57 protein-coding genes (2 of these 57 only partly in view) are annotated in these 55,730 nt (G+C 62.7%); 25 read left to right on the top strand and 32 right to left on the bottom strand.

Annotated features, from left to right (window positions below; all coding sequences use genetic code 11):
- Positions 1-97: the 5' portion of a glutathione peroxidase gene (locus tag BM382_RS13055; RefSeq protein ID WP_015634175.1), read on the bottom strand. It extends 386 nt beyond the left edge of the window; the window shows 97 of its 483 coding nt (coding positions 1-97); it begins with the start codon at positions 95-97; its stop codon lies off the left edge, out of view.
- A 121-nt stretch (positions 98-218) separates the two neighbouring features.
- Positions 219-704 (bottom strand): FKBP-type peptidyl-prolyl cis-trans isomerase, encoded by a 486-nt coding sequence (locus tag BM382_RS13050; protein ID WP_011059294.1) that lies wholly within the window; start codon positions 702-704, stop codon positions 219-221.
- On the opposite strand from BM382_RS13050, the gene BM382_RS13045 reads away from it, so the two are divergent.
- Genes BM382_RS13045 through BM382_RS13035 form a run of 3 tightly spaced genes read left to right on the top strand, consistent with a single transcriptional unit; the run spans position 673 to position 4,073 of the window.
- Complete coding sequence (locus tag BM382_RS13045; RefSeq protein WP_011059293.1) at positions 673-1,011, top strand: DUF3565 domain-containing protein; 339 nt, start codon at positions 673-675, stop codon at positions 1,009-1,011. The genes BM382_RS13050 and BM382_RS13045 overlap by 32 nt on opposite strands.
- A gap of 56 nt (positions 1,012-1,067) precedes the next feature.
- Entirely contained in the window at positions 1,068-3,167 is a 2,100-nt protein-coding gene (gene pta, locus BM382_RS13040) for a phosphate acetyltransferase (RefSeq protein ID WP_011059292.1), read from the top strand.
- Complete coding sequence (locus BM382_RS13035) at positions 3,168-4,073, top strand: acyltransferase (protein ID WP_015634172.1); 906 nt, start codon at positions 3,168-3,170, stop codon at positions 4,071-4,073.
- Between the two features lie 121 nt (positions 4,074-4,194).
- Here the strand turns inward: BM382_RS13035 and cysN are convergent, their stop codons facing one another.
- From cysN to BM382_RS13020, 3 genes are all read right to left on the bottom strand, one after another.
- On the bottom strand, positions 4,195-6,093 hold the full coding sequence (gene cysN, locus BM382_RS13030; RefSeq protein ID WP_011059290.1) for a sulfate adenylyltransferase subunit CysN: 1,899 nt from the start codon (positions 6,091-6,093) through the stop codon (positions 4,195-4,197).
- A gap of 9 nt (positions 6,094-6,102) precedes the next feature.
- The gene (cysD, locus tag BM382_RS13025) at positions 6,103-7,020 is read right to left on the bottom strand and encodes a sulfate adenylyltransferase subunit CysD (protein WP_011059289.1); all 918 of its coding nucleotides are present in this window, start codon (positions 7,018-7,020) and stop codon (positions 6,103-6,105) included.
- 224 nt (positions 7,021-7,244) lie between these two features.
- Positions 7,245-8,003: a Nif3-like dinuclear metal center hexameric protein gene (locus BM382_RS13020; RefSeq protein ID WP_019093347.1), complete on the bottom strand. Its 759-nt coding sequence runs from the start codon at positions 8,001-8,003 to the stop codon at positions 7,245-7,247.
- Positions 8,004-8,105: 102 nt separating this feature from the next.
- On the opposite strand from BM382_RS13020, the gene algW reads away from it, so the two are divergent.
- The 3 genes from algW to BM382_RS13005 all read left to right on the top strand — a co-directional run bounded on the left by algW (position 8,106) and on the right by BM382_RS13005 (position 12,192).
- Complete coding sequence (algW, locus tag BM382_RS13015) at positions 8,106-9,260, top strand: Do family serine endopeptidase AlgW (RefSeq protein WP_011059287.1); 1,155 nt, start codon at positions 8,106-8,108, stop codon at positions 9,258-9,260.
- Between the two features lie 85 nt (positions 9,261-9,345).
- On the top strand, positions 9,346-11,451 hold the full coding sequence (locus BM382_RS13010) for a TonB-dependent siderophore receptor (protein WP_011059286.1): 2,106 nt from the start codon (positions 9,346-9,348) through the stop codon (positions 11,449-11,451).
- A 12-nt stretch (positions 11,452-11,463) separates the two neighbouring features.
- Complete coding sequence (locus tag BM382_RS13005) at positions 11,464-12,192, top strand: DUF4198 domain-containing protein (RefSeq protein ID WP_011059285.1); 729 nt, start codon at positions 11,464-11,466, stop codon at positions 12,190-12,192.
- A gap of 33 nt (positions 12,193-12,225) precedes the next feature.
- On the opposite strand, the gene hisC is transcribed toward BM382_RS13005, so the two are convergent.
- The 10 genes from hisC to BM382_RS12955 all read right to left on the bottom strand — a co-directional run bounded on the left by hisC (position 12,226) and on the right by BM382_RS12955 (position 20,216).
- The gene (gene hisC, locus BM382_RS13000; protein WP_011059284.1) at positions 12,226-13,278 is read right to left on the bottom strand and encodes a histidinol-phosphate transaminase; all 1,053 of its coding nucleotides are present in this window, start codon (positions 13,276-13,278) and stop codon (positions 12,226-12,228) included.
- A 2-nt stretch (positions 13,279-13,280) separates the two neighbouring features.
- On the bottom strand, positions 13,281-14,609 hold the full coding sequence (hisD, locus tag BM382_RS12995; protein ID WP_011059283.1) for a histidinol dehydrogenase: 1,329 nt from the start codon (positions 14,607-14,609) through the stop codon (positions 13,281-13,283).
- A gap of 154 nt (positions 14,610-14,763) precedes the next feature.
- Positions 14,764-15,399: an ATP phosphoribosyltransferase gene (gene hisG, locus BM382_RS12990; protein WP_011059282.1), complete on the bottom strand. Its 636-nt coding sequence runs from the start codon at positions 15,397-15,399 to the stop codon at positions 14,764-14,766.
- A gap of 129 nt (positions 15,400-15,528) precedes the next feature.
- Entirely contained in the window at positions 15,529-16,794 is a 1,266-nt protein-coding gene (murA, locus tag BM382_RS12985) for a UDP-N-acetylglucosamine 1-carboxyvinyltransferase (RefSeq protein ID WP_011059281.1), read from the bottom strand.
- A 22-nt stretch (positions 16,795-16,816) separates the two neighbouring features.
- Positions 16,817-17,056 (bottom strand): BolA family protein, encoded by a 240-nt coding sequence (locus tag BM382_RS12980; protein WP_011059280.1) that lies wholly within the window; start codon positions 17,054-17,056, stop codon positions 16,817-16,819.
- Between the two features lie 116 nt (positions 17,057-17,172).
- A complete protein-coding gene (locus tag BM382_RS12975; RefSeq protein WP_011059279.1) occupies positions 17,173-17,481 on the bottom strand; it encodes an STAS domain-containing protein in 309 nt (102 codons plus the stop codon).
- The gene (locus BM382_RS12970; protein ID WP_011059278.1) at positions 17,478-18,131 is read right to left on the bottom strand and encodes an MlaC/ttg2D family ABC transporter substrate-binding protein; all 654 of its coding nucleotides are present in this window, start codon (positions 18,129-18,131) and stop codon (positions 17,478-17,480) included. The genes BM382_RS12975 and BM382_RS12970 overlap by 4 nt, the downstream gene beginning before the upstream one ends.
- Before the next feature lie 11 nt (positions 18,132-18,142).
- Complete coding sequence (mlaD, locus tag BM382_RS12965) at positions 18,143-18,610, bottom strand: outer membrane lipid asymmetry maintenance protein MlaD (protein ID WP_011059277.1); 468 nt, start codon at positions 18,608-18,610, stop codon at positions 18,143-18,145.
- The gene (gene mlaE, locus BM382_RS12960) at positions 18,610-19,407 is read right to left on the bottom strand and encodes a lipid asymmetry maintenance ABC transporter permease subunit MlaE (protein WP_011059276.1); all 798 of its coding nucleotides are present in this window, start codon (positions 19,405-19,407) and stop codon (positions 18,610-18,612) included. The genes mlaD and mlaE overlap by 1 nt, the downstream gene beginning before the upstream one ends.
- Complete coding sequence (locus BM382_RS12955; RefSeq protein ID WP_011059275.1) at positions 19,407-20,216, bottom strand: ATP-binding cassette domain-containing protein; 810 nt, start codon at positions 20,214-20,216, stop codon at positions 19,407-19,409. Before BM382_RS12955 ends, mlaE begins: the two co-directional genes overlap by 1 nt.
- 264 nt (positions 20,217-20,480) lie before the next feature.
- Between BM382_RS12955 and BM382_RS12950 the strand changes: the two genes are divergently transcribed.
- From BM382_RS12950 to BM382_RS12905, 10 genes are all read left to right on the top strand, one after another.
- Positions 20,481-21,455 (top strand): KpsF/GutQ family sugar-phosphate isomerase, encoded by a 975-nt coding sequence (locus BM382_RS12950; RefSeq protein WP_011059274.1) that lies wholly within the window; start codon positions 20,481-20,483, stop codon positions 21,453-21,455.
- Positions 21,455-21,979 (top strand): KdsC family phosphatase, encoded by a 525-nt coding sequence (locus BM382_RS12945; protein WP_015634163.1) that lies wholly within the window; start codon positions 21,455-21,457, stop codon positions 21,977-21,979. The genes BM382_RS12950 and BM382_RS12945 overlap by 1 nt, the downstream gene beginning before the upstream one ends.
- A 9-nt stretch (positions 21,980-21,988) precedes the next feature.
- Positions 21,989-22,561, top strand: a complete 573-nt coding sequence (lptC, locus tag BM382_RS12940) for an LPS export ABC transporter periplasmic protein LptC (protein WP_011059272.1) — start codon at positions 21,989-21,991, stop codon at positions 22,559-22,561.
- Entirely contained in the window at positions 22,548-23,093 is a 546-nt protein-coding gene (lptA, locus tag BM382_RS12935) for a lipopolysaccharide transport periplasmic protein LptA (protein WP_011059271.1), read from the top strand. Before lptC ends, lptA begins: the two co-directional genes overlap by 14 nt.
- The gene (gene lptB / locus BM382_RS12930) at positions 23,093-23,818 is read left to right on the top strand and encodes an LPS export ABC transporter ATP-binding protein (protein ID WP_011059270.1); all 726 of its coding nucleotides are present in this window, start codon (positions 23,093-23,095) and stop codon (positions 23,816-23,818) included. Before lptA ends, lptB begins: the two co-directional genes overlap by 1 nt.
- A gap of 182 nt (positions 23,819-24,000) precedes the next feature.
- Positions 24,001-25,494, top strand: coding sequence for an RNA polymerase factor sigma-54 (locus tag BM382_RS12925; RefSeq protein WP_011059269.1), 1,494 nt, complete (start codon positions 24,001-24,003; stop codon positions 25,492-25,494).
- A 125-nt stretch (positions 25,495-25,619) separates the two neighbouring features.
- Positions 25,620-25,925: a ribosome hibernation-promoting factor, HPF/YfiA family gene (raiA, locus tag BM382_RS12920; protein ID WP_011059268.1), complete on the top strand. Its 306-nt coding sequence runs from the start codon at positions 25,620-25,622 to the stop codon at positions 25,923-25,925.
- Between the two features lie 12 nt (positions 25,926-25,937).
- Positions 25,938-26,402, top strand: a complete 465-nt coding sequence (gene ptsN, locus BM382_RS12915; protein WP_011059267.1) for a PTS IIA-like nitrogen regulatory protein PtsN — start codon at positions 25,938-25,940, stop codon at positions 26,400-26,402.
- 2 nt (positions 26,403-26,404) lie between these two features.
- A complete protein-coding gene (gene rapZ, locus BM382_RS12910) occupies positions 26,405-27,262 on the top strand; it encodes an RNase adapter RapZ (RefSeq protein ID WP_011059266.1) in 858 nt (285 codons plus the stop codon).
- Positions 27,263-27,278: 16 nt separating this feature from the next.
- A complete protein-coding gene (locus tag BM382_RS12905; RefSeq protein WP_011059265.1) occupies positions 27,279-27,551 on the top strand; it encodes an HPr family phosphocarrier protein in 273 nt (90 codons plus the stop codon).
- A 29-nt stretch (positions 27,552-27,580) separates the two neighbouring features.
- Here the strand turns inward: BM382_RS12905 and BM382_RS12900 are convergent, their stop codons facing one another.
- The 6 genes from BM382_RS12900 to pmbA form a co-directional block, all read right to left on the bottom strand.
- Complete coding sequence (locus BM382_RS12900; protein ID WP_011059264.1) at positions 27,581-28,474, bottom strand: ZIP family metal transporter; 894 nt, start codon at positions 28,472-28,474, stop codon at positions 27,581-27,583.
- 34 nt (positions 28,475-28,508) lie between these two features.
- On the bottom strand, positions 28,509-29,120 hold the full coding sequence (locus BM382_RS12895) for a superoxide dismutase (RefSeq protein ID WP_011059263.1): 612 nt from the start codon (positions 29,118-29,120) through the stop codon (positions 28,509-28,511).
- Between the two features lies 1 nt (position 29,121).
- A complete protein-coding gene (locus BM382_RS12890; RefSeq protein WP_011059262.1) occupies positions 29,122-29,571 on the bottom strand; it encodes a hypothetical protein in 450 nt (149 codons plus the stop codon).
- A gap of 28 nt (positions 29,572-29,599) precedes the next feature.
- Positions 29,600-30,976 carry a class II fumarate hydratase gene (locus BM382_RS12885; RefSeq protein ID WP_011059261.1) on the bottom strand — a complete coding sequence of 459 codons (1,377 nt, stop codon included), beginning with the start codon at positions 30,974-30,976 and terminating at the stop codon, positions 29,600-29,602.
- Entirely contained in the window at positions 30,969-31,364 is a 396-nt protein-coding gene (locus BM382_RS12880; RefSeq protein WP_011059260.1) for a hypothetical protein, read from the bottom strand. Before BM382_RS12880 ends, BM382_RS12885 begins: the two co-directional genes overlap by 8 nt.
- A 238-nt stretch (positions 31,365-31,602) precedes the next feature.
- Positions 31,603-32,949: a metalloprotease PmbA gene (gene pmbA / locus BM382_RS12875; protein ID WP_011059259.1), complete on the bottom strand. Its 1,347-nt coding sequence runs from the start codon at positions 32,947-32,949 to the stop codon at positions 31,603-31,605.
- 108 nt (positions 32,950-33,057) lie between these two features.
- Here pmbA and yjgA point away from each other — a divergent pair, with 108 nt between their 5' ends.
- A complete protein-coding gene (yjgA, locus tag BM382_RS12870) occupies positions 33,058-33,579 on the top strand; it encodes a ribosome biogenesis factor YjgA (protein ID WP_011059258.1) in 522 nt (173 codons plus the stop codon).
- A gap of 49 nt (positions 33,580-33,628) precedes the next feature.
- Here the strand turns inward: yjgA and tldD are convergent, their stop codons facing one another.
- From tldD to mreB, 8 genes are all read right to left on the bottom strand, one after another.
- Positions 33,629-35,071 carry a metalloprotease TldD gene (gene tldD, locus BM382_RS12865; protein ID WP_072443023.1) on the bottom strand — a complete coding sequence of 481 codons (1,443 nt, stop codon included), beginning with the start codon at positions 35,069-35,071 and terminating at the stop codon, positions 33,629-33,631.
- 26 nt (positions 35,072-35,097) lie between these two features.
- Positions 35,098-35,937 (bottom strand): carbon-nitrogen hydrolase family protein, encoded by an 840-nt coding sequence (locus tag BM382_RS12860; protein ID WP_072443021.1) that lies wholly within the window; start codon positions 35,935-35,937, stop codon positions 35,098-35,100.
- 58 nt (positions 35,938-35,995) lie between these two features.
- Positions 35,996-39,799 carry a YhdP family protein gene (locus BM382_RS12855; RefSeq protein WP_072443019.1) on the bottom strand — a complete coding sequence of 1,268 codons (3,804 nt, stop codon included), beginning with the start codon at positions 39,797-39,799 and terminating at the stop codon, positions 35,996-35,998.
- Positions 39,800-39,874: 75 nt separating this feature from the next.
- Complete coding sequence (gene rng, locus BM382_RS12850; RefSeq protein ID WP_011059254.1) at positions 39,875-41,332, bottom strand: ribonuclease G; 1,458 nt, start codon at positions 41,330-41,332, stop codon at positions 39,875-39,877.
- A 56-nt stretch (positions 41,333-41,388) separates the two neighbouring features.
- Positions 41,389-41,994 (bottom strand): Maf family protein, encoded by a 606-nt coding sequence (locus BM382_RS12845; protein WP_011059253.1) that lies wholly within the window; start codon positions 41,992-41,994, stop codon positions 41,389-41,391.
- A 43-nt stretch (positions 41,995-42,037) separates the two neighbouring features.
- On the bottom strand, positions 42,038-42,529 hold the full coding sequence (mreD, locus tag BM382_RS12840) for a rod shape-determining protein MreD (RefSeq protein ID WP_011059252.1): 492 nt from the start codon (positions 42,527-42,529) through the stop codon (positions 42,038-42,040).
- The gene (gene mreC / locus BM382_RS12835; RefSeq protein ID WP_072443017.1) at positions 42,529-43,626 is read right to left on the bottom strand and encodes a rod shape-determining protein MreC; all 1,098 of its coding nucleotides are present in this window, start codon (positions 43,624-43,626) and stop codon (positions 42,529-42,531) included. The genes mreD and mreC overlap by 1 nt, the downstream gene beginning before the upstream one ends.
- A gap of 142 nt (positions 43,627-43,768) precedes the next feature.
- On the bottom strand, positions 43,769-44,806 hold the full coding sequence (mreB, locus tag BM382_RS12830; RefSeq protein ID WP_002555108.1) for a rod shape-determining protein MreB: 1,038 nt from the start codon (positions 44,804-44,806) through the stop codon (positions 43,769-43,771).
- A 211-nt stretch (positions 44,807-45,017) separates the two neighbouring features.
- On the opposite strand from mreB, the gene gatC reads away from it, so the two are divergent.
- The 6 genes from gatC (at position 45,018) to BM382_RS12800 (ending at position 50,283) form a co-directional block, all read left to right on the top strand.
- Positions 45,018-45,305, top strand: coding sequence for an Asp-tRNA(Asn)/Glu-tRNA(Gln) amidotransferase subunit GatC (gene gatC / locus BM382_RS12825; RefSeq protein ID WP_011059250.1), 288 nt, complete (start codon positions 45,018-45,020; stop codon positions 45,303-45,305).
- A 16-nt stretch (positions 45,306-45,321) separates the two neighbouring features.
- Positions 45,322-46,773: an Asp-tRNA(Asn)/Glu-tRNA(Gln) amidotransferase subunit GatA gene (gene gatA, locus BM382_RS12820; RefSeq protein WP_011059249.1), complete on the top strand. Its 1,452-nt coding sequence runs from the start codon at positions 45,322-45,324 to the stop codon at positions 46,771-46,773.
- 10 nt (positions 46,774-46,783) lie between these two features.
- Positions 46,784-48,229 carry an Asp-tRNA(Asn)/Glu-tRNA(Gln) amidotransferase subunit GatB gene (gene gatB / locus BM382_RS12815; RefSeq protein ID WP_011059248.1) on the top strand — a complete coding sequence of 482 codons (1,446 nt, stop codon included), beginning with the start codon at positions 46,784-46,786 and terminating at the stop codon, positions 48,227-48,229.
- Between the two features lie 187 nt (positions 48,230-48,416).
- Positions 48,417-48,791, top strand: coding sequence for a septal ring lytic transglycosylase RlpA family protein (locus tag BM382_RS12810; protein WP_011059247.1), 375 nt, complete (start codon positions 48,417-48,419; stop codon positions 48,789-48,791).
- A gap of 50 nt (positions 48,792-48,841) precedes the next feature.
- On the top strand, positions 48,842-49,906 hold the full coding sequence (locus BM382_RS12805) for a calcium/sodium antiporter (protein WP_026020272.1): 1,065 nt from the start codon (positions 48,842-48,844) through the stop codon (positions 49,904-49,906).
- On the top strand, positions 49,903-50,283 hold the full coding sequence (locus BM382_RS12800) for a carboxymuconolactone decarboxylase family protein (RefSeq protein WP_011059245.1): 381 nt from the start codon (positions 49,903-49,905) through the stop codon (positions 50,281-50,283). The genes BM382_RS12805 and BM382_RS12800 overlap by 4 nt, the downstream gene beginning before the upstream one ends.
- A 54-nt stretch (positions 50,284-50,337) precedes the next feature.
- On the opposite strand, the gene BM382_RS12795 is transcribed toward BM382_RS12800, so the two are convergent.
- A complete protein-coding gene (locus BM382_RS12795; RefSeq protein WP_011059244.1) occupies positions 50,338-51,279 on the bottom strand; it encodes an AEC family transporter in 942 nt (313 codons plus the stop codon).
- Positions 51,280-51,538: 259 nt separating this feature from the next.
- Here BM382_RS12795 and BM382_RS12790 point away from each other — a divergent pair, with 259 nt between their 5' ends.
- Positions 51,539-53,179 carry a phospholipase gene (locus BM382_RS12790; protein WP_072443014.1) on the top strand — a complete coding sequence of 547 codons (1,641 nt, stop codon included), beginning with the start codon at positions 51,539-51,541 and terminating at the stop codon, positions 53,177-53,179.
- 13 nt (positions 53,180-53,192) lie between these two features.
- Complete coding sequence (locus tag BM382_RS12785; protein WP_011059242.1) at positions 53,193-53,384, top strand: hypothetical protein; 192 nt, start codon at positions 53,193-53,195, stop codon at positions 53,382-53,384.
- 97 nt (positions 53,385-53,481) lie between these two features.
- Here BM382_RS12785 and BM382_RS12780 read toward each other — a convergent pair whose 3' ends face one another.
- Complete coding sequence (locus BM382_RS12780) at positions 53,482-55,209, bottom strand: ABC transporter ATP-binding protein/permease (RefSeq protein WP_011059241.1); 1,728 nt, start codon at positions 55,207-55,209, stop codon at positions 53,482-53,484.
- Positions 55,210-55,307: 98 nt separating this feature from the next.
- Positions 55,308-55,730 carry the 3' portion of a response regulator transcription factor gene (locus tag BM382_RS12775; protein WP_011059240.1) on the bottom strand. Its footprint extends 138 nt past the window's final position, so 423 of the gene's 561 nt are visible here — the last part of the coding sequence; its start codon lies beyond the right edge, outside the window; the stop codon is at positions 55,308-55,310.

Raw genomic sequence — 55,730 nt, 5'->3', positions numbered from 1 at the left:
CGACGTTGACCACCAGCACGACGTGCCCCTTGAAGGGCGCGAGCGGCAGCTCCTGACCATCCAGGGCTTTCAATTTAAGGTCGTGAAAAGCACTCATGACGAACTCCAAATTCCTGTGTTCTTACAGAAAATAGCCTCTCGACAGTACAGCCAAAAGCCGCGGACTAAAAAGGCGCCCTCGGGCGCCTCTCCAGTAAGCTTGAGCTTAGCGCAGAAAATCAGTGGTGATGGCCACCTTCGCCATGGACGTGACCATGAGCGATTTCTTCCTGGCTGGCGTCACGGATGGCAACGATCTTGACCTGGAAATTCAGGCGCTGACCGGCCAGCGGGTGGTTGCCGTCGACGGTAACGTCGTCGCCGTCCAGGTCACGGATAGTCACGATCTGCATCTGGCCGTCCGGAGCGGAAGCGTGGAACTGCATGCCCACTTCCAGTTCGTCGACGCCTTCGAACATGCTGCGGCTCAGGGTGCTGACCAGTTCGGCAGCGTATTCGCCGTAGGCATCTTCAGGTTCTACGGAGACTTTCAGTTCGTCACCAACTTGCTTGCCTTCCAGGGCCTTTTCCAGACCAGGAATGATGTTACCTGCGCCTTGCAGGTAAACCAGCGGGGCGCCGCCGGCAGAGCTGTCGATGACCTCACCAGCGTCGTTGGTGAGGGTATAGTCGATGGAGACAGCCTTATTGGCGGCGATCAGCATGGGGCGGGACCTTTTGCATAAGAATGAAGAACGTCCAAGTTTAGCGAAGCAATCGCTCGAAAGCGAACGGAACCCGGACCAACGGAACGTGAAAAATCACTCGACAATCTGCGGTTTTCACCAGGATGAAGAAGGCCATTGGGTGGCTGAACTGTCCTGCGGGCATACCCAGCACCTGCGCCACCAACCGCCCTGGCAGTCCCGGGCCTGGGTCCTGGAGCCGCAGTTGCGAGCCAAAAAAATAGGCCAGCGCTTTGCCTGCGGCTGGTGTGCTCAAGCCCCGGATAACGATAACCTTAGCGCCTGACTTCAGGCAGACGGCCAAAGACCGTCGCCTTTGCCATGCACCTTCTGAGAATTCGCATGCAAACTTTTTTCATCGCGCCCACCGATTTTGGAGTGGGTCTGACCTCCATCAGCCTCGGGCTGGTGCGTACCCTGGAACGGGCTGGCCTCAAGGTCGGCTTCTTCAAACCCATAGCCCAACCTCACCCCGGTGACACCGGCCCCGAGCGTTCCACCGAACTGGTGGCGCGCACCCATGGCCTGAAACCGCCACAACCCCTGGGCCTGGCCCATGTGGAGCGGATGCTCGGCGACGGCCAGCTGGATGAGTTGCTGGAAGAAATCATCACCCTCTACCAGCAGGCGGCCATCGGCAAGGATGTATTGATCGTCGAAGGCATGGTGCCGACCCGCAGCGCCAGCTACGCCGCCCGGGTCAATCTGCACCTGGCAAAAAGCCTGGATGCCGAGGTGATCCTGGTATCCGCCCCGGAAAACGAAGTGCTCACCGAGCTGTCCGGACGGGTCGAGTTGCAGGCCCAGCTGTTCGGCGGCCCGCGGGACCCGAAAGTGCTGGGGGTGATCCTCAACAAGGTGCGCACCGACGAAAGCATGGAGGCGTTTTCCGCGCGCTTGAAGGAACATTCGCCCTTGCTGCGCAGCGGCGACTTCCGCCTGCTGGGGTGCATCCCCTTCCAGCCGGAGCTCAATGCCCCGCGTACCCGGGACGTGGCCGACCTGATGGGCGCCCAGGTGCTCAACGCCGGCGACTACGAAAGCCGGCGCATGACCAAGATCATCATTTGCGCCCGCACCATGCGCAACACCGTGGAACTGCTCAAGCCCGGCGTGCTGGTGGTGACCCCGGGCGACCGTGACGACATCATCCTCGCCGTGAGCCTGGCGGCCATCAACGGTGTGCCCCTGGCCGGCCTGCTGCTGACCAGCGACACCCTGCCCGACCCGCGGATCATGGAGCTCTGCCGGGGCGCCCTGAACGCCGGCCTGCCAGTGCTTTCGGTGAGCACCGGGTCCTACGACACCGCCAACCAGCTCAATGGCCTGAACAAGGAAATTCCCATCGATGACCGCGAGCGAGCGGAAATCATCACCGACTTCGTCGCCAGTCATCTGGACGCCAACTGGCTGCACCAGCGCTGCGGCACCCCACGGGAAATGCGCCTGTCGCCGGCAGTGTTCCGCTATCAGTTGATCCAGCGGGCACAGGAAGCCAACAAGCGTATCGTCCTGCCCGAAGGCAGCGAGCCGCTGACCGTGCAGGCCGCCGCCATCTGCCAGGCCCGAGGCATCGCCCGCTGCGTGCTGCTGGCCAAGCCCGAGGACGTGCACGCGGTGGCCCGGGCCCAGGGCATCGAACTGCCCGAAGGCCTGGAGATTCTCGACCCGGACCTGATTCGCCAACGCTACGTGGAGCCCATGGTGGCCCTGCGCAAGAGCAAGAGCCTCAACGCTCCCATGGCCGAGCAGCAGCTGGAAGATCCGGTGGTGATCGGCACGGTGATGCTGGCCCTGGATGAAGTCGATGGCCTGGTTTCCGGGGTCATCCACTCCACTGCCAACACCATCCGCCCGGCCCTGCAGTTGATCAAGACCGCGCCGGGCTGCAGCCTGGTGTCCTCGGTGTTCTTCATGCTGTTCCCCGAGGAAGTGCTGGTGTATGGCGACTGCGTGATGAACCCGCACCCCAGCGCCAGCGAGCTGGCGGAAATCGCCCTGCAGAGCGCCGACTCGGCAGCCGCCTTCGGTATCACCCCGCGCGTGGCGATGATCAGCTACTCCAGCGGCGACTCGGCCAGCGGCGAGGAAGTGGAGAAAGTTCGCGAAGCCACCCTGCTGGCCCACGAAGCCCAGCGTTCGCTGCTGATCGACGGGCCCCTGCAATACGACGCCGCGGCCAACGAAAACGTCGCCCGGCAACTGGCCCCCAACAGCCAGGTCGCGGGCAAGGCCACGGTCTTCGTGTTCCCTGACCTCAACACCGGCAACACCACCCACAAGGCGGTGCAACGCAGCGCCGATTGCGTGAGCCTGGGGCCGATGCTGCAAGGCCTGCGCAAACCGGTGAACGACCTGCCCCGGGGCGCCCAGGTGGACGACATCGTCTACACCATCGCCCTGACCGCGATTCAAGCCGCCAACCGACCTATGGATGTCTAAATGCTGGAATTCCTACCTGCCGTGGTGCGCGGAATCATCGCCTCGCTCCTGTTGGCGCTGAACACCATCCTGCTGTGCTCGTTCCTGTTCTGCGTGGCGTTGGTCAAGGCCCTGCCGTTCGCCCTCACCCAGCGCTTGAGCCTGTGGCTGATGAACCACACCCACGAAGCCTGGATCAGCAACAACAAGGCCTGGATGCAGTTGGTATGCCGTACCCGTTGGCACGTGCAGGGCCTGGAAGGCCTGGATTACCAGCACTCCTACCTGGTCACCAGCAACCACCAGAGCTGGGTCGACATCATGGTCCTGCAGTACGTGCTCAACCGGCGTATCCGCCCCCTGAAGTTCTTCCTCAAGCAGGAGCTGATCTGGGTGCCGGTGATTGGTCTGGCCTGGTGGGCCCTGGGCTTTCCGTTCATGAAGCGCTACTCCAAGGCGTACCTGGAGAAGCACCCGGAAAAGAAAGGCAAGGACCTGGAAACCACGCGCAAGACCTGTGCGAAGTTTCGCAACAACCCGGTGGGCATCTTCAACTTCGTCGAGGGCACGCGCTTTACCGACGCCAAGCACGCCCAGCAGCAATCGCCGTTCCGCTACCTGCTCAAGCCCAAGGCCGGCGGCATCGCCTTTGTCCTGGATGCCATGGGCGAGCAACTGCAGTCGATCATCGATGTGACCATCCACTACCCGGCGGGCCGCCCCGGTTTCTGGGACCTGCTGTGCGGCAGGGTCAAGGATGTGGTGGTGCGTTTCGAAGAGGTGCAGATCCCAGCGCAGTTCCTTGGCAAGAACTACGAGCAGGACACGGCCTATCGCCAGGAATTCCAGGGCTGGATCAACCAGCAGTGGCTGGACAAGGATGCGCTGCTCGAAACGCTGCATCGGGAGTATCCGGCAAGACCCTGAGGGCCTTTTCGCTGGCAAGCCAGCTCCTGCGGGTCTGCACCCTACTTACCGGCGAACGCTATCTGAAGCGCACAAAAAAGCCCGCAGCCGATCACTCGGCTGCGGGCTTTTTTGCTATGGCTTAGATCGCGCCGCGGCTGCGCAACAGGTCCAGCACCTGCTTGACGCTTTCTTCCAGCGACAGCGACTGGGTGTCGATCACCAGATCGGCATTGAGCGGCACGTCATAGGGGAAGGACTCGCCCGGGATGTTATCCCCGCCGGCCGCGTACAGGCCCTGCGGATCACGCTCGGCGCACACCGCAGGCGATGCCTGGACGTAGACCGTCAGCAGACGCTCCTTGCCGATCAGGTCCTTGGCCTGCTCGCGCCCTTCGGCACTCGGTGCCACGAACGCCGCCAGGGTCAGCAGCCCGGCTTCGTTGAACTGACGGGCCACATGGGCCGCGCGCCGCCAGTTCTCGGTACGCCCGGCACGGTCCTGGGGCAGGCCCTTGTTCAGGTCATGCCGCAGGTTCTGGCCATCGAGCACATACACCGCGCGCCCCATGTCGAACAGCTTGCGCTCGACCGCGTAGGCCAGGGTGCTCTTGCCCGCACCCGACAGGCCGCTGAACAGCACGGTAGCCGGTTGCTGGCCGAAACGCTGGGCACGCTCTTCGGTGGCTACATGAGCCAGCTTGCCGTGTTGGGTGACGCTGCCATGGGCCACCGGCTGGGCGATGATCATGCCGGCGCCGACGGTGCCGTTGGTCAAGCGGTCGATGACGATGAAAGCACCGGTGGTGCGATTGCTTTCGTAACCATCCAGGGCAATCGGCGCGTCGAGGCTGATCTTGACCTTGCCGATCTCGTTCAGTTGCAGCGCGCTGGCCGCGCCCTCTTCCAGGGTGTTCACATCGACCTTGTGATGGATGCTGGCAATCGAGCCCGGCACATAGCTGGTGGCGCGCTTGATGTCGTACTTCTTGCCCGGCAGCATCGGCTCTTCGGCCATCCATACCAGCATGGCTTCGAAGCTGTCGGTGACCGGCGGCACGTTGTCGGCATGCACCAGCAGGTCGCCGCGGGAGATATCGATTTCATCTTCCATGGTCAGGGTCACGGCCTGGCCCGGGCCGGCCTGCTCCAGTTCACCTTCGAAGGTGACAATGGACTTGACCCGGCTGCTCTTGCCCGACGGCAACACGACGATCTCGTCGCCCTTGTGCACGATGCCGCTGGCCAGGGTGCCGGCAAAACCACGGAAGTTCAGGTTCGGACGGTTGACGTACTGCACCGGGAAACGCAGGTCGGTGAAGTTGCGGTCGCCGGCCACTTCCACGGTCTCGAGGATTTCCATCAGCGACTGGCCGGTGTACCAGGGCGAGCGCTCGCTCTTGTTCACCACGTTGTCGCCCTTGAGCGCCGACATTGGCACGAAGTGCAGGCTGGTGGGCTGCAGCTTCAGGCCCTTGGCGAACTTCAGGTAGTCGGCCTTGATCGATTCGAACACGCCTTCATCGAAGTCCTTGAGGTCCATCTTGTTGATGGCCACGACGATGTGCTTGATGCCCAGCAGGGAGGCGATGAAGCTGTGGCGACGGGTCTGGGTCTGCACGCCGTAGCGGGCGTCCACCAGGATGATCGCCAGGTCACAGGTGGATGCACCGGTGGCCATGTTGCGGGTGTACTGCTCATGGCCGGGGGTGTCGGCGATGATGAACTTGCGCTTGGCGGTGGAGAAATAGCGGTAGGCGACATCGATGGTGATGCCCTGCTCACGCTCGGCCTGCAGGCCGTCGACCAGCAACGCCAGGTCGATGTCGTCACCAGTGGTGCCGACCTTCTTCGAGTCCCGGGTGATGGCTTCCAGATGGTCTTCGTAGATCATCTTCGAGTCGTGCAGCAGGCGCCCGATCAGGGTGCTCTTGCCGTCGTCGACGTTACCGCAGGTCAAAAAGCGCAGCAGCTCCTTGCGTTCGTGCTGGCCCAGGTACGCGAGGATGTCCTCGCTGATCAAATCAGATTGATGCGACATGACAGCCCCTTAGAAATAACCTTGACGTTTCTTGTCTTCCATTGAGCCGGCGCCATCGTGGTCGATGACCCGGCCCTGGCGCTCGGAAGTTCGCGTCAGGAGCATTTCCTGGATGATGTCCGTCAGGCTCTCGGCCTCGGACTCCACCGCGCCCGTCAACGGGTAGCAGCCAAGGGTACGGAAACGTACTTTCTTTTTGACGATGCGGGCTTTCTCTTCATCGGACAGATGCTCGAGGATGCGCTCGTCATCGATCATGATCAGGGTGCCGTTCTTCTCGATCACTTCACGCTCGGCGGCGAAGTACAGCGGCACGATCGGGATGCCTTCGAGGTAGATGTACTGCCAGATGTCCAGCTCGGTCCAGTTGGACAGGGGGAACACACGGATCGACTCGCCCTTGTTGACCTTGCCGTTGTAGACGTTCCACAGCTCGGGGCGCTGGTTCTTCGGGTCCCAGCGGTGCTTGCTGTCGCGGAACGAGTAGACGCGCTCCTTGGCGCGGGACTTCTCTTCATCGCGGCGGGCACCGCCGAACGCGGCGTCGAAACCATGTTTGTCCAGAGCCTGCTTGAGGCCCTCGGTCTTCATGATGTCGGTGTGCTTGGCACTGCCGTGGGTGAAAGGGTTGATGCCCTGGGCCACGCCATCCGGGTTGACGTGGGTGATCAGGTCCAGGCCCAGCTCTTCGACCATGCGGTCGCGGAACTTGTACATTTCCTGGAATTTCCACTGGGTATCGACGTGCATCACCGGGAACGGCAGCTTGCCGGGGAAGAACGCCTTGCGAGCCAGATGCAACATCACGGCGGAGTCTTTACCGATGGAGTACAGCATCACCGGGTTGTCGAACTCGGCGGCCACCTCGCGGATGATGTGGATGCTTTCCGCCTCCAGCTGTTTCAGATGCGTCAGTTTGTCGACCATGGCTACTCACGAAAGCTTTCTTATGGACGGCCATCGGGCCGTGTTCGAGCGGGGCATGCTAGCACAGCGACCTGCTTCTAATCAGGGAGCCAACTAGAACGAAACGGTATATGAATATACCGCTCCGTTAGGCCCCAGGCGCCGCTCTGCAGGAGCTGGCTTGCCAGCGAAGGCGCTTTCAAGCGCACCTTCGGGCTGACCGGCAAGCCGGCTCCTGCCGGGGGTCAGATGGGGTTGGGGCAATCGATGAACAGGTGCTCCAGGGCAAAGCGCCGGGCCAGGTAGTCACCCAGGGCCTGGACGCCATAACGCTCGGTGGCGTGATGGCCGGCGGCAATGAAGCTGATGTCGTTTTCCCGGGCACTGTGGAAGGTCTGCTCCGAGGCTTCGCCACTGAGGTACAGGTCGACGCCGGCCTGCACCGCCTGGTCGATGTAGCCCTGGCCGCCACCGGTGCACCAGCCGACCCGACGGATCATCTCGCTGCCTTCGATCAGCAGCGGCTCTCGCCCCATTGCCTCTTGCACCCGGCGGGCAAAGTCCCGCGCGGTCATCGGCTCGCCGAGGGAACCAACCAGGCCGACGACCTTGGGGTTTTCCGGGTCCAGCGGGCCTTCCACGGTGATGTCCAGCTGACGGGCCAGTTGCACGTTGTTGCCCACTTCCGGGTGCAGGTCCAGGGGCAAGTGATAGGCCAGCAGGCTGATGTCGTGCTTGAGCAGGGTTTTCAGCCTACGCTGCTTCATGCCGGTGATGCAGGGGTTCTCGCCCTTCCAGAAGTAGCCGTGATGCACCAGCACCAGGTCGGCCTTGGCCTCCACCGCAGCGTCCAGCAACGCCTGGCTGGCGGTCACGCCACTGACGATGCGCATCACCTGCGGGCGCCCTTCGACCTGCAGGCCATTGGGGCAGTAATCGGCAATACGTGAACTGCCCAGGTAACGGTCCGCTTCTTCCACCAGTGTGCTCAGGGCAACGGCCATAAAAGACTCCTAAATATCCCGTTCAGAGGCACGCGCGGCCTCGTATAATGCGCGACATTATGGGCCGTGCGCAGCCCTTCGTAACCACCCAGGACTTGCTCAATGCTCAAGGCTCTGCGTTTTTTTGGCTGGCCGCTACTGGCCGGCGTGCTTATCGCGTTGTTGATTATCCAGCGCTACCCGCAATGGGTGGGCCTGCCCAGCCTCGACGTCAATCTGCAGCAAGCCCCGCAAACCACCAGCACGCAACAGGGGCCGGTGTCCTACGCCGACGCCGTGGTGATCGCCGCGCCCGCGGTGGTCAACCTGTACACCACCAAGGTCATCAACAAGCCGGCTCACCCGCTCTTTGAAGACCCGCAGTTCCGGCGCTTCTTCGGCGACAACCTGCCCAAGCAGCAGCGCATGGAATCGAGCCTGGGTTCGGGGGTGATCATGAGCCCCGAGGGCTACCTGCTGACCAACAACCATGTGACCTCCGGTGCCGAGCAAATAGTGGTGGCACTCAAGGACGGCCGCGAGACCCTGGCCCGGGTGATCGGCAGCGATCCGGAAACCGACCTGGCGGTGCTCAAGATCGACTTGAAGAACCTGCCTTCGATCACCGTCGGCCGTTCGGAAAACGTCCGCGTCGGCGACGTCGCGCTGGCCATCGGCAACCCGTTCGGGGTCGGCCAGACCGTGACCATGGGCATCATCAGTGCCACCGGGCGCAACCAGCTGGGCCTGAACAACTACGAAGACTTCATCCAGACCGACGCCGCGATCAACCCGGGCAACTCCGGTGGCGCCCTGGTGGACGCCAACGGCAACCTGACCGGGATCAACACCGCGATCTTCTCCAAGTCCGGCGGCTCCCAGGGCATCGGTTTTGCGATCCCGATCAAGCTGGCCATGGAAGTGATGAAGTCGATCATCGAGCACGGCCAGGTCATCCGCGGCTGGCTGGGGATCGAAGTGCAACCCTTGACCCAGGAGCTGGCAGAGTCCTTCGGCCTGGCCGGGCGCCCAGGAATCGTGGTGGCGGGGATCTTCCGCGACGGCCCGGCGCAGAAAGCCGGGATGCAACTGGGTGACGTGATCCTCAGTATCGATGGCGAACCTGCCGGCGACGGCCGGCGTTCGATGAACCAGGTGGCGCGGATCAAACCGACGGACAAAGTCTCGATCCTGGTCATGCGCAACGGCAAGGAACTCAAGCTGACGGCAGAAATCGGCCTGCGACCACCGCCCGCGCCCGTCAAAGAAGAAGAGTGAAGCTGGGCCCGGCCACGCCGGGCTAACAGCATACATTCTCATTAGTCATGTTATATTGTTTCAATATCGCTATTGGAACAGCCCCATGACGTCCCGAAGAATCCTCCCCTTGGCAGGCCTGACCCTGGGCCTGCTGGCAGATCCGCTGCTGGCCAAAGAACCTGAGCCGCTGGAACTTGAAACCACCCGTATCAGCACCGAATACGAATCCGCCACGGGCCCGGTCAAGGGCTATCGGGCCACACGCTCGGCCAGCGCGACGAAGACCGATACGGCGATCCGCGACATTCCCCAATCCATCAGCGTGATCCCCGCCAGCGTGCTCAAGGACCTGGGCAGCAACAACGTCGAACGCGCCCTGGAGTTTGCCGGCGGGGTTTCCAAGCAGAACAACTTCGGCGGGCTGACCCTGTATGAATACAGCGTGCGCGGCTTCACCACCTCGGAGTTCTACAAGGACGGCTTCAGCGCCAACCGCGGCTATCCCAGTACCCCGGACGCCGCCACTGTCGAGCGCATCGAAGTGCTCAAGGGGCCGGCCGCCAGCCTCTACGGCCGTGGCGACCCCGGCGGCACGGTGAATATCGTCACCAAGAAACCCCAGCCCGAAGCCTTCGCGACCTTGCAGACCAGTGCTGGCAGCTGGGACCGCTACCGCACCGCCCTGGACCTCAACACCCCGCTGGATGCCCAGGGCAACCTGCTGTCCCGAGTCAACCTGGCCGTGGAGGACAACCACAGCTTTCGCGACCACGTGGACAGCCGCCGGGTGTTCGTCGCGCCTTCCTTCAGCTGGCAGTTGAACCCGGACACCAGCCTGCTGCTGGAAAGCGAATGGGTGCGCCACAGCTCGACCTTCGACCGCGGCATCGTGGCCCCGAACAATCGCTGGAGCGGCGTCTCCCGCTCGACCTTCCTCGGCGAACCCGATGACGGCAACATCGACAACCACAACAACATGCTCCAGGCCACCCTGGAACACCACCTCAATGACAGCTGGAAACTGCGTCTGGCCAGCCACTACAAGGAAGGCAAGCTCTGGGGCTTCGCCTCCGAAACCCGACCGCTGAACGCCGACCGGCACACGGTCAACCGGCGCTACCGCGAGCGGGACAACAACTGGCATGACAGCATCACCCAGCTGGAACTGCGCGGCCTGTTCGACCTCGGCAGTTGGCAGCATGAACTGCTGATCGGCAGCGAATACGAGAACTACCGCAAGAACGAGCGGGTCACCAGCATTGCCGGCGGCGCCTATGCCATCGATATCTACGACCCGATCTACGGTCAGGCCAAGCCCAACGGCAAACGCTCTGGCACGGACTTTTTCGAGCATGTCGAAAGCCAGGCCCTCAACCTGCAGGACCAGATCATCTTCACTGACCGCCTGCGAGGCATGGTCGGCGCCCGCTTTGAACACTTCGAGCAAAAGATCGACGACCACACCACCGGCAAGCGCAGCCGCCAGAACCACGATGCCCTGACCCAGCGCGCCGGCCTGCTCTACCAACTGACCCCGCAGGTGGGGCTGTTCGCCAACGCCTCCACCTCGTTCAAGCCCAACAATGGGCTGGATGCGGGCGGCAAGACCTTCAAGCCCGAGGAAGGCGTCGGCTATGAAGTGGGGATCAAGAGCGAGCTGTTCGACGAACGCTTGAGCGCCACCCTCGCCGCCTTCCATATCGACAAGGAAAACGTCCTGGCCCTGGACCCCGGCACCGACGCCAGCCGCGCCGTGGGCAAGGCCCGCAGCCAGGGCTTCGACCTGCAGTTCAGCGGCCAGTTGACCGACGCGGTGCGCGTGATAGGCGCCTATGCGCTGATTGATGCGCAAGTCACCAAGGGCGACCCGGCAATCCCCGCCGGCAGCCGCATTCTCGGCGTGGCCAAGCACAGCGCCAGCCTGCTGGGGGTCTATGAATTCCAGGACGGCCGGCTCAAGGGCTCGGACATCGGCGCAGCCCTGACCTATGTCGGCGACCGCTCGGGCGAGGCCGGAGGCAGCTTCGAGCTGCCCGCCTACCGCACCCTGGACCTGCTGGCCCACTACAAGGCCAGCGACAACCTGACCCTGGGCCTGAACCTGAACAACCTGTTCGACGAGAAGTACTACGAACGCTCCTACAGCAACTACTGGGTCAATCCCGGCGAACCGCGCAATTTCACCCTCAGCCTCACACTCAACCTGTAGAAGAGAGCCGCCATGCACAGCCTCAAATCCATTGCCCTGCTGGGCCTGCTCGCCACACTGGGCGCCACCCAGGCCTCGGCCCACGGCCTGTGGACCGAACAACGACGCGGCAATATCGAAGTGATCTACGGCCACGGCGCCGAAGACGACGCCTTCAAGGCCAAGAAAATCAGCGGTGCCTGGGCCTATGACGGCGCGGCCAGAATGATTCCGGTGACCGTGCAACGCCTGGCGGACCACGCACGCCTGCAACCGCTCAAACCACCGGCGGTACTGGCCGTGGCACTGGACAACGGCCCCTGGTCGCAAACCGCGGACAAGCGCTGGGTCAACCAGGGTCGCAGCAAGGTCCCGGGGGCCATTGCCTCGACTCACACCTACAAGTACAGCCTGGCGATCTATCAACCGGGAGCGAAGCTGCCCAAGCTGGAACAGCTCAAGCTGGTGATCCTGCCGGAAGTCGACCCGCTGACCGTCGGCCCGGGCAAAAACCTGCCGGTGCGGGTGCTGCTGGATGGGCAGCCGGTGGCCGGGGTGAAGTTGATTGGCGATTACCGCAATGCACCGAGCACCCTGAGCACCGAGACCGATGCCCAGGGACGTGCCCAAGTGCTGGTGAGGAACGAAGGCTTGAACGTGATTGCCGCAGAGCTGGAGGTAGCGCTCAAGGACAACCCGGATGTGGCCTCACGCGGCCTGTTCAGCTCCCTGACTTTCCTCGGCGAGCCGCACCACGAATAAAGGTACGGCCACCTCGGAAGCCAGGCGCCTGGACTACAGCTCGCCCAGGCCGTCGATCAGCGCCTGGTTCTGTTCCTGTGTGCCGATGCTGATCCGCAGGAACTGAGCGATCCGCTGCTGCTTGAAGTGGCGCACTATCACCCCTTGCTCGCGCAGCTTGGCCGCCAGGCCGGCTGCGTCGTGCCGCGGGTGGCGGGCAAAGATGAAGTTGGCCGCCGACGGCAGCACTTCGAAGCCTTTGGCCTGCAACTGCGCCACCACCCATTCGCGACTGTCGATCACTTGCTGGCAGGTCTTGGCGAAGTACTCGCGGTCCTCGAAAGCCGCCGCCGCTCCGACTATCGCCAGGCGATCCAGCGGGTAGGAGTTGAAGCTGTTCTTGACCCGCTCCAGGGCCTCGATCAGATCCGGGTGCCCTACCGCCAGGCCCACTCGCAAGCCGGCCAGGGAGCGCGACTTGGACAGGGTCTGGGTCACCAGCAGGTTCGGGTAGCGATCCACCAGGCTGATGGCGGTCTGGCCGCCGAAGTCGATGTAGGCCTCATCCACCACCACCACGGAATCCGGGCTGGCCTTGAGGATCTGCTCCACCGCATCCAGGGCCAACAGGCAGCCGGTGGGCGCATTCGGGTTGGGGAAGATGATCCCGCCGTTGGGCCTGGCGTAGTCGGCCACGCGGATCTGGAACTGCTCGTCCAGCGGCACCGCTTCGTGCTCGATGCCGTACAGGCCGCAATACACCGGGTAGAAGCTGTAGCTGATGTCCGGGAACAGCAGCGGTTTTTCCTGCTGCAGCAGGCCGTGAAAAATGTGCGCCAGGACTTCGTCGGAACCGTTGCCGAGGAACACCTGGTTACCCTGCACCCCGTAGTAACTGGCTACCGCCTGCTTGAGCAGGTCACTGTTGGGGTCCGGGTACAGGCGCAGGTTGTCGTTGAGTTCGGCCTGCATCGCCGCCAGGGCCCTGGGCGACGGGCCATAGGGGTTTTCATTGGTGTTGAGCTTGACCAGCTTGGTCAGCTTGGGTTGTTCGCCCGGCACGTAGGGCACCAGGTTCTTGACGAACGGACTCCAGAATTTGCTCATGTTCATTGCCCCTGATCTTGGTCGTCGACGATGCGGTATTCGGCGCTGCGGGCGTGGGCGGTCAGCGACTCGCCACGGGCCAGCACCGAGGCGGTGCGGCCCAGTTCAGAGGCGCCCTGCTCGGAGCAGAAGATGATCGACGAACGTTTCTGGAAGTCATACACCCCCAGCGGCGACGAGAAACGCGCGGTGCCGGAAGTCGGCAGCACGTGGTTCGGCCCGGCGCAGTAATCCCCCAGCGCTTCGCTGGTGTGGCGGCCCATGAAGATCGCCCCGGCGTGGCGGATCTGCGGCAGCCAGGCTTGCGGATCGGCCACGGACAGCTCCAGGTGCTCGGGGGCAATGCGGTTGGCCACTTCAATGGCTTGCTGCATGTCGCGGACCTTGATCAGGGCTCCACGGCCATTGATCGAGGTGTTGATGATTTCCGCGCGCTCCATGGTTGGCAGCAGCTTGGCGATGCTTGCCGCGACTTTATCCAGGAACTCGGCATCCGGGCTGACCAGGATCGCCTGGGCGTCTTCGTCGTGCTCGGCCTGGGAGAACAGGTCCATGGCGATCCAGTCCGGGTCGGTCTGGCCGTCGCAGACCACCAGGATCTCCGACGGGCCGGCGATCATGTCGATGCCGACCTGGCCGAACACGTGGCGCTTGGCGGTGGCTACATAGATGTTGCCCGGGCCGACAACCTTGTCCACCTGGGGCACGCTTTCGGTGCCGTAGGCCAGCGCGGCCACGGCCTGGGCGCCGCCGATGGTGAACACCCGATCGACCCCGGCGATGCAGGCGGCAGCCAGTACCAGTTCGTTGACCTCGCCACGCGGGGTCGGCACCACCATCACCACCTCGGTAACGCCCGCCACCTTGGCCGGAATCGCGTTCATCAGCACCGACGACGGGTAGGACGCCTTGCCCCCCGGTACGTACAGCCCGGCGCGGTCCAGCGGCGTGACCTTCTGGCCCAGCACCGTGCCGTCGGCCTCGGTGTAGGTCCAGGAGTCCTGTTTCTGCTTCTCGTGGTAGCTGCGCACCCGCGCCGCGGCCTTTTCCAGGGCTTCGCGCTGGGCCACGGTGATCCGGGTCAGGGCCAGCTCCAGGCGCTCGCGCGGCAGGATCAGGTCTGCCATGGAGGCCACTTGCAAGCCGTCGAAACGCTGGGTGAACTCCACCAGCGCCGCATCGCCGCGCTCGCGCACGGCCTTGATGATGTCCAGCACCCGCTGATTGACCGAATCGTCAGAGACACTTTCCCAGCTCAGCAGATGATCCAGATGACGGGCGAAATCCGGGTCGGCAGCGTTGAGTCGGCGAATTGCAGTCGGAGCGGTCATAGCGAAGGCCTCAATGATTGGCGAATGCACAAAAGGGCAAGCTTGGATTTGCAAAGCTCAGGCGCCGCAAGACTACCAAGCCATCCGCGTGGGCACCTGAGCATTCTGGCTATGACGCGGATAGATGGGCGCGGCTCAAGGCCACGCATGTGAATCAGCCGCGGTGTCGCGATTCCACTGCCTTGCGCAGGGTATCGATCAACGCCTGGATACGGGCGTGCTGCATCTTCATCGATGCCTTGTTGACCACCAGGCGGGAGCTGATGGTAGCAATCAGTTCCTGGGGTTCCAGGCCGTTGGCCCGCAGGGTATTGCCAGTGTCGACCACGTCGATGATCTTGTCGGCCAGGCCGATCAGCGGTGCCAGCTCCATGGAACCGTAGAGCTTGATGATGTCCACCTGACGACCCTGCTCGGCGTAGTAGCGCTTGGCTACGTTGACGAACTTGGTGGCCACGCGCAGGCGGCCCTTGGGTTCTGCGGCGCCAATGGCACCGGCAGTCATCAGCTTGCACTGGGCAATCTGCAGGTCCAGTGGCTCATACAGGCCCTGGCCGGTGTATTCCATCAGGACGTCCTTGCCGGCCACCCCGAGGTCGGCAGCGCCATGCTCGACATAGGTCGGCACGTCAGTGGCACGCACGATCAGCAGGCGGACATCGTCCTGGGTCGTGGGGATGATCAGTTTGCGGCTCTTGTCCGGATTCTCGGTTGGCACGATGCCCGCTTCAGCCAGAAGCGGCAGCGTGTCGTCGAGGATACGGCCCTTGGACAGTGCGATGGTCAACATGAGTAACGTAAGTCCTTATGCGGCGACTGATGCCCGGACGCAAACGGCGCCAGACATGCGTCGAGCCTGAAGACAGGCTCGACGTGAAACAGGTTCGACTGTGGGCACCTCCCTGTGCCCGTCATGCAACTAGCCCGGTACGCGGCGGATCTTGGCGCCGAGCATCTGCAGCTTCTCTTCGATGCACTCGTAACCACGGTCGATGTGGTAGATGCGATCGATCAGGGTGTCGCCTTCGGCCATCAAGGCCGAGATCACCAGGCTGGCCGAAGCCCGCAGGTCGGTAGCCATGACAGGCGCGCCCTTGAGGATTTCGGTACCGGTAACGATGGCGGTGTTGCCTTCGACCTGGATCTTGGCGCCCATGCGGTGCAGCTCATAGACGTGCATGAAGCGGTTTTCGAAGATGGTCTCGATCACCGCGCCAGTACCTTCGGCAATCGCGTTCAGGGAAATGAACTGCGCCTGCATGTCGGTGGGGAACGCCGGGTACGGAGCGGTACGCACGTTGACCGCCTTGGGGCGCTTGCCGTGCATGTTGAGCTCGATCCAGTCGCTGCCGGTGGTGACTTCAGCGCCGGCTTCCTTGAGCTTTTCCAGAACGGCTTCAAGGATGGTCGGATCGGTGTCCTTTACCTTGACGCGGCCACCGGTGACCGCAGCGGCCACCAGGTAGGTGCCGGTTTCGATACGGTCAGGCATCACTTTGTAGATCGCCGAATGCAGGCGCTCTACGCCATCGATGGTGATGGTGTCGGTGCCGGCGCCGGAAATCTTCGCGCCCATGGCGATCAGGAAGTTTGCCAGGTCCACGACTTCTGGTTCGCGAGCGGCGTTCTGCAGCACGCTGCGGCCACGGGCCAGGGCTGCAGCCATCATGATGTTCTCGGTACCGGTCACGCTCACGGTATCGAAGAAGAAATTCGCGCCGCGCAGGCCACCCTCAGGCGCCTTGGCCTTGATGTAGCCGCCTTCGACGTCGATCACCGCGCCCATGGCTTCCAGGCCGCGGATGTGCAGGTCCACCGGACGCGAGCCGATGGCGCAACCGCCAGGCAGGGCCACTTCGGCTTCGCCGAAACGGGCAACCATCGGGCCCAGTACCAGGATCGAGGCGCGCATGGTTTTCACCAGCTCGTAGGGTGCCACCAGGGTCTTGATGGTACGCGGGTCGATTTCGACGCTGAGTTTCTCGTCGATCACCGGCTCGATGCCCATGCGACCGAACAGCTCGATCATGGTGGTAATGTCGTGCAGGTGCGGCAGGTTGGCCACGGTGACCGGGCCATCGCACAGCAGGGTTGCCGCCAGAATCGGCAGCGCGGAGTTCTTGGCCCCGGAAATGCGGATCTCGCCATCAAGGCGAACGCCGCCGGTAATAATCAATTTATCCATAACAGTCTCGACGCCCTTGGGCTCAGGTGCGCTCGGCCCAGGCCGCGCGGCTGAAAAATTTCATGGTGATCGCGTGGATGCTGCCATCGGCAATCCATGGATTCAAATGGGCATAGATGCTCTGCTGACGCTTCACCGGGCTCAAGGCCGACAGTTCGTCGCTAATCACGTTCAGCTGAAAGTTGCAGCCTTCGCCCTCAACTTCTACCTGAGCTCCGGGCAGCTTTCCCTCAAGAAAGCTCTTCACTTCGTTGGCCTGCATGCTCAACCTCAATCGGCGCCCTGTGCGCGCGGGTCGGACATCATACAAAAAAGCCCCGCGCCTGCGAACCCCGCATAGCAGGACTCTGACGGGGGGCTTCTATATAGAGATGTGGGTTATTGGGGATGGGCGAAGATTTCGGTCACTCCGGAGACCTCGGCGATCTCGCGCATGTCCTCGGGCAGCGCACGAACGCTCACCGCCTTGCCCAGTGCCTGGCCATCACGCATGAAGGCCAGCAGCAGCGCGAGTCCGACGCTGGAGGACTTCTCCACCGCCGAGCAATCGAGCACCAGCGCCGGTGCCTGGCTCGACTTGATCAGCGCCTGGCCCTGCTTGCGCAGGCCCGGGCCGCTGCGGTAATCCAGCACGCCGCTGATCAACAGTTCCCCGGCGTCACCGAGGCGCACGGCCGATTCACTCATTGCGCAGCCTTTTGTGCAGCGTCTTCGGTCACTTCCTTGGCCTTGGCCACCTCACCGGCCCAGCCGTCGATGGTCTTGTCCAGGTTGTTGCCATTGCGCTGCATCGCGTCGGCGAACTGATCACGGAACAGCTTGCCGATATTGATGCCGTTGATGATCACGTTACGCACTTTCCACTCGTCGTTGATCTTTTCCAGGGTGTAGGACACTGGGTAGATCGCGCCGTTGTTGCCCTTGACCTGCATATCGACGCTGGTGCGGGTGCCGCTTTCATCCTTGGCCGGAGAAACCGTGATGCCCTGGTTGTTGTACTCCAGCAAGGCATTGCCATAGAACTGCATCAGGCTGCGCTTGAAATTTTCCTGGAAGCGCACCATCTGCTCCGGCGTAGCCTTGCGCGAATACTTGACGGTCATGATGCTGCGGGAAATGCCGTCGGCATCCACCACAGGACCGACAATGCTGTTCAAGGCATTGTAGAAGTCGTTCGGGCTTTGCTTGTACTTCTCTTTATTGGCCGCCAGGTCAGCGAGCAGACGGGTGGTCGTGTCCTGCACCAGATCATGCGCGGAAGGCGTGCTTGCCGCGTTGGCCAGCAACGGCAGAGCCGCCAGCAGCACCAACAGGCCACGTCGCAAGATAGAGATCATCGAAAAACTCCTCATTTGGCGTCTTTGCTAACGGTATTGAGCAGGAATTTACCGATCAGGTCCTCCAATACCAGCGACGACTGGGTGTCGTGGATGGTTCCACCATCCTTGAGCAAGGCTTCTTCCCCGCCCACGCTGATACCGATGTATTTCTCACCCAACAGGCCAGCAGTCAGGATAGATGCAGTGGAGTCAGTCGGCAGATTATCCACGCGCTTTTCCAATTGCATCGTTACCCGGCCAGTGAAGCTGTCACGGTCCAGATCGATCGCCGTGACCTTGCCGATGGTCACGCCGGCCATGGTCACTTTGGCTCTGACCGTCAAACCGGCGATATTGTCGAAGTAGGCGTAAAGTTTATAAGTATCGGTGCTCGCGGTTGGAGACAAGCCACTGACTCGCAGGGCAAGCAACAGCAAAGCCAGGATGCCGGCCAGCAGGAAAAGGCCGACACCGATTTCCAGGGTGCGGTTTTGCATCAGAAATCTCCAAACATCAAGGCGGTCAGAATAAAGTCCAAGCCGAGTACGGCCAACGAGGCATACACCACGGTCTTGGTAGTGGCACGGCTGATCCCCTCTGAAGTGGGCTCACAGTCATAGCCTTGGAAAACGGCGATCCAGGTCACTACAAACGCAAAAACAATACTTTTGATCACACCGTTGAGCACGTCACCACTGAAGGTCACGCTGTTCTGCATGTTCGCCCAGTAGGAGCCGTCGTAGACTCCCAGCCAGTCGACAGCGACCCACGAACCGCCCCAGATGCCCACCACGCTGAAAATCATCGCCAGCAATGGCAGGGAAATGAAGCCGGCCCACAGGCGCGGCGCAATGATGTACTTGAGCGGGTCGACACCGATCATCTCCAGGCTGGAGAGCTGCTCGGTGGACTTCATGTTGCCGATTTCCGCGGTCAGCGCCGAACCGGCACGCCCGGCGAACAGCAGCGCAGTCACTACCGGCCCCAGCTCCCGCAACAGGGTCAGGGCCACCATCTGCCCCACCGCCTGCTCCGAACCGTAGCTGGAAAGGATATTGAAGCCCTGCAGCGCCAGCACCATGCCGATGAAGATCCCGGACACGACAATGATCACCAGGGACATCACGCCCACTGAGTGCAGTTGCTTGACCAGCAGGCCAAAGCTGCCGCCGATGCCACCGCGGCCCAGCAACGCATGGAACAGGAACAGCGTGGAACGCCCCAGTACCGCCAGGACATCGATGCCTGAGCGACCGAAGAGGCGAACCCTCTCGATTAGCGATATTTTGCGCATCAGCGCTTCCCCAGAAGATCTGCGCGGTAGTCCGTCGCTGGAAAGTGAAACGGCACCGGGCCGTCGGGATCGCCCTTCATGAACTGACGGATACGCGGATTATCGGAGTCCATCAGCTCTTCGGGAGTTCCCTGGCCCAACACCTGGCCATCGCCCACTACATAGAGGTAGTCGGCAATGCTCGCGGTTTCCGCCAGGTCGTGGGAAACCAGGATGCTGGTGATGCCCAGGGCATCGTTGAGCAGCCGGATCAGGCGCACCAGAACGCCCATGGCAATGGGGTCCTGGCCCACGAAAGGCTCGTCGTACATGAGGATCTGCGGATCCAGGGCAATCGCCCGGGCCAGGGCGACCCGGCGCTTCATGCCGCCGGACAGCTCGTCGGGCATCAGGTCGACCGCGCCGCGCAAGCCCACCGCCTGCAACTTGAGCAGGACGATGTCACGAATCATTTCGTCCGGCAGTTGGGTGTGCACCCGCAGCGGAAAGGCCACGTTCTCGAACACGTCCAGGTCGGTGAACAGTGCGCCGCTCTGGAACAGCACGCCCATCTGCTTGCGCGCGTCGAACAGATCGCTGCGCGAAAGGCTCGGCAGATTCTGGCCATTGACCCACACTTCGCCGCTGCTGGGCCGCAACTGCATGCCCATCAAGCGCAACAGGGTGGTCTTCCCACAGCCGGAAGGCCCCATGATGCCGGTGACCTTGCCCCGCGGAATACGGATATCCACGTTATTGAAAATGCTGCGCGTACCGCGCTTGAAGGACAGTCCCTTCAGCTCGACCGCGTAGGCGTTATCGGCACTCATCTAAACTCCTTGCGATGCAGCCTATCACTCGGACGCTTGGCTCCCTGCCGGGAGTACATGCCCCTGGGCAGGCCGAACTGGCGGCGAACTATATCACTGCTGATACGGAGCCCCCAAGGCCGACGCCACCCCCGTTCAGGTCGACGACAGGCAAAAACCAGACTTTCCTCGCGCCCGGTAGACAAAGCCTGACGAACTTGCGTGAGGGATTTGTTCATTACCGCTATAATCGCCGCCTTTTCATCGGGCTATACGATTTCAGACATGAGCCAATCCAGCGACCTGATTCAATCAGCACAACGCACCATCCGCCTCGAACTACAGGCAGTAGAAGGCTTGCTGCCCCATATCGACGCAGATTTCGTACGCGCTTGCGAGATGATTCTGGCCAGCAAAGGCCGCGTAGTGGTGGTCGGCATGGGCAAGTCCGGGCACGTCGGCAACAAGATTGCCGCCACCCTGGCCAGCACCGGGACCACGGCCTTCTTCGTCCATCCTGCCGAAGCCAGCCATGGCGACATGGGCATGATTACCCGCGATGACGTGATCCTGGCCCTCTCCAACTCCGGCTCCACCAACGAAATCGTCACCCTGCTGCCCCTGATCAAGCGTCTGGGCATCCAGTTGATCAGCCTCACCGGCAACCCCGAGTCGCCGCTGGCCAAGGCGGCTGACGTCAACCTCAACGTCCACGTCGAGCACGAAGCCTGCCCGCTGAACCTGGCACCGACCTCCTCGACCACCGCCGCCCTGGTCATGGGCGACGCCCTGGCCGTGGCGCTGCTGGAAGCCCGGGGTTTCACTGCCGAGGACTTTGCCTTCTCCCACCCGGGTGGTGCCCTGGGCCGTCGCCTGCTGCTCAAGGTGGAGAACGTCATGCACGAAGGCAGCGATCTGCCCCAGGTGCAACGCGGCACCCTGCTCAAGGACGCGCTCATGGAAATGACCCGCAAGGGCCTGGGCATGACCGTGATCCTGGAGGCCGACGGCCGCCTGGCCGGGATCTTCACCGACGGCGACCTGCGTCGCACCCTGGATCGGGCCATCGATATACACCATGCCACCATCGATTCGGTGATGACCCCTCATGGCAAGACCGCACGTGCCGACATGCTGGCCGCCGAAGCCCTGAAAATCATGGAAGACCACAAGATCAGCGCCCTGGTGGTGGTGGACAAGGAAGACCGGCCGATCGGCGCCTTGAACATGCACGACCTGCTGCGCGCGGGAGTGATGTGATGAGTGCCGACCTGCTGCAACGCGGTAAAAACATCAAGCTGGCGGTATTCGATGTCGACGGCGTGCTGACTGACGGGCGCCTGTACTTCCTCGAAGACGGCAGCGAGTTCAAGACCTTCAACACCCTGGACGGCCAGGGCATCAAGATGCTCATGGCGGCCGGCGTGCAGACGGCGATCATCAGCGGGCGCAAGACCCCGGTGGTAGAGCGCCGAGCCAAGAACCTGGGGATTCCCCACCTGTACCAGGGCCGCGAAGACAAGCTGGTGGTATTGGACGAGCTTCTTGGCCAACTGGGCCTAAGCTATGAACAGGTCGCCTATCTGGGCGACGATTTGCCCGACCTGCCGGTGATCCGCCGCGTGGGGCTGGGCATGGCGGTGGCCAATGCCGCAGCGTTTGTCCGCGAACACGCCCACGGCGTCACCGCGGCCCGCGGCGGCGAAGGTGCCGCCCGCGAGTTCTGCGAACTGATCCTGCGTGCCCAGGACCGCCTTGAAGCAGCCAATGCCGCTTACTTATAGAGCCTTCCCATGCTGAGCAAAAAGATTCGCAACATCCTGATCTTCGGGACCATCGCCCTGCTGTTCGCAGCGGTCGGTTACTGGAACATCAGCCCGGAACGCTTCCTCGACAAGCCGGTGGCCCAGGTCGACGAAAGCGCCATTGACTACTACGTGATCAACGCCCGCAGCGTGCAGTACCTGCCCGACGGCAAACTGCAGTACGAAATGACCTCGGACAAGGTCGAGCACGTCAAGGCCAGCGAAGTGACCCTGCTGACCAAGCCGGACCTGCAGATGTACCGTGGCACCACGTTCCCCTGGCATGTCCAGAGCGAACGCGGCGAGGTCAACCCGGACGGCACCGAGGTCGAGCTGATCGATTCGGTACGGGTTTCCCGCACCGACGAGCACAACCGCAACCTGCTGATCACCACGACCCGCATGACAGTATTCCCGCAGAAGCAATATGCGCAGACCGAGCAAGCCGTTAGAATCGACGGCGCCGGCGGCGTGACTACGGCCAAGGGAATGAAAGCGTATTTGAAAGACGGCAGGATGAACCTGCTATCGAACGTAAGAGGACAGTATGAGGCTCGTTAAAACCCTCCCTATTTTGCTCAGTCTGGGCGCAGCACTGGGAAGCGTGAGCGCCTGGGCTCTGCCGAACGATAGCCAACAGCCGATCCGCATCCAGGCCGACGACGCCCAGCTGGACGACAAGAACGGCGTGGCCACCTACAAGGGCGATGTCATCATCACCCAGGGCTCGATGAAGATCACCGGTAACACCGTGACCATCACCCGGTCCAAGACCGGTGAAATCGACGTGGTGACCTCGGTGGGCAACCTCGCCTACTTCGAGCAACTGCAGAAGCAGACCGACCCGAAACCGGTCCAGGCCTACGCCGTGACCATCCAGTACCATGCCCAGCAGAACCGCATCGTGCTGATCGACAAGGCCAAGGTCATCAACGACGGTAATACCACCGAAGGCGAGAAGATCGTCTACGACACCGTCAAGCAGGTTGCCAACGCCGGTCGCGCCAATGGCAGCTCGGTTACCGCGCCGCGTCCGCGGATCGACATGGTCATCCAGCCGAAAAAGAAAACCGACGAGCAAAAGGCCCAGTAATGGCAACTCTGAAAGCTCAGCACCTGGCCAAGAGCTACAAGAGCCGCCAGGTCGTGCGTGATGTCAGCCTGTCCATCGACAGCGGTCAGATCGTCGGCCTGCTCGGCCCCAACGGCGCCGGCAAGACCACCTGCTTCTACATGATCGTCGGCCTGGTCCAGGCCGATCAGGGCCGCGTCCTGATCGACGACCTGGATGTCAGCCACCAACCGATGCACGGCCGAGCACGCGCCGGTATCGGCTACCTGCCCCAGGAAGCCTCGATCTTTCGCAAGCTGTCGGTGGCAGACAACATCATGGCCATCCTCGAGACCCGCAAGGAGCTCGACAAGGCCGGCCGTCGCCAGGAACTGGAAAGCCTGCTGCAGGAATTCCACATCAACCACATCCGCGACAACCTCGGCATGAGCCTGTCCGGTGGTGAGCGGCGCCGCGTGGAGATCGCCCGGGCCCTGGCCACCGCGCCCAAGTTCATCCTGCTGGACGAACCCTTCGCCGGTGTCGACCCGATCTCGGTGGGCGATATCAAGCAGATCATCCACCACCTCAAGGCCAAGGGCATCGGGGTGCTGATCACCGACCACAACGTCCGGGAAACCCTGGACATCTGCGAGACCGCCTACATCGTCAACGACGGGCAACTGATCGCCGAAGGCGACTCCGAGACCATCCTGGCCAACGAACTGGTCAAGGAAGTCTATCTGGGCCATGAGTTCCGCCTGTAAGGGCTGATGTGTTGGGCTGGACGCCAGGGCGCCGGGAACAATAAAACCCTACAAACTTTATTGTTACAGCGCTCTAGGCAAACACTTCAGTTTCAGGCATATAATTTGCTTATGTTTGGCGCTCCGGCGCCCTGTAGTGGATGGCGCATGTGCGCCGGCAAATAAGGTGTTAAGCCCCTGCCATGAAACCATCGCTAGTCCTTAGAATGGGCCAGCAGCTGACGATGACACCGCAGCTGCAACAGGCCATCCGCCTGCTCCAATTGTCGACCCTGGACCTGCAACAGGAAATCCAGGAAGCCCTGGAGTCCAACCCGATGCTCGAACGCCAGGAAGAAGGCGACGACTTCGACAACAGCGACCCCCTGGCCGACAACACCGAGTCCAAACCCAATACCGAGATCCAGGAGCCCTCCTACCAGGAAACCGCCCCCACGGTGGACAACCTCGAGGACGGTGAGTGGAACGAGCGCATCCCCAACGAACTGCCGGTCGACACCGCCTGGGAAGACGTCTACCAGACCAGCGCCAGCAGCCTGCCCAGCAGCGATGACGACGAGTGGGACTTCACCACCCGCACTTCCGCGGGCGAGAGCCTGCAGAGCCACCTGCTCTGGCAACTGAACCTAGCGCCGATGTCGGACACCGACCGCCTGATTGCCGTGACCCTGATCGACTGCATCAACAATCAGGGCTACCTGGACGAAACCCTCGAGGAGATCCTCGAAGCCTTCGATCCGGAACTGGACATCGAACTGGACGAGATAGAAGCCGTCCTGCACCGCATCCAGCAATTCGAACCCGCGGGCATCGGCGCCCGCAACCTGGGCGAGTGCCTGTTGCTGCAACTGCGCCAGTTGCCGGCGAAAACGCCCTGGCTGGGCGAGGCCCAGCGCCTGGTCAGTGACTACATCGACCTCCTGGGCAGCCGCGACTACAGCCAGCTGATGCGGCGCATGAAGCTCAAGGAAGATGAGCTGCGCCAGGTCATCGAGCTGGTGCAGAGCCTCAACCCCCGCCCCGGATCGCAGATCGAATCCAGCGAAGCCGAATACGTGGTCCCGGACGTCATAGTGCGCAAGGACAACGAACGCTGGCTGGTGGAACTGAACCAGGAATCCGTGCCGCGCCTGCGGGTCAACGCCCAGTACGCCGGTTTTGTACGCCGCGCCGACACCAGCGCCGACAACACCTTCATGCGCAACCAGTTGCAGGAAGCCCGCTGGTTCATCAAGAGCCTGCAAAGCCGCAATGAAACCCTGATGAAGGTCGCCACCCAGATCGTCGAGCACCAGCGCGGCTTTCTCGAATATGGCGATGAAGCGATGAAGCCGCTGGTTCTGCACGATATCGCCGAGGCGGTGGGCATGCACGAATCGACGATTTCCCGGGTGACCACGCAAAAATTCATGCATACCCCACGGGGCATATATGAGCTGAAATACTTTTTCTCCAGCCACGTCAGCACTTCGGAAGGCGGTGAATGCTCGTCCACGGCGATCCGCGCGATCATCAAAAAATTGGTGGCCGCGGAAAATCAGAAAAAGCCGTTGAGTGACAGCAAGATCGCTGGTTTACTGGAGGCACAAGGCATTCAGGTAGCCCGTCGTACCGTCGCCAAGTACCGCGAATCCCTTGGGATCGCGCCTTCCAGCGAACGTAAGCGGTTGATGTAGCCGCAGGGCTGGCCACAGCGTTTCAGAGTGTGTTTGAAAAGGGCCCGGTGTCGTTTTCAAACGTAGTCTAGGTGGCAGGCAACCCAGCCTGCCGCGTTATGCACTGGCAACGAAGGAGAAGCTGTATGCAAGTCAACATCAGTGGACACCAACTCGAAGTGACTGAACCCCTGCGCGTCTACATCGGCGAAAAACTCGACCGGCTGGAGAGGCACTTCGACAAGATTACCAATGTGCAGGTCACCATGGCTGTCGAGAAGCTGAAGCAGAAAATCGAAGCCACCCTGCACATCCACGGTGGGGAGGTCGTTGCCAACGCAGAACATGACGATATGTATGCCGCAATCGACCTGCTCACGGACAAGCTTGACCGCCAACTGAAAAAGCATAAGGAAAAGCAACTCCACCTTCTCCAAGGCACGGGTCGCTAACACTCCCCTCCCATGATCCGACTTGAAAGCATCCTGACCCCCGGCCGTTCCCTGGTGAACGTGCCGGGCGGCAGTAAAAAACGCGCCCTCGAACAAATTGCCAACCTGATCAGCCGTGAAGTGCCTGATCTGGAGATGCAGGATGTCTTCGAGAGCCTGATTGCCCGTGAAAAACTCGGTTCCACCGGTTTTGGCAACGGCATCGCCATTCCCCACTGCCGCCTCAAAGGCTGCGAGTCGCCCATCAGTGCGCTGATGCACCTGGACGCTCCGATCGATTTCGACGCCATTGATGGCGCACCGGTCGACCTGCTGTTCGTCCTGCTGGTTCCGGAAGCCGCGACCGATGCACACCTGGAACTGCTCCGGCAGATCGCCAGCATGCTCGATCGCAAGGAAGTCCGTGACCGGCTGCGCAGCGCCACCAGCAACGAAGCCTTGTATCAGGTCGTTCTGGACGAGCAAAACGGTCAGTAATCATGCGTTTGATCATCGTTAGCGGCCGCTCCGGCTCAGGTAAAAGCACCGCCCTCGATGTTCTCGAGGACCACGGCTACTACTGCATCGACAACCTGCCAGCCGGCTTGCTGCCGGAACTGGCTGAACGTGCGTTGATCCACACCGAACTGGCGCAACCGCTGGTGGCGGTGTCCATCGATGCCCGCAACCTGCCCAGTCATCTGTCGCGCTTCCCCGAATTGCTGGAAGAAGTGCGCAGCCGGCATATCCAGTGCGATGTGCTGTACCTGGATGCCGACGAAGAGACCCTGCTCAAGCGCTTCTCCGAGACCCGTCGGCGCCACCCGCTGAGCAGCGCCAACCGCTCCCTGGCCGAAGCCATCCACGATGAAACCCAACTGCTGGGGCCGATCGTCGACCTGGCCGATCTCAAGGTCAACACCACCAACCTGAACCTTTACCAGCTGCGCGACACCATCAAGCTGCGACTGTTGAACCAGCCGGAACCCGGTACCGCGTTCCTGGTGGAGTCCTTCGGCTTCAAGCGCGGCATGCCGGTAGATGCAGACCTGGTGTTCGACGTGCGCTGCCTGCCCAACCCGTATTGGAAGCCCGAGTTGCGCGCCCAATCAGGCCTGGATGCGCCCGTGGCCGAGTATCTGGCGGCGCAACCCGATGTCGAGGAAATGTTCCAGGACATCTCCAGCTACCTGCTCAAATGGCTACCACGCTTTGCCGCCAGCAACCGCGCCTATGTGACCATCGCCATCGGCTGCACCGGCGGGCACCACCGCTCCGTGTACCTAACCGAGCGCCTGGGCCAGGTCCTGCAAAAATCCCTGAAGAACGTCCAGGTTCGCCACCGCGACCTTAGCTGAAAGGATCTACCCCGCGATGCCAGCTCTGGAAATCGAGATCATCAATAAACTGGGCCTGCATGCCCGTGCCTCGGCCAAGTTCGTCGGCGTGGCCGGGCAGTTTCCCTGCCAGATCCGCGCCGGCAGGACCCCGGACTCCATGGTCGACGGCAAAAGCATCATGGCCATGATGATGCTGGCCGCCGGCAAGGGCACCAGGATCCACCTGAAGACCGAAGGCGAGCAGGAACAGGAAGCGATGGATGCGCTGGTGGCACTGATCAACAACTTCTTCGACGAAGGCGAGTAGACCCGGGCGGGCCCCTCACCATACGGCTCTCAGGCGAGTGCCGTATCCATGACCATCATCAGGCAGAAACCGATACACAGGCCAAGGCTGGCAAGCTTGTCATGGCCATTGCGACGCGACTCCGGAATCACTTCATGAGTGACCACCAGCAGCATCGCCCCCGCCGCCAGGGCCAGGCCCAAGGGCAGCAATACCTGCGCCAGGCTCACCAGCCAGGCGCAGAGCAAGGCAAAGACCGGTTCCACCAGACCTGAAGCCGCACCAATCAGGAATGCCTTGACCCGCGACATCCCCGCCCCCGCCAATACCAGGGCAATCACCAGGCCTTCCGGTACATCCTGCAGGGCAATGCCCATGGCCAGGCTGTCCGCATCCGGCATGCCGCCTCCGGCCGACACCCCCACCGCCATCCCTTCAGGAATGTTGTGGGCAATGATGGCGAAGACGAACAGCCAGATACGCGGGGCAATCACCGGATGCTCTGGCGTGCCCACCAGCACCTCCGGGCTGCCCCCCGAGACCTTGAGATCCACCAGGAACAGGCCAAAGGCCCCGAGCATGATGCCGGCGCAGATCAGGCCGCTGGAGCCCCAGGCAGACAAGCCCAGGTCCTGGGCCGCAGCGATGCCGGGGACGATCAGCGAAAATGCCGTGGCCGCCAGCATCACTCCGGCACCAAAACCCAGCAGGGTGTCGCTCACCGCCACCGGCATCCGCCGGATCACCAGCACCGGGACCGCCCCCAGCGCCGTGCCCAGCGCGCAGATCGAACCGCCCTGCAAGGCGCGCAGCAAGCGCGGCTCCAGGTTCAGCCAGCTCAACCCTTGAGCCACCAGCAACGCCGTGCCCGCCAACAGCAACAGCGAACCGAAGGCATAACGAAACATTCGCCCGCTGCTGATTGCCAGTGTTTCAGTGCCCATAGTCGGCCTTAGATCTTGTTTTGATGGAAAGGTATCAAGCCATCGCGGCCTGGTAGCGCTGAGCGACTTCCGGCCAGTTGATGACGTTGTAGAAGGCGTTGATGTATTCCGGGCGGCGGTTCTGGTAGCGCAGGTAGTAGGCGTGCTCCCACACATCCAGACCGAGGATCGGCGTATTGCCGTTCATCAGCGGGCTGTCCTGGTTACCGCTGCTTTCCACCACCAGTTTCTTCTCCGGTGTCACGCTGAGCCAGGCCCAGCCACTGCCGAAACGGGTGAGTGCGGCCTTGGTGAACGCTTCCTTGAAGCTCTCGAAACCACCCAGTTGCTGCTCGATGGCTTGCCCCAGGGCGCCTTGGGGATGACCGCCACCGGCGGGTGTCATCACCGCCCAGAACAGCGAATGGTTGGCATGCCCGCCACCCTGGTTGATCACCGCAGCACGCAGTTTTTCCGGCAGTTGCTGAACGCTGGCTACCAGCTTTTCCACCTCCCACCCTGCCCATTCGGTCCCCTCGACGGCGGCGTTGAGGTTGTTGATGTAGGTCTGGTGATGCTTGGTGTAGTGGATTTCCATGGTTTGCGCATCGATGTGCGGTTCCAGGGCGTCGTAGGCGTAAGGCAGTGCAGGCAAGGTAAAGGACATATCAATGGGCTCCGTAAGAGGGGCTGTCTGGTTGCGGGCTGTCGGCTGACAGGCCCGCGACGTTGCTGTCCAGCAAACGGTGAGTGCGCGGGTATTCGCCGTGATCACCGATGAAATTCAGCAGTTCGACGTAGGTCTTGCTGCTTTGGCGCAAGGCCGCTTCCCGCAGGGCTGTGGGCAAGCGGCTGTCCTGCATGGTCTGCAGCAACCGCTGATGGATGGCGCAGAGGTATTCCGCGCTCTCCTCCGGCTGATTGAGGCGCAGGTGCAGGTCTGCCAGGTTGTGATGGGAAATCACACAGGCCGCCACCGCTTCGTCGGCATCCGACCAGCGCTCGAACAGCACCTGGGCCAGGGCCAGCGCCTGCAGGTAGAACTCGCGAGCATCCACCAGCTCGCCCTGCATAAAGAGGCGATTGGCCCTTTCGATCGTGCGTTTCCAGTGCTCCATGGTAAGCCTCCAAAGCGGTGTCGGTGGGTTACACGCCGCCGGCAGTGAGCTTTTCCGGGTCCAGCAGGACCTCCAGCTGGCTGCGTGGCAGATCGGTATGTTCAAGGGCCACGTCGATCACCGGGCGCCCCTGCTTGTAGGCGGTCTTGGCGATCTGCGCAGCCTTCTGATAGCCGATGATCGGGTTCAGCGCCGTGACCAGGATCGGGTTGCGCGACAGCGCTTCCTTGAGCTTGGGTTCGTTGACCTTGAAGCTGGCGATGGCCTTGTCCGCCAGCAGGCGGCTGGAGTTGGCCAGCAACTCGATGCTGCTCAGCAGGTTCTGGGCAATGATCGGCAGCATCACGTTGAGCTCGAAGTTGCCCGATTGCCCGGCCACAGTGATGGTGCTGTCGTTGCCGATGACCTGGGCGGCGACCATCGCGGTGGCTTCAGGAATCACCGGGTTGACCTTGCCGGGCATGATCGACGAACCGGGCTGCAAACCTTCCAGCTCGATCTCGCCGAGCCCGGCCAGCGGGCCGGAGTTCATCCAGCGCAGGTCGTTGGCGATCTTCATCAACGACACCGCGGTAGCCTTGAGCTGGCCGGATACCGTCACCGCAGTGTCCTGGGAGCCGATCAGGGCGAAAAGATTCTTGCCCGGGGTGAATTGCACCTGGGTCAGCTTGCTCAACTGCTGGCTGAAACGCGCAGCGAACTCGGGATGCGCATTGATCCCGGTGCCCACAGCGGTGCCGCCCTGAGCCAGGGATTGCAGGCTCGGCAGCAGATCCTGCAGGTGGCTGATATTGGCCTTGAGTTGCTGCGCCCAGCCCTCCAGCACCTGGCTCATGCGCACCGGCATCGCGTCCATCAGGTGAGTGCGGCCGGTCTTGATGAAGGGGTGCACCTGTACCGCCTTGCGCTCGATGACCTCCACCAGATGCACCAGGGCCGGCAGCAGTTGCTCATGCAGGGTCAGCGCGGCGCTGACATGAATGGTGGTAGGGATGATGTCGTTGCTGCTCTGGCCGCAGTTGACATGGTCATTGGGGTTGACCGGTTCACCCAGCAGGCGGCTGGCCAGGGTTGCCAGTACTTCATTGGCGTTCATGTTGGAACTGGTGCCAGAGCCGGTCTGGAAAATGTCCACCGGGAAGTGCTGCATGAAATCACCTTCCAGCAGACCCTGGGCGGCATCGACGATGGCCTTGCCCTGGGCTTCGCTGATCTGCCCCAGTTCGACGTTGGCCTTGGCCGCAGCCGCCTTGGCCAGGATCAGCGCACGGATGAAGGCTGCCGGCATGCGTTGCCCGCTGATGGGGAAGTTGTCCACCGCACGCTGGGTCTGTGCGCCGTACAGGGCCAGTTCCGGTACCTGCAGTTCGCCCATGCTGTCGCGTTCGATACGGGTATTACTCATCGGGAAATCCTTGCACCAGTTCTATCAGGGGAATGGAAGGCAGCAGCGAGCAGGTCGCCAACTGCCAGGCGTGGCTCTGCCAGCGCTTGAGCCGGCAATTGCACAAAGACAACCGCTCCATGTCGCGCAACGGCCGCCAGGCCTGGTCCAGGCACTGGCTGCGCCAATGCCAGGGCAGCGCTGTATCGGTTGCGGTATCGATCAATAAACGGAAGGAAGTTTCAGCGACGGTCCAGGCCGACATCGCGGTACAGCAGGCCAGGTAGCGGCCTTCGGCGAGGTAATGCTCGATCAGACGGGGTTCGTCCGGTTCCAGTGCGCAACGGATCTGGCGGCTCATCCAGCGCCAGCTTTCGAGGTAAGGCTGCTCGTGCAAGGCAGAACTCATGACCTGGGCTCATCGAATAATGATTTTCATTATTAAATGATATTGAGAATCAAATCAATCTGGCTTGTATGATTTTTGTCCAACTCTTATAGGGCCCGCCTTGCCGGCGAATGAGCCCTTGAGCCTGGTGCCGGATGTCAGGACGCTTTCGCTGGCAAGCCAGCTCCTACAAAAATGGCGGCCATAAAAAACGCGCCACCTCGGGGAGGTGGCGCGTTGGGGGTGAAGCTGGGCGCGGTCAGCTGCCGGCGACGGTCATGCGTTCGATCAGCACCGAGCCGGTGCGGATGTTGCTACGCAGCTCCAGGTCGTTACCCACTGCGAGGATCTGCTTGAACATGTCCCGCAGGTTGCCGGCAATGGTCACTTCCTGCACCGCGAACTGAATCTCGCCGTTCTCGACCCAGAAACCCGCCGCACCGCGGGAGTAGTCCCCGGTGACCATGTTCAGGCCATGGCCCATCAGCTCGGTCACCAGCAGGCCACGGCCCATGCGCCGCAGCAGCGCGGCCTGGTCTTCGTCGCCATGGGTGACGAACAGGTTGTGCACGCCACCGGCGTTGGCGGTGCTCGGCATGCCCAGCTTGCGTCCGGAATAGGTGCCCAGTACATAGGACACCAGCTCACCGTCCTGGATGAACGGCTTGGCGTAGGTGGCCAGGCCATCGCCGTCGAAAGCCGAACTGCCCATGGCGCGCATCAGGTGCGGGCGCTCATCGATGGTCATCCACTGCGGAAACAGTTGTTGACCCAGGGCGCCTTCGAGGAAGGACGACTTGCGGTACAGGTTGCCACCGGAAATCGCCCCGAGAAAACTGCCGAACAGGCCACCGGCCAGTTCTGCGGAAAACAGCACCGGCACCTCACAGGTCGGCACTGGACGGGCACCTAGCCGGCTGGCCGCGCGCTGGGCGGCACGCTGGCCAATGCTCACCGGGTCGGCCAGCAACTGGCCCTGGCGATTGACGTCGTACCAGTAGTCGCGCTGCATCTGGCCATCCGCCTCGGCAATCATCACGCAGCTCAGGCTGTGGCGGGTGGACGCATAACCACCAATGAAGCCGTGGCTGTTGCCATACACCCGACAGCCCTGGTGGGTGCTGAGGGTGGTGCCGTCGGCATTCTTGATCCGGCTGTCGGCAGCAAAGGCCGCAGCCTCACAGGTCAGAGCCTGCTCGATGGCTTGTTCGGGGGTGATGTCCCAGGCGTGGAACAGGTCGAAGTCCTGCAGGTCCTTGGCCATCAAGGCCGCGTCGGCAAGGCCCGAGGCTTCGTCTTCGGAGGTGTGCTTGGCAATCGCCAGGGCCGCCGCCACGGTTTCGCGAATGGCCTCGGGGCCGCTGGCAGACGTACTGGCCGAACCCTTGCGCTGGCCCAGGTAGAGGGTGATGCCAAAGCCCTGGTCGCGGTTGAACTCGACGGTTTCCACTTCCCGCTGGCGCACCGAAGTCGACAGCCCCTGCTCCAGGGACACCGCCACTTCACAGGCGCTGGCCCCCTGGCGCTTGGCCTCGGCGATGATCTGCTCGACTTGCTCCTGCAGGGCCGGCAAAGCCTGTGGGCCGACGCTTTGTGCTGCACTCATGCTGTTCTCCACTCAAATTCTGCTTTCGATTAAGGCCGGCGAGCGACCGGGCCGGACAAGCGGCCCTCGACTGGTTATCATGGCGGCGTTTCTTTGCGGACTGCCACCATGGTTGATTCTTACGACGACTCCCTCGATGGGGAGAAAAGCAAATCCCAGGTCAAACGCGAGCTGCATGCTCTGGTTGATCTCGGCGAGCGCCTTACCACCCTCAAGCCCGACTTGCTGAACAAACTGCCCCTGACCGACGCCTTGCGCCGGGCCCTGGCGGATGCACCCAAGCACGTCGCCCATATCGCCCGAAAGCGCCACCTGCAGTTCATCGGCAAGCTGATGCGGGACCAGGACACCGACGCGATTCTGCAACTGCTTGACCAACTCGATGCCTCCACCCGGCAGTACAACGAACGCTTCCATAACCTGGAGCGTTGGCGCGACCGCCTGATCGGCGGCGGCGATGACGTGCTGGAAAAGTTCGTCGGCGAATACCCGGACGCCGATCGCCAGCAACTGCGCTCCCTGATCCGTCAGGCCCAGCATGAGCTGGCGCATAACAAGGCACCGGCCTCAAGCCGTAAAATCTTCAAGTACATCCGCGAGCTGGACGAGACTCAACGCGGCCTGCGCTGAGCCTTGCCACGGGTGAGCTGCCCTGCAGCTCACCCGGCCCCCCTCCTGTTCAAGCCCCAGTGCCACCCACGGTGATCGCATCGATCTTCAGGGTCGGCTGGCCGACGCCCACTGGCACCGATTGCCCATCCTTGCCGCAGGTGCCGACGCCACTGTCCAGGGACAGGTCATTACCCACCATCGATACCCGGCTCATGGCTTCCGGACCGTTGCCGATCAAGGTCGCGCCCTTGACCGGGGCGGTGATCTTGCCGTCCTCGATCAGGTAGGCCTCACTGGTGGAGAACACGAACTTGCCGCTGGTGATATCCACCTGGCCGCCGCCGAGGTTGGCGCAATAGATGCCCTTCTTCACCGAAGCGATGATTTCCGCCGGATCGCTTTCGCCACCCAGCATGTAGGTGTTGGTCATGCGCGGCATCGGCAGGTGCGCATAAGACTCGCGGCGACCGTTGCCGGTGCGGGCCACGCCCATCAGCCGGGCATTGAGCTTGTCCTGCATGTAGCCCTTGAGCACGCCGTTCTCGATCAGCGTGGTGCATTCGGTGGGGGTGCCTTCGTCGTCCACGCTCAGGGAACCACGGCGCCCGGCCAGGGTGCCGTCGTCGACGATGGTGCAGAGCTTGGAAGCCACCATTTCGCCCATGCGACCGCTGTAGGCCGAACTGCCCTTGCGGTTGAAGTCGCCCTCCAGGCCGTGGCCCACGGCTTCGTGCAGCAGCACTCCGGACCAGCCGGAGCCCAGCACCACCGGCAGGGTTCCGGCCGGCGCCGGAATCGCTTCCAGATTGACCAGCGCCTGGCGCAGGGCTTCACGGGCATAGCCCATGGCCCGATCTTCGCTGAGGAAATAGCGGTAGTCGGTACGCCCGCCGCCGCCATGGCCACCGCGCTCGCGGCGACCGTTCTGCTCGACGATGACGCTGACGTTGAAACGCACCAGCGGCCGCACGTCCGCCGCCAGGCCGCCATCGGTAGAGGCCACCAGGATCCGCTCCCAGACCCCGGCCATGCTCACGCTGACCTGCTGGATGCGCGGATCCAGGGCGCGGGTTGCGGCGTCAACGCGCTTGAGCAGCTCGACCTTCTCGGCCCGGCTGATGACTTCCAGGGGGTTGTCCGGCGCATACAGCTGCGCCACGTCCTGGGTCGAAAACGCCTGCACGGTGCCGTTTTGCCCGGCCCGGGAAATCGAGCGCGCCGCCCGGGCGGCGAGGCCCAGGGCTTCCAGGGTGATGGAATTGCTGTAGGCGAAGCCGGTCTTCTCACCGGATTGCGCACGCACCCCAACCCCCTGGTCGAGGTTGAAACTGCCTTCCTTGACGATTCCGTCTTCCAGGGACCAGGACTCGGAAATCTGCCCCTGGAAATACAGATCGGCGGCATCGATGCCCGGGCCGGCCAGATCCCCCAGCACGCCTTGCAAGCTTTCGATGGTCACGCCGCCCGGGGCTAGTAGATGTTCACTGACAGAGGACAACAACCCGCTCATATGTTTTGGCCTTAAATTCGTCGTACTTATGCAAGCCGTTGCACGCCTTGCGAGAAAATGCGCCGGTGACTGAACACCGGCATCCGCGCCCGGATGGACGCCTGTTCACTGCTGTCGCGCTCGGCCAGCAGCACGCCTTGACCTTGATCCTGTTGCGCCACTATCCGCCCCCAGGGGTCGACGATCGCGGCATGGCCGTAGGTTTCCCGTGGGCCGGGATGCACGCCGCCCTGGGCCGCCGCCAGCACATAGCACTGGGTCTCGATGGCACGGGCGCGAATCAGCACCTCCCAATGGGCCGCACCGGTGACCGCGGTAAACGCCGAAGGCGCGGTGATCAACTCGGCGCCAGCGGCGCGCAACTCGCTGTACAGCTCGGGAAAGCGCAGGTCATAACAGACTGTAAGGCCGACCCTTCCCACCGGCGTATCCGCCACCACCACCCGGTCTCCATGAGCATAGTCATCGGATTCACGGTAGCGTCCGCGATTGTCCGCCACATCGACATCGAACAGGTGCAGCTTGTCGTAGCGCGCCACGAACTGCCCCTGGTCATCCAGCAGCAACGAACAGGCATTGGACTTGGCCTCGGGCTGATCGACGGGGGGCAACGGCAAGGTGCCGGCCACTATCCATAACCTGAGGTCGCGGGCGGCCTGTTTCAACCATGGCAGGATCGGACCTTCGCCCAGCGCTTCGGCGCGACCGATGGCCGCCATGTCGCGGCGCCCCATGGCGGCGAAGTTTTCCGGCAGGACGGCCAGCTTTGCACCGCCGGCAGCAGCCTGTTCGAGCAGGCTCCGAGCCTGCTGCAGATTGGCCAGGACATCGCTCTGGCTGACCATTTGAATCACCGCAAGAGACATGGCGAACTCCTTGTAGGGTAGGCCGCCATGCTACTCCATAGGCGCGAATCGAGGATTCTCAAAACGGTTTGTCGAAGGTGATTTTCGGCTCTTTCCATGGGCCTTTGACGTTGTATTTGACGCTGGCGAAGCGCGCCACGCGGTCACCGATCAGCTTGTCGATCAGGAACAACGCCCCGCCCACCGCCGGCGCACCGACAATCAGCGCGGCAATCGGCAGGTTATTGGTCACCGGCAGGGTCACCAGCAGCTTGGCGTCGACCTGGTCGGCCACCATGTCCAGGGTGCCATTGAGCTCCAGGTTGCTCGACGGCCCGGTCAGGGTGATCGGCTCGCGAGTGACGTAAACGCCATTGCTCGCCGCCAGCACGCCCCGGACCCGGTCATAGCTCAGGCCCTTGCCGAACAGGTCGGAGAAGTCCAGGCGCAGGCGGCGACCGATGGAGTTGAAGTTGAGCAGGCCGAACACCCGCAAGGCCTGGGCCCCGCCCTCGACTTCGACAAACTGGCCCTTGCGCAGGGTAGCGTCCAGGCTGCCGGAGAAGCGCTTCAAGCCCACCCAGGCCGGCGAGCCCGGCCAACGGCCATCGACGTCCAGGTGAAAATCTTCACTGGTCACGGTCGGGGCGAAGCCCCAGCCCTTGAGCACGTCCGCCAGGTTCTTGCCGCCAATGCGGCCCCGGTACCAACTGTTGCTGGCACCGGCCTGGCCTTCCCAGCCGCCCTCGCCCTGCAACTGCATGCCCTTGAGGCCCAGGTCCAGGCCATTGAAGACCATGCCCCTGGACGTCGGCCGCACCTTGAGCGCCCAGCGGCCGATCAGGTCCTGGCCCTGGAACAGCTGGGCAATGGAAATATCCAGGGGCGGAACGCTCTTGGGATCTACCGAGGCCAGGGGGTCGGGCGCATTTTCATCGGCCTGCGCTGCCGGATCGGCAGCCGGCAGGCGCACGTACGCCATGTCGATGGCCATCGGCGCCGCCTTGGCATCGGGAATCCCGACCTTGCCTTTGGCCTGCTGGCTGTCGATCTGCAACTCCCAGGCAGCGGGCTTGCGCGCCAGCAACAGGTTGACCTGGTCCAGGGTGGTGCCGAAGGCACTGAGCTTGCCGACCTTGAAGTCCGCACTGCTGAGCAGTTGTTTGGCGCTGCCTCCCGGGTCCTGCCCGGCGTAGCGATCCACCAGGGCTTTCCAGGGTTCCACATCCAGCTCGGAGAGAATCCCTCGTATCCGCAGCCCTTTACCCGGCGGCAGCAAGGCCGCGCCATCGCCGAGGAACAGCTCGCCTCGCCCCTCGGCGAGCTTGCCGCTGGGCGCCGCAAAGGTGAAGTCGGCCAGTTCGCCGTAGTTGAACCAGTAGCGCCGCTCGGCCCCTTGCAGAGTCATGCGAAATACACTGTTGCGCCCGGTGCTGGCCGCCATGCCGAACGGCGCCGGCAGGTCCACCGCTACGCCCTTGAGACTGGAACTGACCATCAGCTGGCTGTCGGCTCCGTCCAGGTTCAGTTGCAACTGGTAGGGCACCTCGCCGGACACCGGCAACGGCTGGCCGACTTGCAACCAGTCGGTAAGTTTCTTGACCGCAACCTGGCCCTTGGCAACCACTCGAGTGTTGGGTTTGCCCGGCTTGCCATCGGCGAAAATCTGCGCCGTGACCGGCCGCTCGAACGCCTGGGCACTGATGCCCTCGCCACTCAGGCCCTTGGCACTATCGAAGCGGAAATCACCCTTGAGCTGGGTCAGTTCCAGCTCAGGCTCACTGAGTTTGAGGCGCGCCTTGTCGGTCTTGAACGCCACCACGATCTTCGGCTCCTGGCCCTTGGCCAGGGGAATATCCAGATCCAGCTTGCCTTGCAGATCGCCCTCGCCATACCAGCCGGCAAAGGTCGAGCCGGTGCCGATCGGCGCTTCCTGGAGAATTTTCACGCCATCGCCCAGGCCACCGGCAAAGGCGCCATCGATGTACATGTGGCTTTCCTGCCCGCTGGCAGCATGGGGAATGTTGACGAAGACATCCCGCACCTTGGTGTCCAGCAACTGGCCTTTGCTGGCGACGATGCGCACGCCGCTGTCTTCGATGAACACATCACCGCTGACCTTGGTCAAGTGCGGCCAGCCCGGCTGGAACGCCAGCTCGGTGTCATGCACCTTGAAGAACAGGCTGATGCTGCGGGCGGCCTCGACGGCGTCATGGTTGAGCGAACCCTGGTACTGGAAGAAGCCCTGGTCCACGGCGCCCTTGAGGATCGCCGTGCGCAGCCATTCATCCACACCGGCGTTGAGCACCTGGGGCAGGTACTTGGCGGTGTAGCGCCCATCGCCGTCCACCAGGCCGACTCGCAGGTCCATGTAGTCTTCCTGGCTGTGGTCGAAATGCAGGCGGATCAGGAAGTCGCCGGCGATCTTGCCCTCTTCGCCCAGCACCTTCAGGTAGGGGGCAATCAGGGTGAAGCCTTCCTTGTCGAGCTTCCAGGTCAGGGTGGCGTTGGCCTGGATGTACTGCCAGGGCTTGGCGAAGATCGGGTACAGGTGCAGGGAGAAATCCTTGCTGTCCATGCGCAGCTCGCCCTTGCCCAGGTCGCCGCTGATGCTGCCGCTGACATTTCGCGCTGCCGGAGCACCGTGATAGGCATCGAAGCCAACCCGGTCGAGGTTCGCGGCGAAGCTCAGGCGCTGGTCGCCACTGTTCTGGGGACGATAGTCGAGCAGCACGTTGCGCAGGCCGCCAGTGACTTTCAGTCGGTCGATGGCCGTGGCCAGGCCTTCCGGCAAGGGGGCCAGGGCATCGAGGATCGGGGTGATCGGCTTCAGGTCCAGGCGGTCGGCCTGCACATGCCAGAGTTCTTCCTGCTGCTCGGTCGCGTTGCGCTGCTGCACCTGCACACGGGATTCCCAGCGGGTCTCGCCGAGGTTCAGCGCCAGGGAGTCAAGCTGCACCTGCAGGCCCTGCTCATCACGCTGGAAGTAGGCATTCAACGCCAGGTTGCTCAGGGACACCGGCGTGCGCTCGGCATAGGCCCCGGTGAATTGCGGGGCATTCAAGCGCAGCGTGGCGTTTTGCACCCCACCCTTGGCCCACTTCAGCCACAGCTCGCCACCCGCTTTGAGCTCGGAGAGCTTCCACTCCCGGGTCAGCCGGGCCGGCACCCAACGCGACCAGTCGCTTTGCGGCAGGCTCAGGTACAAGTCGGCCTGGGCATCGCGCCAGGCCTCGGCCCGCATCCTGGTCCGCAGGTTCATTGCCAGGGGCTGGCCGTCCGGCAGCGTCAGGCGCAGGTCCAGGCGCTGGCGGCTGGTACCGCTGCGCAGATTGAGCCCGACGTAGGTCAGGGCCACGGGCTGGTGGTCCAGAGGCTGCAAGGTGACCTGGCTGTCCAGCAGCGACAGCTCGGCAACCTGTTGCAGGCGGCCCAGCAACTGCTGGGGGTCCATCGGCTGGTCCTGTTGCACCGGCAGGCCTTCAAGCTGCCACTGGCCGTCCGCGCCCTCTTTCAGGCTCAGGCTCAGGCCGCTGAGCTCCAGGCGGCCGATCCGCAGGTCACGGGCCAGCAGGCTGCCGAGCATATCCGGCGCCACGCTCACCTGATCCAGGCGCAGCGCATTGGCGCCCTCGCCCACCTGCACGTCGTGGGCCAGCAGGATCGGCGACAAGCCGCTCCAGCGCCCCTCCAGGCTACCGATATGCACCGGCAAGCCCACGGCCTGCTGCACCTTGGCCTCGACCTCGGGCTGGTACTCGGCCACCAGCGGGGTCAGTTCCCGGCCCAGACTGACATACAAGGCAGTCGCCACCAGCGCCAGCGCACAGAAGCCAAGCCCCCAGCGAATCAGCGTGGTGAACAGGCGCATCAGCCGCTCCATTTCAGTTGGCTCCCAGGGTAAAAGTCATGCAAAAAGCTGAAGCCAGCCATTTCCACGGATGTAGAACACGCGGAATCAGAGCAGCACCACGTCGTATTGTTCCTGGGAATACATGGTTTCGACCTGGAACCTGATGGTCCGGCCGATAAAACCCTCCAGCTCCGCCACGTTGCCCGACTCTTCGTCCAGCAGCCGGTCGACCACCTTCTGATTGGCCAGCACCCGATACCCTTCTGCCTGATAAGCCCGGGCCTCGCGGAGGATTTCTCGGAATATTTCGTAACAGACGGTTTCCGGGGTTTTCAACTTGCCCCGACCCTGGCAACTGCTGCAAGGCTCGCACAGCACCTGCTCCAGGCTCTCGCGGGTACGCTTGCGAGTCATCTGCACCAGGCCCAGCTCGGTGATGCCGATGATGTTGGTCTTGGCGTGGTCACGCTCCAGCTGCTTTTCCAGGGTGCGCAATACCTGGCGCTGGTGCTCCTCGTCTTCCATGTCGATGAAGTCGATGATGATGATCCCGCCCAGGTTGCGCAGGCGCAGTTGCCGGGCAATGGCGGTGGCCGCCTCGAGGTTGGTCTTGAAGATGGTTTCCTCAAGGTTGCGATGACCGACGAAGGCTCCGGTGTTGACGTCGATGGTGGTCATGGCTTCCGCCGGGTCTACCACCAGGTAGCCTCCGGACTTGAGCGGCACCTTGCGCTCCAGGGCTTTCTGGATTTCGTCCTCGACGCCGTACAGGTCGAAGATCGGCCGCTCGCCGGGGTAGTGCTCCAGGCGGTCGGCGATTTCCGGCATCAGTTCGGCCACGAACACCGTGGTCTTCTGGAAGGTTTCCCGGGAGTCGATGCGGATCTTCTCGATCTTCGGGCTCACCAGGTCGCGCAGGGTGCGCAGCGCCAGGCCCAGGTCCTCGTAGATCACATTGGGCGCGCCGATGGTCTTGATCTGCGCGCCGATCTGGTCCCAGAGCCGGCGCAGGTAACGGATGTCCATCATGATCTCATCGGCCCCGGCGCCTTCGGCGGCGGTGCGCAGGATAAAACCACCGGCCTCCTTGATGCCTTCCTGGGCCACGCAATCACTGACGACCTGCTTCAGGCGCTCACGCTCGGCTTCGTCCTCGATCTTCAGCGAGATACCGACATGGGCGGTACGCGGCATGTACACCAGATAGCGGGAAGGGATCGACAACTGAGTGGTCAGGCGCGCGCCCTTGGAACCGATGGGGTCCTTGGTGACTTGCACCACCAGGCTCTGCCCTTCGTGCACCAGAGCGCTGATGCTCTCTACCGCCGTGCCTTCGCGGGTGGAAATTTCCGAGGCGTGGATAAACGCCGCCCGGTCCAGGCCGATGTCGACGAAGGCCGCCTGCATGCCCGGCAAGACCCGCACCACCTTGCCCTTGTAGATGTTGCCGACGATCCCCCGGCGCTGGGTGCGCTCGACGTGAACCTCTTGCAGCACTCCGTTTTCGACCACCGCCACGCGTGATTCCATCGGCGTGATGTTGATCAGAATCTCTTCACTCATGGCAGTGTCTCGTTCAGGCGTGTTCATAGAGGGCCGCAGCAATCGGGTACGGCGCTTTAGCGCACTGGAAGGTTTTGCCAACAGGGTATGCCGAAATGCCCGAGCAGTTCTGCGGTTTCGCACACCGGCAAGCCGACCACCGCGGAATAACTGCCATTGAGGCCGGCGACGAACACCGCTGCCAGTCCCTGGATAGCATAGCCACCGGCTTTGTCGCAGGGCTCGCCACTGGCCCAGTAGAGCGCGGCCTCTGCAGGTGAGATCGGGCGAAAACGTACCAGGCTGCGCACCACTCGCGACTCGCAGCGTTCACCGTCAAGCAGGGCAATGGCGGTGAACACTTCATGCTCACGCCCCGAAAGCGCCATGAGCATCTGCAACGCATCAGCCTGATCCAGCGGTTTGCCGAGAATCCGCCCATCGAGCACCACCGCGGTGTCGGCCCCCAGCACACAGGCCGGGGCCTGGGATTCACTGCTGGTGATCAGCCCGCGCCCCGCCGCAGCCTTGCCTCGGGCCAGGCGCTCGACGTAGGCGGCAGGTGACTCATCGGCTAGCGGGGTTTCATCGATGTCCGCACTGATGGCGGTGAACGGCACGCCGATCTGCGTCAGCAACTCACGCCGACGAGGCGAACCGGAAGCGAGGTAAAGCGGATTCATCAAGACATCTCCCTGTCGAGGTGCGGGCCAATGCCTGACCGAATTAATTGATTTTGAAACGTCGACGCAAGCCGCGCAGGCCGAAGCTGACCCAGGGCCACAATAAGGCACTGACCAGGGCCGGCAGCACCAGGGCCAGGGTCGGCTGGCGGTTGCCGGTCAGGGCGCTGAGCCAGAGTTGCACCAACTGCGCCAGGCCGAAGATCACCAGGATCACCAGGCTCTGCTGCCACATCGGGAACATCCGCAGGCGCTGTTGCAGAGACAGTACAAGGAAGGTGATCAGCGTCAGGATCAGGGCATTCTGCCCCAGCAGGGTGCCGTAGAGCACATCCTCTGCCAGCCCCAGGCACCAGGCAGTGACCATGCCGACCTTGTGCGGCAGGGCCAGGGCCCAGAACGCCAGCAACAGCGCCAGCCACAGCGGACGCAGGATCTCCATGAACTGCGGCAAGGGCGAGACGCTCAGCAGCAGCCCGATAAGGAAGGTCAACCAGACGATCCAGCCATTTCGCGAATAGGTGCTACCCGCCATTATTCTCTTCCTCCGGTGGTAGCCGGTGCTGCTGCCGGTGGTTTGGCAGCGGCCGGTTTCACCACAGGTTTATGGACCGGCTTGGCCGGAGCGTGAGCCGCGGGTTTGGCCGGGGTCGCCGGCGCAGCAGGAGTCGCAGTGGCGGGCGCAGCCCCGGCGTTTGCCGCCGCGGCCGGCTTGGGCACGGTGGCCGGGACCACTGGCGCGGCGCCGGCGCCCTGCTGGTCCTGGGCTTCCTGGGCCTGGGCGGCGTCGTTGGCACGCTCTTCGGCGGTACGCGGATCGCTGAATACCAGCAGCAGGTAGCGGCTGCGATTCAGCGCAGCGGTGGGTACCGCCCGCACAATGGCGAACGGCTGGCCGGAGTCGTGGATCACTTCCTTGACCGTGGCCACCGGGTAGCCAGCGGGGAAACGCTGGCCCAGACCGGAGCTGACCAACAGATCGCCTTCCTTTATATCCGCGGTGTCGGCCACATGGCGCAACTCCAGGCGCTCCGGATTGCCGGTGCCGCTGGCGATGGCGCGCAGGCCGTTGCGGTTGACCTGCACCGGAATGCTGTGGGTGGTGTCAGTGAGCAGCAGTACGCGGGAGGTGTAGGGCATCAACTCCACCACCTGGCCCATCAGGCCACGGGCATCGAGCACCGGCTGGCCGAGGAACACGCCATCGCGCTCACCCTTGTTGATGATGATGCGGTGGGTAAAGGGGTTCGGGTCCATGCCGATCAACTCGGCCACTTCAACCTTCTCGTTGACCAGTGCCGAGGAATTGAGCAACTCGCGCAGGCGCACGTTCTGCTCGGTGAGGGCCGCGAGCTTTTGCATGCGCCCCTGCAGCAGCAGGTTTTCGGTCTTGAGTTTTTCGTTTTCAGCGACCAGCTCGGTACGGCTGCCGAATTGACTGGCCACGCCTTGCCATAGCCGCTGCGGCAGGTCGGTGATCCAGTAGGACTGCATCAACACCAGCGACATTTGGCTACGCACTGGCTTGAGCAGTGTGAAGCGGGCATCGACCACCATCAGTGCGACCGAGAGAACGACCAGCACCAGGAGGCGCACGCCTAATGAGGGGCCTTTGGCGAAAAGCGGTTTAATAGGCCGCTCCTCCCAGGCAAATGTTGTGTTTATTCATACGGCATCAAACCGGCCTGGATGCAGATTGACAGAAGATAAACGCCACAGGCAGCACTGCAAAGTGCTGCCTGTGAGCGCAACAGCATAGATGCAACCGGCGAAGTTATTCGCTGGAAAGCAGGTCCATGGTGTGTTTGTCCATCATTTCCAATGCACGGCCACCGCCGCGAGCGACACAGGTCAGCGGGTCTTCGGCAACGATCACCGGCAGGCCGGTTTCCTGGGCCAGCAGCTTGTCCAGATCACGCAGCAGCGCGCCACCACCGGTCAGCACCAGGCCGCGCTCGGCGATGTCCGAGGCCAGTTCCGGAGGCGATTGCTCCAGGGCGCTTTTCACCGCCTGAACGATGGTTGCCAGAGACTCTTGCAGAGCCTCCAGCACTTCATTGGAGTTCAAGGTGAAGGCACGTGGCACGCCTTCGGCCAGGTTACGGCCGCGGACGTCGACTTCACGCACTTCGCCGCCCGGGTAGGCGGTGCCGATTTCCTGCTTGATGCGCTCGGCGGTGGACTCACCGATCAGGCTGCCGTAGTTGCGACGCACGTAGGTGATGATCGCTTCGTCGAAACGGTCGCCGCCAACCCGTACGGATTCGGCGTAGACCACACCGTTCAGGGAGATCAGGGCGATTTCAGTGGTACCACCACCGATGTCCACGACCATCGAACCGCGGGCCTCTTCAACCGGCAGGCCGGCACCGATCGCAGCGGCCATCGGCTCTTCGATCAGGAACACTTCACGGGCACCGGCGCCAAGGGCCGATTCACGGATGGCGCGACGCTCAACCTGGGTGGACTTGCATGGAACGCAGATCAGCACACGTGGGCTGGGCTGCAGAAAGCTGTTTTCGTGAACCTTGTTGATGAAGTACTGCAGCATCTTTTCGCAAACGCTGAAGTCGGCGATCACGCCGTCTTTCATCGGACGAATGGCTGCGATGTTGCCCGGGGTACGACCGAGCATGCGCTTGGCCTCAGTACCAACCGCGACAACACTTTTCTGATTACCGTGGGTCCGAATGGCCACAACCGATGGTTCATTCAGGACAATACCGCGCTCGCGCACGTAAATAAGGGTGTTGGCAGTGCCCAGGTCAATGGAAAGATCGCTGGAAAACATGCCACGCAGTTTCTTGAACATGGGAAAGGGACCCTAGGCAACGCGTGGGTAAAAAAGTGCGGCAAACTCTAACAACGACAGGGATTTTGGGCAAGGCGCCAATATGTTAAATTGGCCGCTTTTCTGTGCACCAACCCCCACAATCGCGGCCATAAGACCGTAGAAATGCGGTAGTGTTCCGACAATCTAACACGCGGACGAAATCCGTTTTTGTTTTCCACTGGAGAATCCCATGGCGCTTGAACGCTCCGACGTGGAAAAAATCGCTCATTTGGCCAGCATCAAGCTCAATGAAGGCGATCTTCCACACATCACCTCCGCCCTGAACAGCATTCTCGGGCTGGTGGATGAAATGCAGGCAGTCGATACCGACGGTATCGAGCCCCTGGCCCACCCCCTGGAAGCCAGCCAGCGCCTGCGCGCAGACGTTGTGACCGAGTCCAATCATCGCGAGGCCTATCAGTCCATCGCACCAGCGGTCGAAAGCGGCCTGTACCTGGTTCCGAAAGTCATCGACTAAAGGGAAAGAGCCTGCAATGCATCACATGACTCTGGCCGAGATCGCCCGCGGCCTCGCCGACAAGAAATTCTCCTCTGTAGAACTGACCCAGACCCTGCTGGCGCGCATCGCCCAGCTGGATCCGCAGATCAACAGCTTCATCAGCCTCACCCAGGACCTGGCACTGTCCCAGGCCAAGGCCGCCGACGAGCGTCGCGCCAATGGTGAGAGCGGTGCCCTGCTGGGCGCGCCAATCGCCCACAAGGATCTGTTCTGCACCCAGGGCATCCGCACCAGCTGCGGCTCGAAGATGCTCGACAACTTCAAGGCGCCCTACGACGCCACCGTGGTCGCCAAGCTGGCCGCTGCCGGGGCCGTGACCCTGGGCAAGACCAACATGGACGAATTCGCCATGGGCTCGGCCAATGAGTCGAGCTGGTACGGCGCGGTGAAAAACCCGTGGAACCTGGAACACGTGCCCGGCGGTTCGTCCGGCGGTTCCGCCGCCGCGGTCGCTGCGCGCCTGCTGCCAGCCGCCACGGCTACCGACACCGGCGGCTCGATCCGCCAGCCCGCCGCCTTCACCAACCTCACCGGCCTGAAGCCGACCTATGGTCGCGTTTCCCGCTGGGGCATGATCGCCTACGCTTCCAGCCTCGATCAGGGCGGCCCGCTGGCGCGCACCGCCGAAGACTGCGCGATCCTGCTGCAAGGCATGGCCGGCTTCGACCCGAACGACTCCACCAGCATCGATGAACCGGTGCCGGACTACAGCGCCGGCCTCACCGGCTCGCTGCAGGGCCTGCGCATCGGCGTGCCGAAGGAATACTTCAGCGCCGGCCTGGACCCGCGCATCGCCGAGCTGATCCACAACAGCATCAAGGAGCTGGAAAAGCTCGGTGCGGTGATCAAGGAAATCAGCCTGCCGAACATGCAGCACGCCATCCCCGCGTACTACGTGATCGCCCCGGCGGAAGCCTCTTCCAACCTGTCACGGTTCGACGGCGTGCGCTTCGGCTACCGTTGCGAGAACCCGGAAAACCTGGAAGACCTGTACAAGCGCTCCCGCGGCGAAGGCTTCGGCAGCGAAGTGCAGCGCCGGATCATGGTCGGTGCCTACGCACTGTCCGCCGGCTACTACGATGCCTACTACCTCAAGGCGCAGAAAATCCGTCGCCTGGTGAAGAACGACTTCATGACCGCGTTCAACGAAGTCGACATCATCCTCGGCCCGACCACGCCCAACCCGGCCTGGAAGCTCGGCGCCAAGAGCAGCGACCCGGTCGCTGCATACCTGGAAGACGTCTACACCATCACCGCCAACCTCGCGGGCCTGCCGGGCCTGTCGATGCCGGCCGGCTTCGTCGACGGCTTGCCGGTCGGCGTGCAACTGCTCGCTCCGTATTTCCAGGAAGGCCGCTTGCTCAACGTTGCGCACCAGTATCAGTTGAACACTGACTGGCACACCCGCACCCCAACCGGCTTCTGAGGAGACACACATGCAATGGGAAGTCGTGATCGGGCTGGAGATTCATACCCAGCTCACCACTCAATCGAAGATTTTCTCCGGTAGCTCCACCGCCTTCGGTGCCGAGCCCAACACCCAGGCCAGCCTGATCGACCTGGGCATGCCCGGCGTGCTGCCAGTGCTGAACCAGGAAGCGGTGCGCATGGCGGTGATGTTCGGCCTCGCGGTTGACGCCGAGATCGGCCAGCACAACGTGTTTGCCCGCAAGAACTACTTCTACCCGGACCTGCCCAAGGGCTACCAGATCAGCCAGATGGAGTTGCCGATCGTCGGCAAGGGCCACCTGGACATCCCCCTGGAAGACGGCACCATGAAACGCGTCGGGATCACCCGCGCGCACCTGGAAGAAGACGCCGGCAAGAGCCTGCACGAAGAGTTCAACGGCGCCACCGGCATCGACCTGAACCGTGCCGGCACGCCGCTGCTGGAAATCGTTTCCGAGCCTGACATGCGCAGCGCCAAGGAAGCCGTGGCCTACGTCAAGTCGATCCACGCCCTGGTGCGCTACCTGGGCATCTGCGACGGCAACATGGCCGAGGGCTCCCTGCGTTGCGACTGCAACGTGTCGATCCGCCCCAAGGGCCAGGTCGAGTTCGGCACCCGCTGCGAGATCAAGAACGTCAACTCGTTCCGCTTCATCGAGAAAGCCATCAACAGCGAGATCCGTCGCCAGATCGAGCTGATCGAGGACGGTGGCAAGGTGATCCAGCAGACCCGCCTGTACGACCCGAACAAGGACGAGACCCGTCCGATGCGCAGCAAGGAAGAAGCCAACGACTACCGTTACTTCCCCGATCCGGACCTGCTGCCCGTGGTCATCGAGGATTCCTTCCTCGACCAGGTACGCGCCACCCTGCCTGAGCTGCCACCACAGAAACGCGAGCGCTTCCAGGAGCAGTTCGGCCTGTCGGTCTACGACGCCAGCGTACTGGCCACCAGCCGTGAGCAGGCGGACTACTTCGAGAAGGTCGCCAGCATCGCCGGTGACGCCAAGCTCGCCGCCAACTGGGTCATGGTCGAGCTGGGCAGCCTGCTGAACAAGCAGGGCCTGGAAATCGACGAAGCCCCGGTCTCGGCCGAACAACTGGGCGGCATGCTGTTGCGGATCAAGGACAACACCATCTCCGGCAAGATCGCCAAGACCGTGTTCGAAGCCATGGCCAATGGCGAAGGCAATGCCGACGAGATCATCGACAAGCGTGGCCTCAAGCAAGTCACCGACAGCGGCGCGATCTCTGCGGTGCTCGATGAGATGCTCGCAGCCAACGCCGAACAGGTCGAACAGTACCGTGCCGCCGATGAGGCCAAGCGCGGCAAGATGTTCGGCTTCTTCGTCGGCCAGGCGATGAAAGCATCCAAAGGCAAGGCCAACCCGCAACAGGTCAACGAGCTGCTGAAGAGCAAGCTCGAGGGCTGATCGGGGTTTAACCGCAAGCGGCCCCGGCCGCTTGCGCGTGACGAGGGAGCGTGCTCCCGCTCGGTCCGACAGCGACTGCAAACCGGCCGGCGCCGCTCCAGCAAGGAACATCGCCGTCGGCTTGCGGTCTGCCAGACAGACCAGCGGGAGTATGCTCCCTCGCCACATCAACCATCGGAGCTCCCGAATGAAGCGTCTGGTTGCCACTAGCGCCCTGCTCGCTCTGCTCACTGGCTGCGCCACCAGCCACGTCATCGACCCCCGGGGTTATGACGCAACCGGCACCGCCTCCTATTACGGCGCTCGGCACCACGGCAATCGCACTGCCAGTGGCGAGCCCTTCGACCAGAACGGCCTGACCGCCGCCCACCGCGAACTGCCATTCGGCACCCGGGTACAGGTCACCAACCTGGGCAACGACAAGAGCGTCGTGGTACGTATCAACGACCGAGGCCCGCACACCCGAGGCCGCCTGATCGACCTGTCCCGCGCCGCCGCCCAACAACTGGACATGCTACGCAGCGGAACTGCCAAAGTCCGCGTCCAAGCCCTCAGCGACTGACCCCGGGAGCCCACGCCATTACCGCTTTTGCCGAACTGCCCCTGCTCAGCCTGATCCAGCTCATCAGCGGCCTGGTGATGCTGATCGCCGGCGCCGAACTGCTGGTGCGCGCGGCCATCCGCCTGGCTGCACGCCTGCACATGCGCCCACTGATCATCGGCCTGAGCATCGTCGCCTTCAGCAGCAGCGCGCCACAAATGGCCATCAGCCTGCAGGCGACCCTGGCCGACAACACCGACATTGCCGTGGGCAGCGTGATCGGCAGCAGCATTTTCAACATCCTGGTGACCCTCGGCCTGTCCGCGCTGATCATCCCGCTGCGGGTCTCGCGGCAACTGGTGCGCCTGGACATCCCGCTGATGATCGGCGCCAGCCTGCTGGTGTTCGTGCTGGCCTACAACGAACAACTCAGCCCCAGCGACGGCCTGATCCTGCTGGCAGCCCTGGTGCTGTACCTGGGCCTGCTGTTGCGCCAGTCCCGCCATTCGCACCGCCCCCACTCACCCGCACCAGCCGGCCAGCGCAGTTGGGCACCGCGCATCAGCAGCCTGCTGATGGTCCTGCTCGGCCTCGGCCTGCTGGTCTTCGCCGGGCACTTGCTGCTGGGCGCCGCCGTCTCCGTGGCCGACGATCTGGGGCTTTCCGAGCGGGTCATGGGCCTGACCGTGATCGCCGTCAGCACCTCCCTGCCCCAACTCGCCACTTCGCTGCTGGCGGCCCTGCGCGGCCAGCGCGAGATTGCCGTGGGCAACATCATCGGCAGCAACCTGTTCAACCTGCTGGGAGTGCTGGGCTTCACCGCCCTGGTGGCACCGACACCTCTTTCGGTCTCGCCCAATGCCCTGGACTTCGACCTGCCGGTCATGCTCGGCGTGGCCGTGCTGTGCCTGCCGGTGTTCTATTCCGGATACCGCGTGACCCGGGCCGAAGGCCTGCTGTTTCTGGGCTTGTACCTGGCTTACGGGCTGCATGTGGTGTCCTTCACCACCGGCATGCCTCTGGCCGGCAAGCTGGAACACCTGATGCTGTTTTTCGTCCTGCCAGCGCTGGTGGCGTTCCTGCTGTTCAGTTCGCTGCGAGCCTGGCGCCGCCAACACAAGAAGGAAGCACCATGAGCGAGAACAAGAAAAGCGGATTGCAGATGCGTCGCCAGGTCATGGGCGATGCGTTCGTCGATCGCGCCCTGGGCAACGCCACCGAATTCACCCAGCCCTTGCAGGACTTCGTCAACGAGCATGCCTGGGGCGGTGTATGGAACCGTGAGGGCCTGCCGCTCAAGACCCGCAGCCTGATCACCCTGGCGACCCTGACCGCACTCAAGTGCCCACAGGAACTCAAGGGCCACGTGCGCGGCGCACTGAACAACGGCTGCAGTGTCGAAGAGATTCGTGAAGCGCTGCTGCATTGCGCGGTGTATGCCGGAGTGCCGGCGGCCATCGATGCGTTTCGCGCGGCCCAGGAAGTGATAGACACCTATCAGCAACCGCAGTGAACCTGCTGCCGGCTCCTACGCAATAGCCGTGCAGGAGCCGGCTCGCGGCAAAGCCTAGATCCACCCACCCCACTGCAACAGGAAAATCCCGATATTGGTGGTCACCGCCGCCATCACCGTGGTGATGACGATGATCGCCGCCGCCAGTTCGTGGTTGCCATTGGCCGCCCGGGCCATGACAAAACTGGCCGCCGCGGTGGGGCTGCCAAAGTACAGGAACAGGATCCCCAACTCCGCCCCGCGAAACCCGCACAGCCAGGCCCCCAGGGTCGCCAAGGCCGGCAGGCTGACCATCTTCAGCAAACTGGAGCTCATCGCCAGTTCGCCGCTGTTGCGCAAGGCTGCCAGGGACAAGGTGCCGCCAATGCAGATCAGCGCCAGGGGCAGGGTCATCTGCGCCAGGTAGCGCCCCGAAGTTTCCAGCCAGTTGGGAATGCCGATCTGCCAGTAGGCGAACGGTGCGGCCACCAGCACACTGACAATCAGCGGGTTGCTGACAACGCTCTTGAAGATGCTCCAGGGATCGGACTTGATCACCGGGCTGTAGACCGCCAGGACGATGGTCGAGAGGGTGTTGTAGAACAGGATCACCAGGGCTGCGAGCACTGCGCCCAGGGAAATGCCGTAATCGCCGTACATGCTGGCAGCCAGGGCCAGGCCGATGATCGCGTTATTGCCGCGAAACGCGCCCTGGGTATAGATCCCGCGGTCGGCCTTGGGGCAACGCCAGATCGCCCAGCCCCAGGCCAGCCCAAAGCACGCCAGGGTGGCCAAGGAGAAATAGATCAGCACCCCGGGTTTCAACGATGAATGCAGGTCGGCATGGACAATGCCGAGAAACAGCAGCGCCGGCATGGTGACGTTGAACACCAGGGCCGAGGCCGTATGAATGAAGTTGTCGTCGATCCACTCCACCCGCTTGAGCAACAGGCCGAGCAGCAACATGGCAAAGACCGGCGCCGTGATCGTCAGGGTTTCGAGAAAAATAGCCAGCATGGGCGGGTGGACCTTGAGCCTGTCGTTAGGGCGCTAATGATAATTCAATCCGCACGCTGGCGTCTGGAGCCTCGCTGCCCCGGGGCCCGCCTGCCCCACGCAGTACCCAGCCTGCGGCTCCATTGCGGGGCGAAAGAAAAAATGCTGCAGCGGTGCATTCGCTTCTTGACGGGAAAACGTTTTCCTCTATGCTCGATTTAACTGTATATGCATACAGTTAAATAAGGAAATATCCCCATGACATATCAAGGAGCTAGAAATGTCAGGACTCTCTGCACAGAAGCAGCAACAGCCACAACACGCGGGCAAGATCGTCGCCGACCTGGACCGCCTGTTCAGTGAACAAGGCATCGCCATTTCCGGCGATGGCGACACCCTGGTACTGGTCGCCGATGGCCACCACACCATCAAGTACCACCGCCCGGAAGACCTGCCTCGTTCTGCACAAAAAGCCACCAAGGGCCAGCCACAGCTGCGTTTCGAGGGCGGCGAACACACAGCCATCGGCGACAGCACCCTGCTGCGCTTCGTCAAGGATGCACCGGCCATCCCGGCGTGGCAGGTCGAACTGCACCTGCCTAACGGCCTGGCGCTGACCTACGGCCAGGTGGTGGCCCTGGGGGGCGACTTCTATGGCATTCCCGAGCAGCCGATCTGCGAAGGCGCAACCCCCAGTGATCGAGTACAGCGCTTTATCGCGGCGTTCAACTCCCTTGCGGTACTGCCGGCGGCGAAAGACGAAGCCCGGCAGATCCTTGCGGTGATGCAAAAGGAAATCGTCGCCGCCAACCAGGCGATCCGCGACGGCAAGCAGCCCCATGAAGCCTATGACGCCCTGGGCGACACCCTGTCCGAGGAGTGGAACAAGATTACCGGCGGCGGCAGCGTGGTATCCGCCCTGTTCCCCCTGGGGCGCTACCTGAAGCTGGCGGCCAACAACGCCGATCACTTCGGCGAATGGGCCCTGGCTGCCTACACCGCAGGCCATACCGCAGCGCTGCAGCAAGCGGTACTGGCGGGCAAGAGCGCGGACGACAAGCAACTGGAACTGGCTTACGCAATGAACGCCTTCGCCGACCATTTCCTCACCGATCTGTTCTCCTCCGGCCACGTACGGGTGCCGCGCAAACAGGTGGCGGCAGTCGTCACCCCCAGCGACCTGGGTTCGCTGATTACCCGCTTCATGCATGACGAGGACAGCAAGTTCGGCCTGAATGTCAGCAACGCCCTGGGCGATCGCTGGCACGCCTATGGCGACAAGCGCTACTTCGACAGCGTCGACCATCGCAATCGCCAGCAGGTGAAGATGGCAGTGCAGAGTTCGGCAGACGAAATCTTCGCCAGCTACCTCAGCGGCAACCTCCCCGCACCCGCCAGCTACGCAGCCCTGAAAACCCTGCCGGACCTGAATGCCGCGAAAACCGGCAACTTCTCGCCACTGTTCGTGATGAGTGGCGACAAGGTCCTGCGCCGCAGCGACGTCAACAACCTCAATGACAGCAAGACCATCGACAACTGGTGGGGCTGGAGCACCTACCTGCTGCTGCAGAACTACAGCCCGAACAAGCCGACCGGCTACCTGGAAACCCCCAGCGCGGTTCCGGTGATCCTCGCCGATGGCTGGCAGAGCCACAGCCCCAGCGAACCCAACTGGCTGCCAGGCCACGCGGTGCGCTACGCCCTCAGCGAAACCAACGGGTTGAACGAGTCCTACATCGGCCCCTGGTCGGCCTATGTGGAACTGAGCGACAGCTTCCAGCCAACCCTGAGCATTCCGGCCGGTACCAGCAACAGCAGCGCCACCGGGCGCAATGTGTTCCGCCAGTTCCGTGGTGGTTCACCGGAGCTGGTGGGCTCCATCGACAAGAACGCCAGCCACTTCATCGACAGCAACGCCTGATAAGGAGATCACCATGGCTATCAACCTGAAACTGCAACTGGCCTCCGGCCAGTCTCTCAAGGATGCACCACTGGAGCTGCTGCTCAACGGCGCCCCGATCGCCCGAGCCAGCGTGGATGAACACGGCAACGTGGCCTTCAACGCGAAGCCGGGCAGCGGCCAGTTGGCCGTACGTGTGGACCGTTCGATCCTGCACCAGGCCTGATCGCGGCCTGTAGGAACGGCTCGCTCGCGAAACGGCCCAGCGCCCTTGCACCGGCGGTGCAAGGGCGCTGGGCTTGAGGCTAGCGCTCGGCCCTCCGTCAGGCCGTAAGAGTCTGCTCTTGCAGATGCCCCTGCTCGATACGAACGAGCCGTGGATGGAAGCGCTTGAGGCTGCTGCGATGGCCGACGCTGACAATGCTCAGGCCCGGCAACTGATCGATCAGCGCCTGATACAAGGTGGCTTCGTCCTCTTCGTCCATGGCCGAAGTGGCCTCATCCATGTACAGCCACTGCGGTGCATAGAGCAGGGCCCGGGCAAAGGCCAGGCGCTGCTGCTCGCCCGGCGACAACATGCGCTGCCAGTGATTGCTCTCGTCCAGGCGCGCCACCAGATGGGGCAAGCGGCAGGTTTCCAGGACCTGTGCATAACGCTCCTGGGGGTAGCTGTCGCCAGACTGTGGATAACTCAAGGCTTCGCGCAGGCTGCCAATGGGCAGATAGGGCTTTTGCGGCAGGAACAGGTAACGCTGGTTCGGCAGCAGGATGCTCCCGTGCCCGGCCGGCCACAACCGGCCCATGGCCCGCAGCAAGGTACTCTTGCCGCTGCCGGAACGGCCGCTGAGCATGAGCCGCTCACCTGGGTTCACGGTCATTTCGGCGCCGGCCAGCAGATGCCGGCCATCGGCCAGGTCCAGGCCCAGGTCACGTACGCACAATTGTTCGCCCTGATGCTGCACGTCGATAGCCGGGGTCCGTTCTTCGTTATCACTCATGGCCTGACGGAAACTCAGCAGACGATCACAGGTGGCGCGCCAGGCCGCCAGGTCCGAATACGCACTGATGAACCAGCTGAAGTTCTCCTGAACGTTCCCGAATGCCGAGTTGATCTGCATCAGCTCACCCAGCTCGATCTTGCCGGAAAAGTACCGCGGGGCAGCCACGATAAAGGGGAAAATGATCGCAATCTGGCCATACCCGGCGGTGAAGAAGGTCAGGCGCTTGGAGACCTTCATGATGTCCCAGAAGTTGTGCCAGACCTTGCCGAAACGGCTGCTCAGACGCTGGTTCTCGTTCTTCTCGCCGTCATACAGGGCAATGCTCTCGGCATTCTCCCGTACCCGCACCATGGAAAAACGCAGGTCGGCTTCGAAGCGCTGTTGCTGGTTGTTGAGGCCGATCAGGCGGCGCCCGATCAAGTGGGTCAGCCAGCTGCCGACAGCGGCGTAGACCAGCGCGCACCAGAACATGTAGCCGGGAATGGTGTAGCCGAACACCTCGATACTGCCGGACACCCCCCACAGGATGATCGAGAAGGACACCAGGCTGACAATGTTGCGGATCAGCCCCAGGCCCAGGGACAGCGTATTGCTGGTAAAGCTGTTGAGGTCCTCGGAAATCCGCTGGTCCGGGTTGTCGGTGTAGCCGCCCTGCTCCAGCTGGTAGTAGTTCTTGTGGCCCAGCCAGCGGGCAAAGTGCTTCTCGGTGAGCCAGGCCCGCCAGCGGATGGTCAGCATCTGGGTCAGGTACAGGCGGTACACCGCCCCCAGGATCGCCACCGCGGCAATCCCGCAGAAATACAGGATCAAGTGCCAGAACGCCGCTTCGTCCTTTTTCTGCAAGGCGTTGTAGAAGTCCTTGTACCAGCTGTTGATCCACACCGAGATGGCCACGCTGAACAGCGACAGTCCGATCACCGCAACCAGCAACAGCCAGGCCTTGCCCTTTTCCTCACTGCGCCAGTACGGCGTGATCATGGCCCAGACCCGGCGAAAGAATTGCCCGCGCACGGCATCGTTGACCGCGGAGTATTCAGCGTTCTGATTCATCGTTGAGGCTCGATAGGAAGAAGGGCAAGCGTTGAGCCGATCATAGTAGATCGGCTCGCTTTTTCACGACGCCCAGCGGACATTCGTTCAGTCGCGGTTCAGCGACGCACGGGACGCTTCTGCAATTTGCGCTGCAAGGTACGGCGGTGCATGCCCAGGGCCCGGGCAGTGGCGGATATGTTGCCTTCGTGTTCGGTCAACACGCGCTGAATGTGTTCCCACTGCAAGCGGTCCACCGACATCGGGTTTTCCGGCACCAGGGTGTCGAGATCGGCGTGTTCGGAGAGCAGCGCGGCCAGTACATCGTCGGCATCCGCCGGCTTGCACAGGTAGTTGCAGGCGCCACGCTTGATCGCTTCCACCGCGGTGGCGATGCTCGAATAGCCGGTGAGAATCAGTACCCGCATCTCCGGGTCCAGCTCCAGCAGCTTGGGCAACAGCACCAGCCCGGAGTCGCCATCCATCTTCAAGTCCAGCGCGGCGTAGTCCGGCAGGTCCTGCTGGGCAATGACCAGGCCCTC

It is taken from the genome of Pseudomonas sp. NFPP25 (assembly GCF_900116505.1).
GTDB lineage: Bacteria > Pseudomonadota > Gammaproteobacteria > Pseudomonadales > Pseudomonadaceae > Aquipseudomonas > Aquipseudomonas protegens.
The sequence above is the reverse complement of the archived record's forward strand: the minus strand, read 5'-3'. Positions and strand labels throughout refer to the sequence as shown.

Coding starts and splice junctions, on each gene's coding strand:
- BM382_RS13045 (WP_011059293.1), top strand. CDS start 673: ATGGAGACAGCCTTATTGGCGGCGATCAGCATGGGGCGGGACCTTTTG.
- BM382_RS13050 (WP_011059294.1), bottom strand. CDS start 704: ATGCTGATCGCCGCCAATAAGGCTGTCTCCATCGACTATACCCTCACC.
- pta (WP_011059292.1), top strand. CDS start 1,068: ATGCAAACTTTTTTCATCGCGCCCACCGATTTTGGAGTGGGTCTGACC.
- BM382_RS13035 (WP_015634172.1), top strand. CDS start 3,168: ATGCTGGAATTCCTACCTGCCGTGGTGCGCGGAATCATCGCCTCGCTC.
- cysN (WP_011059290.1), bottom strand. CDS start 6,093: ATGTCGCATCAATCTGATTTGATCAGCGAGGACATCCTCGCGTACCTG.
- cysD (WP_011059289.1), bottom strand. CDS start 7,020: ATGGTCGACAAACTGACGCATCTGAAACAGCTGGAGGCGGAAAGCATC.
- BM382_RS13020 (WP_019093347.1), bottom strand. CDS start 8,003: ATGGCCGTTGCCCTGAGCACACTGGTGGAAGAAGCGGACCGTTACCTG.
- algW (WP_011059287.1), top strand. CDS start 8,106: ATGCTCAAGGCTCTGCGTTTTTTTGGCTGGCCGCTACTGGCCGGCGTG.
- BM382_RS13010 (WP_011059286.1), top strand. CDS start 9,346: ATGACGTCCCGAAGAATCCTCCCCTTGGCAGGCCTGACCCTGGGCCTG.
- BM382_RS13005 (WP_011059285.1), top strand. CDS start 11,464: ATGCACAGCCTCAAATCCATTGCCCTGCTGGGCCTGCTCGCCACACTG.
- hisC (WP_011059284.1), bottom strand. CDS start 13,278: ATGAGCAAATTCTGGAGTCCGTTCGTCAAGAACCTGGTGCCCTACGTG.
- hisD (WP_011059283.1), bottom strand. CDS start 14,609: ATGACCGCTCCGACTGCAATTCGCCGACTCAACGCTGCCGACCCGGAT.
- hisG (WP_011059282.1), bottom strand. CDS start 15,399: ATGTTGACCATCGCACTGTCCAAGGGCCGTATCCTCGACGACACGCTG.
- murA (WP_011059281.1), bottom strand. CDS start 16,794: ATGGATAAATTGATTATTACCGGCGGCGTTCGCCTTGATGGCGAGATC.
- BM382_RS12980 (WP_011059280.1), bottom strand. CDS start 17,056: ATGCAGGCCAACGAAGTGAAGAGCTTTCTTGAGGGAAAGCTGCCCGGA.
- BM382_RS12975 (WP_011059279.1), bottom strand. CDS start 17,481: ATGAGTGAATCGGCCGTGCGCCTCGGTGACGCCGGGGAACTGTTGATC.
- BM382_RS12970 (WP_011059278.1), bottom strand. CDS start 18,131: ATGATCTCTATCTTGCGACGTGGCCTGTTGGTGCTGCTGGCGGCTCTG.
- mlaD (WP_011059277.1), bottom strand. CDS start 18,610: ATGCAAAACCGCACCCTGGAAATCGGTGTCGGCCTTTTCCTGCTGGCC.
- mlaE (WP_011059276.1), bottom strand. CDS start 19,407: ATGCGCAAAATATCGCTAATCGAGAGGGTTCGCCTCTTCGGTCGCTCA.
- BM382_RS12955 (WP_011059275.1), bottom strand. CDS start 20,216: ATGAGTGCCGATAACGCCTACGCGGTCGAGCTGAAGGGACTGTCCTTC.
- BM382_RS12950 (WP_011059274.1), top strand. CDS start 20,481: ATGAGCCAATCCAGCGACCTGATTCAATCAGCACAACGCACCATCCGC.
- BM382_RS12945 (WP_015634163.1), top strand. CDS start 21,455: ATGAGTGCCGACCTGCTGCAACGCGGTAAAAACATCAAGCTGGCGGTA.
- lptC (WP_011059272.1), top strand. CDS start 21,989: ATGCTGAGCAAAAAGATTCGCAACATCCTGATCTTCGGGACCATCGCC.
- lptA (WP_011059271.1), top strand. CDS start 22,548: ATGAGGCTCGTTAAAACCCTCCCTATTTTGCTCAGTCTGGGCGCAGCA.
- lptB (WP_011059270.1), top strand. CDS start 23,093: ATGGCAACTCTGAAAGCTCAGCACCTGGCCAAGAGCTACAAGAGCCGC.
- BM382_RS12925 (WP_011059269.1), top strand. CDS start 24,001: ATGAAACCATCGCTAGTCCTTAGAATGGGCCAGCAGCTGACGATGACA.
- raiA (WP_011059268.1), top strand. CDS start 25,620: ATGCAAGTCAACATCAGTGGACACCAACTCGAAGTGACTGAACCCCTG.
- ptsN (WP_011059267.1), top strand. CDS start 25,938: ATGATCCGACTTGAAAGCATCCTGACCCCCGGCCGTTCCCTGGTGAAC.
- rapZ (WP_011059266.1), top strand. CDS start 26,405: ATGCGTTTGATCATCGTTAGCGGCCGCTCCGGCTCAGGTAAAAGCACC.
- BM382_RS12905 (WP_011059265.1), top strand. CDS start 27,279: ATGCCAGCTCTGGAAATCGAGATCATCAATAAACTGGGCCTGCATGCC.
- BM382_RS12900 (WP_011059264.1), bottom strand. CDS start 28,474: ATGGGCACTGAAACACTGGCAATCAGCAGCGGGCGAATGTTTCGTTAT.
- BM382_RS12895 (WP_011059263.1), bottom strand. CDS start 29,120: ATGTCCTTTACCTTGCCTGCACTGCCTTACGCCTACGACGCCCTGGAA.
- BM382_RS12890 (WP_011059262.1), bottom strand. CDS start 29,571: ATGGAGCACTGGAAACGCACGATCGAAAGGGCCAATCGCCTCTTTATG.
- BM382_RS12885 (WP_011059261.1), bottom strand. CDS start 30,976: ATGAGTAATACCCGTATCGAACGCGACAGCATGGGCGAACTGCAGGTA.
- BM382_RS12880 (WP_011059260.1), bottom strand. CDS start 31,364: ATGAGTTCTGCCTTGCACGAGCAGCCTTACCTCGAAAGCTGGCGCTGG.
- pmbA (WP_011059259.1), bottom strand. CDS start 32,949: ATGAGTGCAGCACAAAGCGTCGGCCCACAGGCTTTGCCGGCCCTGCAG.
- yjgA (WP_011059258.1), top strand. CDS start 33,058: ATGGTTGATTCTTACGACGACTCCCTCGATGGGGAGAAAAGCAAATCC.
- tldD (WP_072443023.1), bottom strand. CDS start 35,071: ATGAGCGGGTTGTTGTCCTCTGTCAGTGAACATCTACTAGCCCCGGGC.
- BM382_RS12860 (WP_072443021.1), bottom strand. CDS start 35,937: ATGTCTCTTGCGGTGATTCAAATGGTCAGCCAGAGCGATGTCCTGGCC.
- BM382_RS12855 (WP_072443019.1), bottom strand. CDS start 39,799: ATGGAGCGGCTGATGCGCCTGTTCACCACGCTGATTCGCTGGGGGCTT.
- rng (WP_011059254.1), bottom strand. CDS start 41,332: ATGAGTGAAGAGATTCTGATCAACATCACGCCGATGGAATCACGCGTG.
- BM382_RS12845 (WP_011059253.1), bottom strand. CDS start 41,994: ATGAATCCGCTTTACCTCGCTTCCGGTTCGCCTCGTCGGCGTGAGTTG.
- mreD (WP_011059252.1), bottom strand. CDS start 42,529: ATGGCGGGTAGCACCTATTCGCGAAATGGCTGGATCGTCTGGTTGACC.
- mreB (WP_002555108.1), bottom strand. CDS start 44,806: ATGTTCAAGAAACTGCGTGGCATGTTTTCCAGCGATCTTTCCATTGAC.
- gatC (WP_011059250.1), top strand. CDS start 45,018: ATGGCGCTTGAACGCTCCGACGTGGAAAAAATCGCTCATTTGGCCAGC.
- gatA (WP_011059249.1), top strand. CDS start 45,322: ATGCATCACATGACTCTGGCCGAGATCGCCCGCGGCCTCGCCGACAAG.
- gatB (WP_011059248.1), top strand. CDS start 46,784: ATGCAATGGGAAGTCGTGATCGGGCTGGAGATTCATACCCAGCTCACC.
- BM382_RS12810 (WP_011059247.1), top strand. CDS start 48,417: ATGAAGCGTCTGGTTGCCACTAGCGCCCTGCTCGCTCTGCTCACTGGC.
- BM382_RS12800 (WP_011059245.1), top strand. CDS start 49,903: ATGAGCGAGAACAAGAAAAGCGGATTGCAGATGCGTCGCCAGGTCATG.
- BM382_RS12795 (WP_011059244.1), bottom strand. CDS start 51,279: ATGCTGGCTATTTTTCTCGAAACCCTGACGATCACGGCGCCGGTCTTT.
- BM382_RS12790 (WP_072443014.1), top strand. CDS start 51,539: ATGTCAGGACTCTCTGCACAGAAGCAGCAACAGCCACAACACGCGGGC.
- BM382_RS12785 (WP_011059242.1), top strand. CDS start 53,193: ATGGCTATCAACCTGAAACTGCAACTGGCCTCCGGCCAGTCTCTCAAG.
- BM382_RS12780 (WP_011059241.1), bottom strand. CDS start 55,209: ATGAATCAGAACGCTGAATACTCCGCGGTCAACGATGCCGTGCGCGGG.